The 56975-nt window shown below is 68.9% G+C and carries 52 protein-coding genes and 1 pseudogene (2 of these 53 only partly in view); 31 read left to right on the top strand and 22 right to left on the bottom strand.

Features of this window, described 5'->3' with window-relative positions:
- Positions 1-1065, bottom strand: partial view of an AAA family ATPase gene (locus FHR84_RS05745; RefSeq protein WP_179534327.1) — the 5' portion only. 90 nt of this gene lie to the left of the window's left edge; only the first 1065 of its 1155 coding nucleotides appear in the window; the start codon lies at positions 1063-1065; its stop codon lies off the left edge, out of view.
- A 224-nt stretch (positions 1066-1289) separates the two neighbouring features.
- On the opposite strand from FHR84_RS05745, the pseudogene FHR84_RS23480 reads away from it, so the two are divergent.
- A pseudogene (locus FHR84_RS23480) lies at positions 1290-1616 on the top strand (Tn3 family transposase); the annotation flags it as partial.
- A 95-nt stretch (positions 1617-1711) separates the two neighbouring features.
- Here the strand turns inward: FHR84_RS23480 and FHR84_RS05740 are convergent.
- Positions 1712-2251, bottom strand: coding sequence for a pyridoxamine 5'-phosphate oxidase family protein (locus FHR84_RS05740; protein ID WP_179534326.1), 540 nt, complete (start codon positions 2249-2251; stop codon positions 1712-1714).
- A 449-nt stretch (positions 2252-2700) separates the two neighbouring features.
- On the opposite strand from FHR84_RS05740, the gene FHR84_RS05735 reads away from it, so the two are divergent.
- On the top strand, positions 2701-5067 hold the full coding sequence (locus FHR84_RS05735) for an ATP-binding cassette domain-containing protein (RefSeq protein WP_179534325.1): 2367 nt from the start codon (positions 2701-2703) through the stop codon (positions 5065-5067).
- 658 nt (positions 5068-5725) lie between these two features.
- On the opposite strand, the gene mobA is transcribed toward FHR84_RS05735, so the two are convergent.
- Both mobA and FHR84_RS05725 read right to left on the bottom strand, forming a co-directional pair.
- Complete coding sequence (gene mobA, locus FHR84_RS05730) at positions 5726-6313, bottom strand: molybdenum cofactor guanylyltransferase (protein ID WP_179534324.1); 588 nt, start codon at positions 6311-6313, stop codon at positions 5726-5728.
- A 77-nt stretch (positions 6314-6390) separates the two neighbouring features.
- Positions 6391-7218 (bottom strand): SIR2 family NAD-dependent protein deacylase, encoded by an 828-nt coding sequence (locus tag FHR84_RS05725; RefSeq protein ID WP_425489849.1) that lies wholly within the window; start codon positions 7216-7218, stop codon positions 6391-6393.
- Between the two features lie 304 nt (positions 7219-7522).
- Here FHR84_RS05725 and FHR84_RS05720 point away from each other — a divergent pair, with 304 nt between their 5' ends.
- From FHR84_RS05720 to FHR84_RS05685, 8 genes are all read left to right on the top strand, one after another.
- Complete coding sequence (locus tag FHR84_RS05720; protein ID WP_179534323.1) at positions 7523-9595, top strand: molybdopterin-dependent oxidoreductase; 2073 nt, start codon at positions 7523-7525, stop codon at positions 9593-9595.
- Positions 9592-11043: an FAD-dependent oxidoreductase gene (locus FHR84_RS05715; RefSeq protein ID WP_179534322.1), complete on the top strand. Its 1452-nt coding sequence runs from the start codon at positions 9592-9594 to the stop codon at positions 11041-11043. Before FHR84_RS05720 ends, FHR84_RS05715 begins: the two co-directional genes overlap by 4 nt.
- Entirely contained in the window at positions 11040-13577 is a 2538-nt protein-coding gene (nirB, locus tag FHR84_RS05710) for a nitrite reductase large subunit NirB (protein ID WP_179534321.1), read from the top strand. The genes FHR84_RS05715 and nirB overlap by 4 nt, the downstream gene beginning before the upstream one ends.
- Positions 13574-13897 (top strand): nitrite reductase small subunit NirD, encoded by a 324-nt coding sequence (gene nirD / locus FHR84_RS05705; RefSeq protein ID WP_179534320.1) that lies wholly within the window; start codon positions 13574-13576, stop codon positions 13895-13897. Before nirB ends, nirD begins: the two co-directional genes overlap by 4 nt.
- Before the next feature lie 98 nt (positions 13898-13995).
- Positions 13996-14658, top strand: coding sequence for a sirohydrochlorin chelatase (locus FHR84_RS05700; protein WP_343075155.1), 663 nt, complete (start codon positions 13996-13998; stop codon positions 14656-14658).
- A 60-nt stretch (positions 14659-14718) separates the two neighbouring features.
- Positions 14719-15582 (top strand): class I SAM-dependent methyltransferase, encoded by an 864-nt coding sequence (locus FHR84_RS05695; protein WP_246300131.1) that lies wholly within the window; start codon positions 14719-14721, stop codon positions 15580-15582.
- Positions 15583-15732: 150 nt separating this feature from the next.
- Complete coding sequence (locus FHR84_RS05690; RefSeq protein WP_179534317.1) at positions 15733-15969, top strand: hypothetical protein; 237 nt, start codon at positions 15733-15735, stop codon at positions 15967-15969.
- Positions 15970-16564: 595 nt separating this feature from the next.
- Positions 16565-17311, top strand: coding sequence for a formate/nitrite transporter family protein (locus FHR84_RS05685; protein ID WP_179534316.1), 747 nt, complete (start codon positions 16565-16567; stop codon positions 17309-17311).
- Between the two features lie 200 nt (positions 17312-17511).
- On the opposite strand, the gene FHR84_RS05680 is transcribed toward FHR84_RS05685, so the two are convergent.
- On the bottom strand, positions 17512-18399 hold the full coding sequence (locus FHR84_RS05680) for a mycobacterial-type methylenetetrahydrofolate reductase (protein ID WP_179534315.1): 888 nt from the start codon (positions 18397-18399) through the stop codon (positions 17512-17514).
- Between the two features lie 736 nt (positions 18400-19135).
- Here FHR84_RS05680 and FHR84_RS05675 point away from each other — a divergent pair.
- The 3 genes from FHR84_RS05675 (at position 19136) to FHR84_RS05665 (ending at position 22257) form a co-directional block, all read left to right on the top strand.
- A complete protein-coding gene (locus tag FHR84_RS05675) occupies positions 19136-19852 on the top strand; it encodes a TSUP family transporter (protein ID WP_179534314.1) in 717 nt (238 codons plus the stop codon).
- Between the two features lie 108 nt (positions 19853-19960).
- Positions 19961-20473, top strand: a complete 513-nt coding sequence (locus FHR84_RS05670) for an O-acetyl-ADP-ribose deacetylase (protein ID WP_179534313.1) — start codon at positions 19961-19963, stop codon at positions 20471-20473.
- A gap of 296 nt (positions 20474-20769) precedes the next feature.
- Positions 20770-22257 carry a SulP family inorganic anion transporter gene (locus FHR84_RS05665; RefSeq protein WP_179534312.1) on the top strand — a complete coding sequence of 496 codons (1488 nt, stop codon included), beginning with the start codon at positions 20770-20772 and terminating at the stop codon, positions 22255-22257.
- A gap of 85 nt (positions 22258-22342) precedes the next feature.
- Here the strand turns inward: FHR84_RS05665 and FHR84_RS05660 are convergent, their stop codons facing one another.
- On the bottom strand, positions 22343-22711 hold the full coding sequence (locus tag FHR84_RS05660) for a MerR family transcriptional regulator (RefSeq protein WP_179534311.1): 369 nt from the start codon (positions 22709-22711) through the stop codon (positions 22343-22345).
- Positions 22712-22936: 225 nt separating this feature from the next.
- Between FHR84_RS05660 and FHR84_RS05655 the strand changes: the two genes are divergently transcribed.
- Entirely contained in the window at positions 22937-24001 is a 1065-nt protein-coding gene (locus FHR84_RS05655) for an MBL fold metallo-hydrolase (RefSeq protein ID WP_179534310.1), read from the top strand.
- 30 nt (positions 24002-24031) lie between these two features.
- Here FHR84_RS05655 and FHR84_RS05650 read toward each other — a convergent pair whose 3' ends face one another.
- Positions 24032-25141: an ABC-2 transporter permease gene (locus tag FHR84_RS05650; protein WP_179534309.1), complete on the bottom strand. Its 1110-nt coding sequence runs from the start codon at positions 25139-25141 to the stop codon at positions 24032-24034.
- A 299-nt stretch (positions 25142-25440) separates the two neighbouring features.
- Here FHR84_RS05650 and FHR84_RS05645 point away from each other — a divergent pair, with 299 nt between their 5' ends.
- The 13 genes from FHR84_RS05645 (at position 25441) to FHR84_RS05585 (ending at position 36737) form a co-directional block, all read left to right on the top strand.
- On the top strand, positions 25441-25644 hold the full coding sequence (locus tag FHR84_RS05645) for a cold-shock protein (protein ID WP_017974938.1): 204 nt from the start codon (positions 25441-25443) through the stop codon (positions 25642-25644).
- A gap of 218 nt (positions 25645-25862) precedes the next feature.
- Complete coding sequence (locus FHR84_RS05640) at positions 25863-26612, top strand: hypothetical protein (RefSeq protein WP_179534308.1); 750 nt, start codon at positions 25863-25865, stop codon at positions 26610-26612.
- 484 nt (positions 26613-27096) lie between these two features.
- Positions 27097-28122 (top strand): NAD(P)-dependent oxidoreductase, encoded by a 1026-nt coding sequence (locus FHR84_RS05635; RefSeq protein WP_179534307.1) that lies wholly within the window; start codon positions 27097-27099, stop codon positions 28120-28122.
- On the top strand, positions 28119-29261 hold the full coding sequence (locus FHR84_RS05630; RefSeq protein WP_179534306.1) for a DUF1015 family protein: 1143 nt from the start codon (positions 28119-28121) through the stop codon (positions 29259-29261). The genes FHR84_RS05635 and FHR84_RS05630 overlap by 4 nt, the downstream gene beginning before the upstream one ends.
- A 122-nt stretch (positions 29262-29383) precedes the next feature.
- On the top strand, positions 29384-29977 hold the full coding sequence (locus FHR84_RS05625) for a DNA polymerase ligase N-terminal domain-containing protein (RefSeq protein WP_179534305.1): 594 nt from the start codon (positions 29384-29386) through the stop codon (positions 29975-29977).
- A complete protein-coding gene (ligD, locus tag FHR84_RS05620; RefSeq protein WP_218861982.1) occupies positions 29974-30972 on the top strand; it encodes a non-homologous end-joining DNA ligase in 999 nt (332 codons plus the stop codon). Before FHR84_RS05625 ends, ligD (FHR84_RS05620) begins: the two co-directional genes overlap by 4 nt.
- Positions 30969-31883 (top strand): non-homologous end-joining DNA ligase, encoded by a 915-nt coding sequence (ligD, locus tag FHR84_RS05615; protein ID WP_179534304.1) that lies wholly within the window; start codon positions 30969-30971, stop codon positions 31881-31883. The genes ligD (FHR84_RS05620) and ligD (FHR84_RS05615) overlap by 4 nt, the downstream gene beginning before the upstream one ends.
- Positions 31884-31948: 65 nt before the next feature.
- Complete coding sequence (locus FHR84_RS05610) at positions 31949-32242, top strand: hypothetical protein (protein WP_179534303.1); 294 nt, start codon at positions 31949-31951, stop codon at positions 32240-32242.
- A gap of 104 nt (positions 32243-32346) precedes the next feature.
- The gene (locus FHR84_RS05605) at positions 32347-32544 is read left to right on the top strand and encodes a hypothetical protein (RefSeq protein ID WP_179534302.1); all 198 of its coding nucleotides are present in this window, start codon (positions 32347-32349) and stop codon (positions 32542-32544) included.
- 101 nt (positions 32545-32645) lie between these two features.
- Positions 32646-33101, top strand: coding sequence for a CBS domain-containing protein (locus FHR84_RS05600; RefSeq protein ID WP_179534301.1), 456 nt, complete (start codon positions 32646-32648; stop codon positions 33099-33101).
- A gap of 62 nt (positions 33102-33163) precedes the next feature.
- Positions 33164-33667, top strand: a complete 504-nt coding sequence (locus FHR84_RS05595; protein WP_179534300.1) for a 2Fe-2S iron-sulfur cluster-binding protein — start codon at positions 33164-33166, stop codon at positions 33665-33667.
- Positions 33664-34656 carry an FAD binding domain-containing protein gene (locus tag FHR84_RS05590; protein WP_179534299.1) on the top strand — a complete coding sequence of 331 codons (993 nt, stop codon included), beginning with the start codon at positions 33664-33666 and terminating at the stop codon, positions 34654-34656. Before FHR84_RS05595 ends, FHR84_RS05590 begins: the two co-directional genes overlap by 4 nt.
- Positions 34653-36737, top strand: coding sequence for a xanthine dehydrogenase family protein molybdopterin-binding subunit (locus tag FHR84_RS05585; protein WP_179534298.1), 2085 nt, complete (start codon positions 34653-34655; stop codon positions 36735-36737). The genes FHR84_RS05590 and FHR84_RS05585 overlap by 4 nt, the downstream gene beginning before the upstream one ends.
- A gap of 35 nt (positions 36738-36772) precedes the next feature.
- Here FHR84_RS05585 and FHR84_RS05580 read toward each other — a convergent pair whose 3' ends face one another.
- Positions 36773-37867 carry a VIT1/CCC1 transporter family protein gene (locus FHR84_RS05580; protein WP_179534297.1) on the bottom strand — a complete coding sequence of 365 codons (1095 nt, stop codon included), beginning with the start codon at positions 37865-37867 and terminating at the stop codon, positions 36773-36775.
- Between the two features lie 206 nt (positions 37868-38073).
- Between FHR84_RS05580 and FHR84_RS05575 the strand changes: the two genes are divergently transcribed.
- The 3 genes from FHR84_RS05575 to FHR84_RS05565 all read left to right on the top strand — a co-directional run bounded on the left by FHR84_RS05575 (position 38074) and on the right by FHR84_RS05565 (position 41420).
- Positions 38074-39285 (top strand): uroporphyrinogen decarboxylase/cobalamine-independent methonine synthase family protein, encoded by a 1212-nt coding sequence (locus FHR84_RS05575; RefSeq protein ID WP_179534296.1) that lies wholly within the window; start codon positions 38074-38076, stop codon positions 39283-39285.
- Between the two features lie 119 nt (positions 39286-39404).
- Positions 39405-40358: a helix-turn-helix domain-containing protein gene (locus FHR84_RS05570; RefSeq protein ID WP_246300130.1), complete on the top strand. Its 954-nt coding sequence runs from the start codon at positions 39405-39407 to the stop codon at positions 40356-40358.
- Positions 40359-40541: 183 nt separating this feature from the next.
- On the top strand, positions 40542-41420 hold the full coding sequence (locus FHR84_RS05565) for an intradiol ring-cleavage dioxygenase (protein ID WP_179534294.1): 879 nt from the start codon (positions 40542-40544) through the stop codon (positions 41418-41420).
- Between the two features lie 87 nt (positions 41421-41507).
- On the opposite strand, the gene FHR84_RS05560 is transcribed toward FHR84_RS05565, so the two are convergent.
- The 11 genes from FHR84_RS05560 to FHR84_RS05510 all read right to left on the bottom strand — a co-directional run bounded on the left by FHR84_RS05560 (position 41508) and on the right by FHR84_RS05510 (position 51700).
- Positions 41508-43202, bottom strand: a complete 1695-nt coding sequence (locus FHR84_RS05560; RefSeq protein ID WP_179534293.1) for a sodium/solute symporter — start codon at positions 43200-43202, stop codon at positions 41508-41510.
- Positions 43199-43549 carry a hypothetical protein gene (locus FHR84_RS05555; RefSeq protein WP_179534292.1) on the bottom strand — a complete coding sequence of 117 codons (351 nt, stop codon included), beginning with the start codon at positions 43547-43549 and terminating at the stop codon, positions 43199-43201. The genes FHR84_RS05560 and FHR84_RS05555 overlap by 4 nt, the downstream gene beginning before the upstream one ends.
- Entirely contained in the window at positions 43546-44337 is a 792-nt protein-coding gene (locus FHR84_RS05550) for a LytR/AlgR family response regulator transcription factor (protein WP_179534291.1), read from the bottom strand. Before FHR84_RS05550 ends, FHR84_RS05555 begins: the two co-directional genes overlap by 4 nt.
- Positions 44334-45428 (bottom strand): sensor histidine kinase, encoded by a 1095-nt coding sequence (locus FHR84_RS05545; RefSeq protein WP_179534290.1) that lies wholly within the window; start codon positions 45426-45428, stop codon positions 44334-44336. The genes FHR84_RS05550 and FHR84_RS05545 overlap by 4 nt, the downstream gene beginning before the upstream one ends.
- Before the next feature lie 161 nt (positions 45429-45589).
- Positions 45590-46693 (bottom strand): cytochrome P450 family protein, encoded by a 1104-nt coding sequence (locus FHR84_RS05540; protein ID WP_343075154.1) that lies wholly within the window; start codon positions 46691-46693, stop codon positions 45590-45592.
- Entirely contained in the window at positions 46690-48072 is a 1383-nt protein-coding gene (locus FHR84_RS05535; RefSeq protein ID WP_179534288.1) for a cytochrome P450, read from the bottom strand. The genes FHR84_RS05540 and FHR84_RS05535 overlap by 4 nt, the downstream gene beginning before the upstream one ends.
- Positions 48069-48674, bottom strand: coding sequence for a GTP-binding protein (locus FHR84_RS05530; RefSeq protein ID WP_179534287.1), 606 nt, complete (start codon positions 48672-48674; stop codon positions 48069-48071). Before FHR84_RS05530 ends, FHR84_RS05535 begins: the two co-directional genes overlap by 4 nt.
- Positions 48652-49014, bottom strand: coding sequence for a DUF742 domain-containing protein (locus FHR84_RS05525; protein WP_179534286.1), 363 nt, complete (start codon positions 49012-49014; stop codon positions 48652-48654). Before FHR84_RS05525 ends, FHR84_RS05530 begins: the two co-directional genes overlap by 23 nt.
- The gene (locus FHR84_RS05520; protein ID WP_179534285.1) at positions 49011-49436 is read right to left on the bottom strand and encodes a roadblock/LC7 domain-containing protein; all 426 of its coding nucleotides are present in this window, start codon (positions 49434-49436) and stop codon (positions 49011-49013) included. Before FHR84_RS05520 ends, FHR84_RS05525 begins: the two co-directional genes overlap by 4 nt.
- On the bottom strand, positions 49433-50698 hold the full coding sequence (locus FHR84_RS05515; RefSeq protein WP_179534284.1) for an ATP-binding protein: 1266 nt from the start codon (positions 50696-50698) through the stop codon (positions 49433-49435). Before FHR84_RS05515 ends, FHR84_RS05520 begins: the two co-directional genes overlap by 4 nt.
- Positions 50699-51238: 540 nt before the next feature.
- Positions 51239-51700, bottom strand: coding sequence for an SRPBCC family protein (locus FHR84_RS05510; protein ID WP_179534283.1), 462 nt, complete (start codon positions 51698-51700; stop codon positions 51239-51241).
- A gap of 330 nt (positions 51701-52030) precedes the next feature.
- Between FHR84_RS05510 and FHR84_RS05505 the strand changes: the two genes are divergently transcribed.
- Positions 52031-53692, top strand: a complete 1662-nt coding sequence (locus tag FHR84_RS05505; protein WP_343075152.1) for a BCCT family transporter — start codon at positions 52031-52033, stop codon at positions 53690-53692.
- A gap of 71 nt (positions 53693-53763) precedes the next feature.
- Here the strand turns inward: FHR84_RS05505 and FHR84_RS05500 are convergent, their stop codons facing one another.
- The 3 genes from FHR84_RS05500 to FHR84_RS05490 all read right to left on the bottom strand — a co-directional run.
- Positions 53764-54741, bottom strand: coding sequence for an arabinan endo-1,5-alpha-L-arabinosidase (locus tag FHR84_RS05500; protein ID WP_246300129.1), 978 nt, complete (start codon positions 54739-54741; stop codon positions 53764-53766).
- 358 nt (positions 54742-55099) lie between these two features.
- Entirely contained in the window at positions 55100-55888 is a 789-nt protein-coding gene (locus tag FHR84_RS05495) for a VOC family protein (protein ID WP_179534282.1), read from the bottom strand.
- Positions 55889-56317: 429 nt separating this feature from the next.
- Positions 56318-56975, bottom strand: partial view of a DUF2267 domain-containing protein gene (locus FHR84_RS05490; protein WP_179534281.1) — the 3' portion only. Its footprint extends 65 nt past the window's final position; the window shows 658 of its 723 coding nt (coding positions 66-723); the start codon falls outside the window, past its right edge; it ends in the stop codon at positions 56318-56320.

The following is a 56975-nucleotide window of genomic DNA, read 5'->3' as shown; positions in this document are numbered from 1 at the left end:
GGGGGACTGCGGTCGCGCCGACACCTGCGGAAGCGGCACCGTTTGCAGCACCCTGTTGACCACGTGATCGACGGGCACCCCGTCGGCGACCGCGTCGTAGGACAGCACGATCCGGTGCCGGAAAACGTCCGGAACCACGTCGACCACGTCCTGCGGCAGCACGTAGTCACGCCCACGCAGCAACGCCAGGGCCCGGGCCGCCCCGACGACGCCGAGCGTGGCGCGGGGGGAAGCCCCGTAGGAGACCCAGCCCGCGATGTCGGAGAGGTTGTGCTCGTTGGGGGAACGGGTGGCAAGCACCAGACGCACGACGTAGTCGACCAGCGCGTGGTGCACGAACACGTTGGAGGCGACCTGTTGCAGCCGGAGCAGTTCCTCCGGGTCGAGCACGGTCTGCGGCTCCGGCGGGCGCACACCCATCCGGTAGACGATCTCGCGTTCCTCCTCGGCCGTCGGGTACTCGACCAACAGCTTGAACAGGAAGCGGTCGCGCTGGGCTTCCGGGAGCGGGTAGACACCCTCGTTCTCGATCGGGTTCTGGGTCGCCAGCACCTGGAAGGGCCGAGGGGTGGGATAGCTGTTGCCGGCCAACGAGACGTGCTGCTCGGCCATGACCTCCAGCAGCGCGGACTGCACCTTGGCCGGGGCACGGTTGATCTCGTCCGCGAGCACGAAGTTGGCCATCACGGGCCCCAGCTCGACGTCGAACTGCTCGCTGCCCTGACGATAGATACGCGTACCGAGCAGATCGGCCGGGACCAGGTCGGGAGTGAACTGCAGCCGCGAGAAACTGCCCCCCACAACCGAGGAGAAGGTTTCCACCGCCAGGGTCTTCGCCACACCGGGGATGCCCTCCAGCAGGATGTGCCCACCGGCCAGCAGGCCGACCAGCACACGCTCCACCAGCCGGTCCTGTCCGACGATCACGCGCTTCACCTCGAACACGGTGCGTTCGAGAAGCTGCGCGTCCCTGGCGGGCGTGTTGACGTGATCCGCCGAGTGGGCCGACCCGGCCGTCCCCGCCCCCGCGGCACTGTCGTTACCACCCTGACCCGGATCGGTCACTGGGAAACCTCCAACCGAATATCGACGCCCCTGTCGTGCGCGGATCCCACCACGGAGTGATCGCCGCCGTTGCTGCCGATAGTGGCACGTAGCTGTACTGATCACGCTTCGGGGCAGCGTATTCGTTTATTGGAGCTTGCTGTTGGTGTGACTTTTGTGAAGTTTGTTTCTATCAACACTGAAAATATAGATGCCAAATAACCCTGAAGCTGTCCCGAAGCGAGCTCACCGGCCCCGACCGCGAGTCCGCCGAAGTCTCCATGCTCGCCTTGCACCTACTCCAGTCGGCATTGGTGCACGTCAACACCCTGCTGCTGCAAAACGTCCTCGACAGCCCCCGGCTGGGACGAACTCCTCGGCCCTCACGAACGCCGGGCGCTGAGCCCGCTGTTCTGGTCCAACATCAACCCCTACGGGCGCTTCCGCCTGGACATGACCACACGCCTCGACCTCCCGCTCCCGTCCCGCTGAGGGATCGGTTTGCGAGACCCGAGCTGCACCGTCGTAGCCTTACCTTGTGCTCAGGCTCGGGTTTCCCGCGATCGGCGTGACCGACATGGATCGCGCTGTCAACTTCTGGACGTGAAGATGTCAACCTCGACTGACCCCGGAGTGACGGCCTGAGGTGGACCCGCTCGAGCTCTCTTCAGACTGACGGTTGTTGGTCGAGCAGCCCGACGGGGTCGGCGCTGTAGGCGACCATCCAGCTGGGGTCGATGCGATACCACACGTTCTCGTCCCAGAACGGATCGTCGCCATCGCCGTCGTAGTGGTTGACGAGGTAGTCGCGGATTGTCGGCCAAGTCGGGTCGCTGCTCGTCCCCTCGGGGTTCAGCGGAACGGCGTGTCCATGCGTGAAGATGCCGAGCTGCTCGCCGCGCATGAAGGTCGCGCTGATGCCGGGCCTCGCCGCGAGATGACGGGCTTTAGCGGCCTGACGGTGGGTGCCGACGATCCAACGGCCGTGCAGGAGGTGCCCGTCGGCGCCGCTGATGCGTGGCTCGCCGCGCCGGGTGACCGTGGCGATGGCCAGGGTGCACATGCCTTGGCAGACTCGGACGACCTGCTCGGCGTCCAAGGTGCTTTCACCTGGCCGGATGATCGACTTGAGGTGGCTGCTGGAGTCAGCCCAAGACGTGTCGAGCAGGACTTGGAGGCTGTGGAGCTCGTCGGGAGTTTCGAACATTCGGCTAGGTAATCAGCTCCCACCGACAAAAGCGCCTGTTCGCCGATGCGGGTTAGCTGGACAGCGACTCTCTCGCCTCTCACCAAGGCCAACCGAGGTCTTCACCGTCTCCCGCACCACGGTCTACCGCACCCTGCAACGGGACCAGACCTCAGCCAAGGCCCGATGACCCACCGGCCGCGCTCACGCCCTCGACGCCGCACTCCTCACCGACTGACCCGCCGACCTACTCTGCCTCTCAGGACAGCTTCAGGAGTACAGGCCAAGCAGCCGCCTCCCGGACGAGGGACCCTGATCCGGCACGAACACCAGTGAGTACCAGCAGCGCGCACCCACCCCACTCCCCCGCGACGGGACAGCGACAGCTGTTCAGCCGCTTGTCAGGGGCCGGCCGTACGCTCAGCCGACGGAGACCACGAACGCGATCCAGCGCGACGGATGGAGACACGATGAGCACGGCCAGGCACGTCGCCGACAGCCACGACCTGATCCGCGTGCAGGGCGCACGCGTGAACAACCTCGCCGACGTCGACGTCGAGATCCCGAAGCGCAGGCTGACGGCGTTCACCGGTGTTTCCGGATCGGGCAAGAGCTCACTGGTGTTCGGCACGATCGCCGCGGAATCGCAACGGATGATCAACGAGACCTACAGCGCCTTCGTGCAGGGCTTCATGCCGACACTGGCACGCCCGGAGGTCGACGTGCTGGACGGGCTGACCACGGCGATCATCGTCGACCAGGAGCGGATGGGCGGCGACCCTCGGTCCACGGTCGGCACCGCCACCGACACAGGCGCGATGCTGCGGATCCTGTTCAGCCGACTGGGGCAGCCGCACATCGGCTCGCCCAAGGCGTTCTCGTTCAACGTCGCCTCGATCAGCGGAGCCGGTGCGATCACCACGGAACGCGGCGGCAGGACCGTGAAGGAACGGCGCAGCTTCAGCGTCACCGGCGGCATGTGCCCGCACTGCGAGGGCAGGGGCTCGGTCACCGACTTCGACCTGTCCCAGCTGTACGACGACAGCAAGTCGCTCAACGAAAGAGCGGTGGCCGTCCCCGGCTACACGGGGGACGGCCACTGGACGCTGCGCCCGTTCACCGAGTCGGGCTTCCTCAACCCGGACAAGCCGATCCGCGACTACACGGAGACCGAGCTGTACGACTTCCTGCACAGGGAGCCGGTCAAGGTGAGGGTCGGCGGTATCAACGTCACCTACGAGGGGCTGATCCCGCGGATCCGGAAATCGATGCTGTCCAAGGACCGTGAGTCGATGCAACCGCACATCCGGGAGTTCGTGGACCGGGCGATCACTTTCACCGCCTGCCCGGAGTGCGCAGGAACCCGGCTCAACGAGGCGGCCCGCTCCTCGCGGATCGCCGGGACCAACATCGCCGAGGCCTGCGCGATGCAGATCAGCGACCTGGCCGAATGGCTCCGCGGCCTGGACGAGCCGTCGGTCGCGCCGCTGCTCACCGCGCTGCGGCAGACCCTCGACTCGTTCGTGGAGATCGGGCTGGGCTACCTCTCGCTCGACCGCCCCTCGGCCACGCTGTCGGGCGGTGAGGCCCAGCGCACCAAGATGATCCGCCACCTCGGCTCCTCGCTGACCGACGTCACCTACGTCTTCGACGAACCCACCATCGGCCTGCATCCCCACGACATCCGGCGGATGAACAACCTGCTGCTACGACTGCGGGACAAGGGCAACACGGTGCTCGTCGTGGAGCACAAACCCGAGGTGATCGCGATCGCCGACCACGTCGTCGACCTCGGCCCCGGCGCAGGCGCGGAGGGCGGCACCGTCTGCTTCGAGGGCACCGTCGAGGGGCTGCGGACCGGCGGCACCCTCACCGGCCACCACCTCGACGACCGGGTCGCGGTCAAGGAGAAGGTGCGCGAGCCGACCGGCACGCTGGAGATACGCGGCGCCACCTCCCACAACCTGCGGGACGTCGACGTCGACATCCCGCTCGGGGTGCTCTGCGTGGTCACCGGTGTGGCCGGCTCCGGCAAGAGCTCGCTGGTGCACGAGTCGGTTCCGCCGGAAGCGGGGGTGGTCTCGGTCGACCAGGACGCGATCCGTGGTTCACGGCGCAGCAACCCGGCGACCTACACCGGGCTGCTCGACCCGATCCGCAAGGCGTTCGCGAAGGCGAACGGCGTGAAACCGGCGCTGTTCAGCGCCAACTCCGAGGGCGCCTGTCCCGGCTGCAACGGCGCGGGCGTCATCCACACCGACCTGGCCATGATGGCCGGCATCGCCACCACCTGCGAGGAGTGCGCGGGGAAACGGTTCCAGGCACCGGTGCTGGAATACCGTCTCGGAGGCCGCGACATCAGCGAGGTGCTCGCGATGTCGGTGACCGGGGCCGCGGAGTTCTTCGGCTCCGGCGAGGCGCGCACACCGGCCGCACAGCGGATCCTGGCGCGACTGGCCGACGTGGGACTCGGTTACCTGAGCCTCGGTCAACCCCTCACCACGCTCTCCGGCGGCGAACGGCAACGCCTCAAGCTCGCCACCCACATGTCCGACAAGGGGGGCGTCTACGTCCTCGACGAGCCGACCACCGGCCTGCACCTCGCCGACATCGAACAGCTGCTCGGGCTGCTCGACCGGCTCGTCGACTCCGGCAAGTCGGTCATCGTCATCGAGCACCACCAGGCGGTCATGGCCCACGCGGACAGGATCGTCGACCTCGGTCCCGGAGCCGGTCACGACGGCGGGAAGGTCGTCTTCGAGGGCACGCCCGCCGAGCTCGTCGCCGCCCGCTCCACCCTCACCGGCGAGCACCTGGCCGAGTACGTCGGTGCTTGATTTCGGTTCGGTGCTGTGCTTGCGAGTTGTCTGCTGTGGAGATTGATTTCATTAAACGCTGAAAACACAGATATAAAAATAACTACAGAAGCGAACGGCGTCCACACCGAGAAGCGGGCATGCGCCCTATGCGCATGAAGCTCCGCGCACTTCCGAATGTCGAGGATGTCCCGCGGACTCCGGCCCCGCCGGACACCAGCGGCCACGGCCGCCCACTCGATGATCAAGGAGAACCGCTGCGAAGTACCTGCTACTGAAGCATTACCGAGGTGATTCCCGCCCCGCAGCCGGACAGGAGCCGACGGACCGGTGGAGGCCGGAGGAGGTCGACGCGCACATGCAGTTCATGCGCGACTTCGCCGCACGCCTGGAAAGGACGGATGGGCGAGTTCGTAAACGTCCATGCTTGGTCCAGGAGGGCACGTTCGCGTGGCATGGCGGTGTTGGTTGATTTAATTTCGATCAACACTGAAACTGCAGATGCCCAAATAACAGCAGAAGCCGACGGAACAGCACCAACCGACGGGGACGGACTCCAGTGCTCCGGGGATCCGCTCAGCCTGCCACGTCCCCCGCACGGAGGGACGCCACGCTGCGGTGTCCCACCTTCAGCGTGGACAACGCCCCGGTCCCCGAGCGGAACGCGCCCCGCGGCGACTCACCCCTCGAAGTCCCGCAGTGCCCGGTTCAGCTCCTCGGGGGTGTCGACGTCCGAGGTCTCGGCGGCCGCGGCGGGCACGCGCAACGGCTCCGCCCGGTCCAGCACCCCGCCGAGCGCACGGCCCGCGGCGTCACGGGGAACGGCCCGTCGCAGCACATCGGTCACCCACACCCCCAGCAGCCACTGCGGCCTGCCCGCGCCGTCGACGAGCACCGCTCCCCCTGCGTTCCCGTCCGCGCGCAACCGGCGCACCAGCCTCCGCAGGGTGGCACCGGTCAACCACGGGTGGTCCGCCGCCAACACGGCGACCAGCTCCGCCTGCTCCGTCAACGACTCCAACCCGGCGGCCAGCGCCGCGACCGGCCCTCCCCCCGCGGGTTCCTCGAGGGTCCAGCGGACCTTCCGGGAAATCGGCCTGGACGGGCCGACGACGATCAGCGGGTCCGCGTCCGCGGCGGCGTCGAGCGTGCGGTCCAGCAGCGAACGCCCCGCCAGGGTGATGGCGGGCTTGTCCCTGCCCCCGAGCCTGGTTCCGTGCCCGCCTGCCAGCACGATCCCGGCCAAGCCGCTCGTCAGCGAGGTCATGATCTCACGTTACGCGCCGTGCTCCGCCACCGGAGCGGCGCCGGGCGAGCAGGTGATCGGAGACCGTGCTCCTCGCTTCACCAGGTGCGCGGATCCGCCCAGGTGCGGAGCGGAGGCCGGTTCTCGTCGGGAGGCACGGACAGCAGGTCGGGCAGCAGTTCGTCGAGATTCCCCCGGAGCACGGCCTCGGCCTGCCCGTCGTACGGGGTCGGCTCGCCGTTGCAGATCACCAGGCCCGTGCCCGCGCGGGCGGCGAGATCGGTGAATCCAGCCGCCGGGTGCACGCCCAGCGAGGTCCCCACGGCCAGGAACAGATCGCAGTCCATCGCCGCCCGCTGGCTCTCCCGGACCACTTCGGGGTCCAGCGCCTGCCCGAACGAGACGGTGGCGGACTTGAGGATCCCCCCGCACTCCGTGCAGTGGGGGTCCTGCTCCCCCGCCGCCACCCGCTCCAGGGCCGCGCGCATGGTGCCGCCCGCCGAGCAGGACAGGCACACCGTGCCGAACATCGATCCGTGCAGCTCGAGCACGTAGGAGGGATCGAGACCCGCCCGCTGGTGCAGCTCGTCGATGTTCTGGGTCAGCACGGCACGCAGCCTTCCCGAGGCCGCGAGGTCGACGAAAGCACGGTGGGCCGGACCGGGAACGGCGTCCCAGGCGGGATGCTCGGCGCGGCTCTGCCAGGCCAGTCGCCGCACCTGCGGGTCGGCCACGTAACTGTCGATGTCGCTGAGCCGCTGTGCCCGCGGGTCGCGGGTCCAGACCCCGTTCGGTCCCCGGAAGTCGGGAATCCCGGCCCCGGTGGAGATCCCCGCACCGGTCAGTACCGTGATCCGGCGCGCGGCGGCGACCAGTTCACAGGCCCGTCGCCACTGCGCGGCGCTGTCCTCGCCCTGTTCGACCACGTCCACCACGGTCGCACGTCGCTCGCCGAAGCCGCGGTGCAGGGCGTCGGTGAAGCCGCGAGGCCCCGGGACCCCTCGTTTCTCCGCACGGGGTTTTCGGAGCCCGTGAGTTCGGGTTAACGGTTCTTTTCCCCGCCGCAACACGACGCCCCCTCCCGGGAAACACCGCGCCACTAGATTTCGTCCCCGAATCCGCTCGGAAACGAGCTCCGGAAGGCGAAACCGCCTGCGGGCGGGAGGAGCCCGCCGTGCGGAAGTGTCGGCTGCGGAAAGACCCGGGAGGGGCCCGACGGTGGAGAACCGAGTGGCGAGCCACTGCCCGTACTGCGCGCTGCAGTGCGGCACGACACTGACCGACAACACCGGGACCGTCTCGGTGGAGCCCTCGAACTTCCCGGTCAACCGCGGCGGGCTGTGCCGCAAGGGGTGGACGGCCCCCGAGGTGCTGCGCGACCGGGAGCGCCTGCGGGAACCGCTGGTGCGGAACGCCGCGGGCCGTCCCGTGCCCGTCGGCTGGAACCACGCCCTGGATCTGGTGGCCGGGGAACTGCATCGAATCACCGCCGAGCACGGGCCGGATGCCGTGGGCGTGTTCGGCGGAGGCGGTCTGACCAACGAGAAGGCCTACCTGCTCGGGAAGTTCGCCCGGGTCGCCCTCGGCACCAGCCGGATCGACTACAACGGCAGGTTCTGCATGGCGGCAGCGGCCACAGCGGGCAACGCCGCGTTCGGGGTGGACCGTGGCCTGCCCTTCCCCGTCACCGACCTCGCCGAAGCCGAGGTGGTCCTGCTGGCCGGGGCGAACCCGGCCGAGACCATGCCGCCGCTGATGCAGCACCTGCGGCACGCCGACCTCGTGGTCATCGACCCGCGGCGCAGCGCGACGGCCGAGCAGGCCGCGTTGCACCTGCGCCCCCTGCCCGGCACCGACCTGGTGCTGGCGCTCGGGCTGCTGCACGTGGTGGTGACCGAGGGCTGGTGCGCCACGGACTACGTCGCCCGGCGCACCACCGGTTTCGATCGGGTGTGGCCCCTGGCCGGGACGTGGTGGCCCGAACGGGTCGAGCAGGTCACGGGCGTTCCCGCCGCGACGCAGCGCGCGGCGGTGCGGATGCTGGCCGGGGCGCGGCGCCGCTACGTGCTCACCGGGCGCGGCGCGGAGCAGCACGAGGACGGGGCCGACGTCGTGTCCGGCTTCATCAACCTCGCCCTGGCGCTCGGTCTGCCCGGCACTCCCGGAAACGGGTACGGCTGCCTGACCGGGCAGGGCAACGGGCAGGGCGGACGTGAGCACGGGCAGAAGGCCGACCAGCTGCCCGGTTACCGGTCCATCACCGACCCGCGGGCGCGGGCCGAGGTCGCCGAGGTGTGGGGCATCTCCCCGGAGGAGCTGCCCGGACCGGGGATTCCGGCCACCCGGCTGCTCGAGTCGGCGGCGCAGCCGGACGGTCTGCGGGCGCTGCTGGTCTTCGGTTCCAACCCGGTGCTGTCCGCCCCCGACGCGGCGAGCACCCGCGAGTCCCTGTCCCGGTTGGACCTGCTGGTGACCGCCGACTTCCTGCCTTCGGAAACCGTGCGCACGGCCGACGTGGTGCTGCCGACCACCCAGTGGGCCGAGGAGGAGGGAACCATGACCAGTCTGGAGGGGCGCGTGCTCCGGCGCAGGAAGGTGACGACGCCCCCGGGCGAGGCCCGGTCCGATCTGGAGGTGCTGCACGGGCTCGCCACCCGGCTCGGACAGCCCCCGGAGCGGTTCCCCGAGCACGCGCCGACCGTCTTCGCCGAACTGGCCCGCGCCTCGGCCGGGGGGACCGCCGACTACTCGGGCATCGACTACGACCGGCTCGACGCGGGTGAGGCCCTGCACTGGCCCTGCCCCGCGGACGCGGAGAGCGCCACCCGGCACCCGGGAACTCCGCGCCTGTTCCTGGACGCCTTCGCCCACCCGGACGGCAGGGCCCGCTTCGTCCCGGTCGACCGGAAGGAACCGGCCACCGCTCCGCAGGAGGAGTTTCCGCTGGTGGCGACCACGGGAAGGATCATGGAGCAGTACCAGACCGGGGTGCAGACCCGGCGGGTGTCCGAGCTGGCCGAGGCATCCCCCGAGTCGTTCGTGCGGCTGCACCCGGAGACCGCGCAGCGAGCGGGCGTGGCCGAGGGCCAGCACACCAGGGTGCGCTCGGAGCGCGGCACGGCCGTGGTCAGGGCCGTAGTGGACAGCTCGATCCGGCCGGACACCGTTTTCCTGCCGATCCACTACGGCGAGCAGGGGTGCGCGAACCTGCTCACCAGTGCGGTGGTGGACCCGCGCAGCGGCATCCCCGAGTTCAAGGTCGCCTCGGTGGCCCTCTCCCCCGCCGAGGAGGTCGAGGGATGAACCGAGTCGTGATCATCGGTCACGGTCCGGCGGGGCACCGGCTGGCCGAACGGCTGCGGGCGCGGGACGGTTCCGCCCGGATCACCGTGCTCGGCGCGCGGGAGGCAGGCCCGTACAACCCCGCGCTGTTCACCAGGGCGATGACCGCGGGACTTCCCCTGGAGTGGATGGCCCTTCCCGGGCACGACGAGGACGTTCGCCTCCGGCCCGCCCGCGTCACGAGCATCGACCGGGAGAACCGGTTGGTGCGCACGGCGGACGGTGCCCACCATCCCTACGACGGGTTGGTGCTGGCCACGGGCGGGAGCGGCCACGTCCCCGACCTCGCCGGCCTGCGCCGAGCTGACGGAGCCCTCGACGAGCGGGTGCGGTCCCCGCGCTCCCCGCACGACTGCCTCGGGCTGCGCGCCGCGCTCGGACCGGACACGGCCGTCACCGTGCTCGGCGGCGGCTTGCTCGGCGTGGAGAGCGCACACGCGCTGGCCGCCGCGGGGCATCAGGTGACCCTGGTGCACCGGGGGACGCGCCTGATGCCCCGGGAGCTGGACTCCGCCGCCGCCGAGATCGTCGCCGCACGACTGCGCGCCAACGGGGTGACGGTCCGGCTGGGTGAGATCCCCGTGGAACTGTCGTCCGGCAAGCTGTCGTTGCGGGGCACCGAACCGGTCCGCACCGACGCGCTGCTGCTCTGCACCGGCACGCGGCCGAACACCGAACTGGCCGCCGCCGCGGGGCTGGACGTCGCCGCGGGCGGGATCGTGGTGGACGAATCGCTGCGCACCAGCGATCCGCGCGTGTACGCCCTCGGGGACTGCGCCCGGCACCCCGCGGTGCGGCGCGGGACGCTCGACACCACCTGGAACCAGGCCGACGCGCTCGCCGGAATCCTCGCCCCCGCCCCGGACAGCGGCTACCACCACGTGGAGGTCACTCGTGCACGCGGAAGCGGACTCGAGGTGACCTGCCTCGGTCCTCCCGAGCTGCTTCCGGACGGGACTCCGGGCATCGAGCACGTGACGTTCAACGATCGCGGGCGGCACCGCTACGCACGGCTGGCCCTGCACGGTGAGCGGCTCGCCGCGGCGACCCTGGTCGGGTTGGAGGAGGCCTGCGCCGAGCTGACCCGGCTGCACGAAACCGGGGCCCCCGTCCCGTCGAACCGGCTCGGGCTGCTGCTCGGACTCGAACGCCGGGCCGAGACCGGAGGACCGCCGGTGACCGACAAGGTGCTGTGCCACTGCAACAACGTCTCCGAGTCAACGCTGACCGCGGCTTTCCACGCCGGTGCCGGGGACGTTCCCGCGCTGGCCGCCGCAACCCGGGCCACCACGGGGTGCGGAAGCTGCACCGACAGCGTGCGCAGGCTGTGCGAATCACTGTCCGCGGCGGCGCTTCCCGAGAACTCCCACGAACGTGCATTCCCCGCCGAGGAGGAGGACGCGGCATGAACAGGACACTCGTCGTCATCGGCCACGGCATGGTCGGGCACCGTCTGGTCGAGGAAGTGCGTGAACGGGATCCGGAGCGGCACTGGCGGATCGTGGTGCTCGGCGAGGAGCCGATCCCCGCCTACGACCGGGTCGGGCTGTCCGCCTACATGACCGAGGCCGCCGCCGAGGAACTCGTGCTGAGCGGGCAGGAGGTGCACCGGGACGAACGGGTCCGGCTGTGCACCGGCGTGGGCGCCGAACGGGTCGACCCGCAAGCCTCCACCGTGCTCACCACGGATGGGGAGAGCATCCACTACGACGCGCTGGTGCTGGCCACGGGATCACGTCCCTTCGTCCCCCCGGTGGAGGGCGCCGAGCTGCCCGGGTGCCACGTCTACCGCACCCTGGACGATCTGGACGGCATCCGCGCCGCCTCCGAGACGGGAGCCGAGGGGGTCGTGGTCGGTGGTGGGCTGCTGGGCCTGGAGGCGGCCGACGCGCTGCGCGAGCTGGGGATGCGCCCCCACGTCGTCGAGCTGGCTCCCCGGTTGATGCCGGTGCAGGTCGACGAGGGCGGAGGGGCCGTGCTCGGCCGGCTCGTCGGTGAACTGGGGATCGAGGTCCACACCGGAGCGGCCGTCGACAGCGTCCACAAGGGACCCCACGGAGGCGTCTCCGCCGTTTCGCTGACCGACGGCACCGTGATCTACACCGATCTGCTGGTGTTCTCCGCCGGGATCCGGCCGCGGGACGAGCTGGCCGAGTCCGCCGGGCTCGAACGCGGGCAGCGCGGCGGGTACCTCGTGGACAACGGCTGCCGCACCGGCCAACCCGGTGTCTGGGCGATCGGCGAGTGCGCGGCCGTGGACGGCCGCTGCCACGGGCTGGTCGCCCCCGGATACCAGATGGCCTCGGCCGTGGCCGACCAGCTGACCGGGCGGGGAGACACGGAGTTCGGCGGCGCGGACGAGGCGACCAAGCTGAAACTCGTCGGGGTGGACGTGGCCAGCTTCGGCGACGCGCACGGCCGCTCGGACGGAGCGCTGGAGGTCACCTACGCGAACAACGCGGCGGGGACCTACGCCAAGCTCGTCCTGGACGACGACGCCTCCACCCTGCTCGGGGGTGTGCTCGTCGGGGACGCCGAGACCTACAACACGCTGCGTCCGCTCGTCGGCAAGCCGTTGCCCGCCGCGCCGGAACAGCTGCTCTTCCCCGACGCAGGCGGGGGCGGCGGGACGGGTGCGCTTCCCGACGACGCCACGGTCTGCTCCTGCCACAACGTGAGCAAGGCCGACATCGCCGGTGTGATCTCCTCCGGGCGGGCCGAGGACGTGGCCGCGATCAAGTCCTGCACCAAGGCGGGAACCGGCTGCGGCTCCTGCGTCCCGATGCTGAAGGGCCTGCTCGACGAGGCCGGGGTCGTCACGTCGAACGCGCTGTGCGAGCACTTCCCGCGGTCCCGCTCGGAGCTCTTCGAGATCGTGCGCGCCACCGGGGTCGAGTCCTTCTCCGAACTGATCTCGCGGTACGGCACCGGACGCGGGTGCGACATCTGCAAACCCGCCGTGGCCTCCATACTGGCGGGCCTGAGCGATGCCCACATCCTCGACGACGAGCAGGCCACGCTGCAGGACACCAACGACCGCTTCCTGGCCAACATGCAGCGCAACGGCACCTACTCCGTCGTCCCCCGCGTTCCCGCCGGGGAGATCACCCCGGACAAGCTGATCACCCTGGGCCAGGTGGCCACCGAGTTCGGGCTCTACACGAAGATCACCGGTGGGCAACGCGTCGACATGTTCGGGGCGCGCGTGGAACAGCTTCCCGAGATCTGGCGCAGGTTGGTCGACGCCGGTTTCGAGTCCGGGCACGCCTACGGGAAAGCACTGCGCACGGTGAAGTCCTGCGTGGGCACCGACTGGTGCCGGTTCGGGGTGCAGGACTCGGTGAGCATGGCCGTCCGGCTGGAGCTGCGCTACCGGGGGCTGAGAGCACCGCACAAGATCAAGGCCGGAGTGTCCGGCTGCGCCCGGGAGTGCGCCGAGGCCAGGTCGAAGGATTTCGGGGTCATCGCCACCGAGAAGGGGTGGAACCTGTACGTGGGGGGCAACGGCGGGTTCGCTCCACGGCACGCGGGCCTGCTGGCCTCCGACCTGGACGACGAGCGGCTCGTGGTGCTGCTGGACCGCTTCCTGATGTTCTACGTGCGCACGGCGGAACGGCTGCAACGCACGGCAGGCTGGATCGAGTCGTTCGACAGCGGGCTGGAACACGTGCGCGCTGTGGTGGTGGACGACGTGCTGGGCATCGCCTCCGACCTCGAGGAGGCCATGGCACGACACATCGCGGACTACACCGACGAGTGGGCCGCCGTGCTGGGGGACGGGGAGAAGCTCTCCCGCTTCGTCTCGTTCGTCAACGCACCGGAGGCTCCCGACCCGACGATCGAGTTCACCGAGGAGCGGGGCCAGATCCGCCCCGCACCGATCGACCTTCCCACTCCTGCGGCACGCGGACGTGAGTTCTCTTCCGAGGAGGTTTCGGCGTGAACTGGCAGCGGATCTGTTCCGAATCCGACCTGCCCACCGAGTTCGGCGTCGCCGCCTTGGTGGACGGGCACACCGTGGCCGTGTTCCGCACGGCGGCCGACGAGGTGTACGCGTTGGGAAACGTGGACCCGTTCAGCGGAGCGGGGGTGATCAGCCGTGGCATCGTCGGCGACCGGGACGGCGAACCCACGGTCTCCTCCCCCATGCACAAACAGGCCTTCTCGCTGCGCAGCGGGCAGTGCCTGGACGATCCGGAGACACGGTTGCCCACCTATCCGGTACGTCGCCGGGCCGAGACGATCGAGATCGCGACCTCGTGAGCGGAACCGTCCCGCCCTTCCCCGGGCGACGAGCACACCATTCGGACCAGCGGGCGAGGAGCTGTTCGACCGGTCCCCGGGCTCCTTCCCTGCTGCTGGTGGCCCACGGCAGCCGTGACCCGCGCGGCGGGCGAACCGTCGAGCGGCTGGCCGCTGCGGCGAGCGAATCCCTCGGTGTCACCGGACGGGTGGCCAACGTCGACGTGACCGGGCCGACGGTGGCCGAGGCCCTGGACGGTCTCGCCGGGCCCGTCGTGGCCGTGCCCGCCTTCCTCGCCTCCGGGTACCACGTGCGCACGGATCTGCCCGCCCAGCTGGAGCAGCACGGCAGAACCGATGTCACCGTGACCGAGCCGCTGGGCCCCGCGCCGGAACTGGCCGAGGTGATGCTGCGCAGACTGGAGCAGGCCGGTCGCCGTCCCGGTGATCCCGTGGTGTTCGCCGCGGCCGGTTCCGCGGATGCCGGGGCGCTCGCCGAGGTGGGGCGCGTGGCCTCGAGCCTGGGACACCTGGTCCACTCCGAGGGCAAGGCGCTGGAACCGACCTACATCACCTCCGCACGGCCACGCACGGGAGAGGTGTGCGCGGCAGGCGGCCACGGCCCCCGGACGTTCATAGCTCCGTACCTGCTGGCCCCCGGGCTCTTTCACCGCTGGCTCACGGAGATGCCGAGCGCGGGGGTGGCCGAACCCCTCGGGGACGACCGCGAGCTCGTACGGCTGACGGCCCGTCGCTACCGCTCCGTCCTGACCACCGGGTGACGCCGACCGGGGCCGCTCGGCACGGCGGCGAGACGCCCCACGATGCACGATGATGAGGACATGCGCTTTTCGCGACCCCGCCCGAGGCCGGACTCGATCAGCCCCACGGCGCACTACACCGGGTACGTCTGGGCCAGGAACGGACTCGGGGGCGGTGAACTCGCCACCACTCGAGGAGGTTGGTACTACCGGGCGCTGCAACCGGCCATGGTGCTCAGCCGTGCTTTCGGCGGGCCCGTGCCGGAGGACTTCCTGCTGGCCCGACACGGAGTGATCGACCACCTGCTGTCCGCGGCCATCGAAGCGGGGCACGTCGACGGGGTGCTCGAACTCGCCTCGGGGATGTCGCCGCGCGGTCACGAGTTCGCCCGACGCCACGGCTCGGCGATCAGCTACGTCGAAACCGATCTTCCGGACATGGCCGCACGCAAGCGCGACGCCCTCGACAAGCTCGGCTCCCTCGGCCCGAACCATCGCGTCGAAGCCCTCGACGTCCTGCGCGGCCACGGCGGTGACGACCTGCTCGCGCTGGCCGACGAGTTCACTTCCGGGAAGGGGCTGGCCGTGATCAGCGAGGGCCTGCTCAACTACCTGCCCACCGAGGAGCTGCGAACGCTGTGGGCCCGCGTGCTCGCGGTGCTGCGCCGGTTCGGTGCGGGACTCTACCTGTCCGATCTGCACGTGGCCGAGGACAACCGCGGGCCGGTGGACGCCCTCGGTGCCACGCTGCTCGGCAGGTTCGTGGGAACCGGACTGCACTTCCACTTCACGATCCCGGAAGAGGTCCGGAAGGCACTGACCTCGACGGGGTTCGACCCGGTGGAGCTGTACCTGCCCTCCGAGTTCGCCGACCTGGTCCTCGACGCGAACCGCCCCTCCGCCGACCGGGTACGTGTGATCTCGGCGGGCGCGGCGAGAACCTGACATCGCCGGATCCGGGCAGCGGGGCGCCGCGGTGTCGTCACCCGGGCAAAGCCAACCGCACGAGCCCCTGCGGGGCGGCGCGCGAACTCCACGGAGAGAGGTGGCGGTATGCTTCCGGGCGCGTCGACCGGCCCCCACCGAGGAAACCGCATGAACTCCAGAAGGCTGACCCTCGTACTCGTCCGCAGCGCAGTGTTCCTGATCGTGGGAGTGGTTCTGTTCACCCTCGTGGGCTGGTCCGGCTACGCGGTCGTCGCGGTGGGGCTCATGGCGGCCGCGATCCTCGTACAGCTCGGCGGAATCCTGTGGTTGCGCCGTTCGGAGGGCAAGCGGCCGTTCGCCGCCGTCGCCGACGATTCCCGGGACTCCGCACGGAAGCCTCGCTAGGTGCCCGTTCCGCGGGTACCGCGATGGTTCCGCGCCCCCGGGTGCTCGCCGCCGCACCTCCTCCTCGAACAGCGATCTACGCGCGTCCCGGGAGTTCCACGGGAGACCCCGCGCTCCACACCGGACCATCTCCGAAGACCTCGTTCCGGCAGGTACTCCCCCACCTCATCCGGGGCGTTCCACCGCCCCGAAAGGACAAGAGCGTCCTCCCGGGGATTCCCCTTCCAAACCGGGTGTACGCTGGGGATACTTCACCGATGTCCGGCAGGGTTTCTCCGGCGCCGGGGCTCTAACACTTGCCCTTTCACTCTTTTGGCCTACCGGGTCTTCTGACCGGAATATCGGTTTTGCGACACTTGCGCGGCGCGGTTCGAGCAGCGACATCCACCGGTCGACGAAACTCTTCCCACGGAACGAACGGCGGCGGAACACGCTCGAGTCCGCGCGGCCCCCGGAATCGAATCACCCGGGAAATCAGTCATTGCACCAGCGATATAAGCACAGGTAGGTCGTGGTTACTAAGCAGGTTGAGCAACCCCGTCATGTTGTCACACCACACACTCCCGAAGGTCGACAACGACCGCGTGAGAACGAGGTGGACCAGGCCATAGATCGGATCATCGAAAAGGGGCGTCCCCGCCTGTACCGAACGTGGCCTCAGCTGTTGGCGACCGCGCTGGTCGCGGGTGTGGAAGTGGCGCTGGGCGTGCTCGCCCTGCTGACCGTGGAACAGAGCACCGGCAGTTCACTGCTGGCCGGGCTGGCCTTCTCAGTGGCCCTGATCGCGCTGCTGCTCGGTCACGCCGAGCTGTTCACCGAAGGCTTCCTGGTTCCGATCGTGGTCGTCACGGCCCGCCAGGCCGGTTTGCGTCAACTGGCGCGTTTCTGGGGTGGAACCCTCACCGGAAACCTGATCGGCGGATGGGCACTGATGCTCGTGGTGATCACGGCCTTTCCCGAGCTGCACTCGACGGCCGTCGGGATGGGCGGGAAGTTCGCCCTCGCCCCGTTCTCACCGAAGAACCTGTGCCTGGCGATCCTGGCCGGCAGCTCCATCACCCTGATGACCAGGATGCACAACGGCACCGACAACGACATGGCCAAGCTCACGGCCAGCGTGCTGACCGGGTTCCTCATCGTGGGCACCGGGATGCACCACGCGGTGCTGGACAGTCTGCTGATCTTCGGGGGAATCCACGCGGGAGCCGACTACGGCTACGTGGAGTGGCTCAGCTGGTTCGGCTGGGCCCTCGGCGGCAACATCATCGGTGGGGTGGGGATCACCACCGCACTGCGGCTGATCCGTGGTCACGCACGCATCCGGGAATGGCGCTACGCCTGATCGAGGTTTTCCGCCGCGGTCGTCGCAGGTGGTCGCTCGGCGGAACCTCTCGCGGTCTCGTGATCGGTTGCCCCGACACCGGGCAACGACGAGCCGTTCCCCCTCGGGCCCGCCCCGGAACGCACCGGAGCGGCGCCCGAGTGGGCGCGGCCGGTGAACGGCGTCCACACGCACGTTCACCGGCCGCGCCCATCGGCCGGTCACGCGTTTCGCGGTGACCAGTAGTCCAGCATCTCCGCGAAGGTCTCGAAAGCCGGCTTGGAGTTGCCGTACGGCGCCTCCAGATGAACGCTCAGCGGGAAACCGAGGTCGTGCACCCCGTCGATGACCCGCTTGTAGAGGTCGACCAGCTGACGCTTCCGCTCCTCGAAGGACTTCTCGGCGAGCCTGGCGACGAACTCCTGCTCCTGCTCCACCACGGGATTTCCCGGGTCCTGGATGAGCCAGTCGATGAGTTTGGCCTTGCTCTCGGCCCCCGGAACGAAGCCGAAGGAGAGCAGGATCTCCGGACGGTGCGGCGTCTGCTGCGCGAACTCCTTGAGGAACCCCACGATGGAGTCCGAGTACAGCAGCTGGGTCATGCCGTAGGTGGCGCCCTGCTCGCACTTGAAGTTGAACCGCCCGTGCTCGCCCTCGCGAGTCGGGATCAGGATCACGCCCCGGTTGGGCACGAGATCCTTGAACTCGGCCAGGGCGTCGGTGGGGGCCATGCCGGGCCCCTCGCCGTCGTTCATGTTGCGCGGCACCCCGACGAAGGCGATGCCGTCCATGCCGGCGTTGCGCAGGTTCTCGAGACGCTCGGTCAACTGCTGTTTGTCGTGGAAAGCGGTGACCTGGGTGCACAGCCCCTTCACATCACCGATCTCCGGACGAACTGCGTGCCAGAAATCGAGCGTGTCCATCTTCTGCTTGATCTCGACCGGCCGATCGTCGTCCTCGGCGATCAGGCCGGGGATCATCAGGTGCTGGATGCGGTCCCCGAGCCCGGACGTGCGGCAGCTCTCGGCCACCTTGCGGCCTTCCTCAACTGCGCTCTCCACACCGCCGTCTTGGTCCGGCGGCACCAGTTCGAGTGCGATCGTTTCCATGTCGGCCTCAGGTTTTCCTTCTGTCGACGTCGGTCACGGCGGATCGCGGCAGCCCTTGGGGGCCAACCCGCACCACCGCGAGCACGATTCGTGCCACGAGCGAGCAACGTACGGACGCCAATACGGCGGAAACACCTCCGTTCGTATCAACGGTACTGCTCCGAATGGAGCAATACGCGGAGTTGGCGCCACCGCGCCGTTCGGAAAAACACCAGGTCACGAAGTGCGCCCCTTCGGAATTGTCCGAGCCGTTGCGCCATCCCGGTGATATGTGTCGCAAAGCGCGACCCGACGAAACCGACACCACGGGAACACGGCGGCGCCGCGAGGCCCCCGCACCCCGGCTCCCAACGCATGCCTGCACTGCGGATTCACTTCCGAACCCACCCGCACGCGACCCCGCCGAGCCCCGCGACGAACCGGAGCACGCAGGCACGAGCGCGACCGGTGTGGCGTTACGCACTCACTACGTGTGATTCGTCACTTTTTCGGGCGGAAAACACCCGCCCACCGCACCGGCGGGAACCGGGACGGGCCGCACGAACCGGCCGCCCCGCCGAACCGCTCTCCTCTCCGCGGCACCCCGGCACCGGCGATCCGAGACCCCCTCTCACTCGAGTGATCGAGGATCACGGTGAGCTCCGGCACACATCAGGTCCCCGGCGGTGGCTTCGGCCTCCTCCGACAGCGTTGACTCGACACGTCCGAGCAGTACCCGAATCAATCGAGGGACCACGTGAGCATCTGGATGCTGCTACTGGCGGGCACGATCGTGCTCGGCGGAGCGATCGTGCAGGGATCCGTCGGCTTCGGCATGAACCTGATCGCCGCTCCACTGCTGGCCATCGCCGACCCCGTCCTGGTACCGGTGCCGCTGCTGATCACGGGGTCGGCCTTCGCGGTGCTTCCGCTGCTGCGCGAACGTGGGCAGGCGGACTGGCGCGGAGTGCGCTGGGGACTGTTCGGGCGGGTTCCCGGCGCGATCATCGGTGTGGCCGCGCTGGCGCTGCTGCCCAGCAGGTGGCTGGCGGTGCTCATCGCGACAGTGGTGCTCATCTCGGTGGGGTTGTCGTTGTTGACCTGGCACCCGACCCCCGTGCCGGGAACGCTGTTCACAGCGGGCATGTTCAGCGGCGTGTTCGGCACGGCCGCCGCCGTCGGAGGGCCCCCCATAGCGCTGGTCTACCAGCACAACGCGGGTCCTACCGTGCGCAGCACGCTCAGCGCGTACTTCGCCCTGGGGTCGCTGCTCTCGCTGGGCGTGCTTCTGCTCTCCGGCCAGGTGCAGGGCCAACAGTTGTTGGCCGCGGCTGTGCTCTTCCCGTTCGCCCTGCTCGGTTTCCTGATCTCCGGCCCGCTCCGTCACCTGCTCGACCGGGGAAGGACCCGGCCCGCCCTGCTGCTCGTCGCCGCCTTCAGCGCCGTGGTGCTGCTGTTCAAGGCACTGGCCTGACGAGCGGTTGACCGCACTGTTCCCACCGGGGGCAACGAGGGCAGCGCCACCCGGGACCTCGCGGGCCGCCGCGCCGCACCGGTGGCCGTGCCGTCCCAGAATGGGGGCATGCAGGTCGTGGCGGAACGGGGAGACATCACGGAACAGCACGTCGACGCGGTGGTCAACGCGGCGAACTCCACCCTTCTCGGAGGGGGTGGTGTCGACGGAGCCATCCACCGGCGTGGCGGGCGGGAGATCCTCGACGCCTGCCGACAACTGCGTGCCGGTGACTACCCCGATGGTCTGCCGGTGGGCGCCGCGGTGGCCACCACGGCAGGGCAGCTACCGGCCCGCTGGGTGATCCACACGGTCGGGCCGGTGTACTCCCCCGGCGAGGACCGCTCGAACTCACTGGCTTCGTGCCACGGCGAAGCCCTGCGCGTGGCCGACTCCCTCGGTGCCCGGAGCGTGGCTTTCCCGGCGATCTCCACCGGGGTGTACGGCTACCCGGCGGGGGAAGCCGCCGGGATCGCCGTACGCACGGTCCGAGCCGCCGAGACGGCGGTGGAGACCGTCCGTTTCGTGTTGTTCGACGAACGGACCCGGGAGCTCTTCGACGCCGAGATCGAGCGGGACTGAACCACCACCGGACACCGACGTCCGGTGGGCACGATCACGGCCCGGGGTGGGATCGGAACCAGAACCTCGGCGACGCACCGGGAAGCAGTCCGTGATCGGAGAGCGGCGAGACGTGCCCGGTGCGGGAGGTCCCACCCGCACCGGGCGGATTCGACGTGAATCACATGTCGACGTAGGTCACATTCTTTTCATCTTTGCCGTTACGTGAGGGTAGAGTTCCGTGTGTTCGCGTGAGCCCCGTTGGTGTGGCTCCGCTTCGCACTCTTTTTCCGAACTCACGTTCCTGACGAAAGAAGATGATGTCGCGACCCGTCTTGCCGCGTTCCCGTCCATGGTGGCTCTCGCCTCGCGTGCTGCGCACCGAAGTGCTCGGGGGCCTCGTCGTAGCACTGGCCCTCATCCCCGAGGCCATCTCGTTCTCCATCATCGCCGGGGTGGACCCGCGGGTGGGGTTGTTCGCCTCGTTCACCATGGCCGTGACCATCTCGTTGGCGGGCGGGCGCCGCGCCATGATCTCGGCTGCCACCGGGGCGATCGCGCTGGTAGTGGCTCCGGTGGCCCGTGAGCACGGGGTGGACTACCTGGTCGCCACCGTCGTGCTGGGCGGAGTGATCCAGGTCCTGCTCGGTCTGTCGGGCGTCGCCCGGCTGATGCGCTTCCTGCCGCGCAGCGTGATGGTCGGCTTCGTCAACGCGCTGGCCATCCTGATCTTCACCGCCCAGCTGCCGTACCTGACAGACGTCCCCTGGAGCGTCTACGCGCTGGTCGTCGCCGGGCTGGCCGTCATGGTCGGACTGCCCCGCCTGACCACGGTGATTCCCGCTCCGCTGGTGGCGATCGTCGCGCTGACCGCGGTCACCGTGATCGCGGGCATCGCGGTGCCCACGGTGGGCGATCAGGGAGAGCTGCCGCACACCCTGCCGACACCGGGCATCCCCGACGTCGCGCCGACCTTCGAGACGCTGCGGATCATCGGGCCGTACGCGGTGGCCATGGCCCTGGTCGGACTCATGGAGTCGTTGATGACCGCCAAGCTCGTCGACGACATCACCGACGAGCACTCCAACAAGACCCGGGAGTCCTGGGGGCAGGGCCTGGCCAACGTCGTCACCGGTTTCTTCGGCGGCATGGGCGGCTGCGCCATGATCGGCCAAACCATGATCAACGTGAAGTCCAGCGGCGCACGCACCCGGCTGTCCACCTTCCTGGCCGGGGTGTTCCTGCTGATCCTCGTGGTCGCACTCGGCCCCGTGGTCGCCCTGATCCCCATGGCCGCGCTGGTCGGGGTCATGATCATGGTCGCGGTCGGGACGTTCGACTGGCACAGCGTCCACCCCGCGACGCTGCGCAAGATGCCCAAGAGCGAGACGGCGGTCATGCTGGCGACCGTCGCGGTCACCGTGGCGACCCACAACCTGGCCATCGGCGTCGTCGTCGGCGTCGTGCTGGCCACCGTCCTGTTCGCACAGCGCGTCGCGCACCTCGTCTCCGTGGACAGCGTGCTCGACCCCGACGGCAGCACCAAGATCTACCGGGTGACCGGGCAGCTGTTCTTCGCCTCCAGCAACGACCTGGTGTTCCAGTTCGACTACGCCAACGACCCCGCCAACGTGGTCATCGACCTGTCCGAGGCCCACGTCTGGGACGCCTCCACCGTCGCCTCCCTCGATGCCGTGGAAACCAAGTACCACCAACGCGGCATCAACGTCTCGATCACGGGCATGAACGAGTCCAGCAAACAACGGCACCAGGCGCTGGCCGGCCGGATGGGCGCGGGACACTGAGCCCGGCCCCGAACGGGACCGTCGGTGTGGGTGGGGAGCGTGCCACCCACCCACACCGCCAGGCGAACCGAGCGGAAAACCCCGGTCAGTCGAGTCGCTGCCGTAGTGTCGCGGCGAATTCCTCGGCGGTGCGCAGCCGGGAGCGCAGCTTCTCGCACCGCTGCTGCACCTCGTCGTGCAGCTGCGCCAACCTGTGGCGCTGCTGCCGGGACAACTCCCCGGCCGAGGCGTCGAGCAACTCCACCAGCTCCCGCATCTCCTCCAGCTGGAACCCCAGCGGCTTCATCCGCATGATCACCAGCAACCGTTCGATGTCCGGCTCGGTGTACAACCGGAACCCGCCCTGGCTACGCGCGCTCGGCACCACCAGACCGACCTCCTCGTAGTACCGAATCGTGCGCAACGACAGGCCGGTGCGCTCGGCGACCTCACCGATCTGCACATGTCCGGACACAGCCGCGCCCCTTCCCTGTCCGCCGGGTACCGTGCCGACCCGCCCCACGGGGCTCGGTGCCGACCATTGATTGTCACCTCAGGGTATTCGTGGTGCTCGCAGGGCCTTCGAGAGCGGGCGGGCGACTCGACCCCTTCCGGGAATCCCCCGCCACCCCGCGTCTCCGTGCGGGGACGAGCGAACGTGGTGACGTGCGTCGCACGACGTCGATCGTATACCGACCGTATGGTATGCCTGCCGTTCACCGCTCGCGTCGTGGAGGTGACCGTGTCGAGTACGGAATGGACGGAACCGGGAGCACACGAAGTCGCGCCGGGAGTGCACCGGATACCGCTGCCCATGCCCGGTGACGGTTTGCGCGCGGTCAATGTGTACGCGATCCGCAACGCCTCCTCCATCACGCTGATCGACGGCGGCTGGGCCCTCGCCGAGTCACGGGAGCGGCTGGCCGAGGCGCTGGACAGTCTGGGGGTCGGACTCCGCGACGTGGACCGCGTGCTCGTCACCCACGTGCACCGGGACCACTACACCCAGGCCGTCGCGCTGCGCGAGGAAGTCGGCTGCCGGGTCGCCCTCGGAGCCGGGGAGCACCCCAACCTGCTGCGCCTCACCGCACCCGACAGCGTCCCGATGGGAAAGCAGCGCGCGGAACTTGCCGAGTGCGGGGCGGAACCGGTGCTGCGGGCGCTGGACACCGAACTCGCCCGCCAGCCGCCACCTCACGAACAACACTGGCAGACCCCCGACGAATGGCTCACCGAACACGGCGGGATCGAGCTCGCCGACCGCACTCTCCGGGTGGTGCGCACCCCCGGGCACACGCGGGGTCACGTGGTGTTCCTCGACGAGACCGACGGGCTGATGTTCACCGGGGACCACGTGTTGCCGAGCATCACACCGTCCGTCGGCCTCGAACAGGCCCCCGGCGAGCTCCCGCTGCGGGACTACCTCGAATCACTGCGCACGATCCGTGCGTTTCCGGACGCCCGGATGTTGCCCGCGCACGGGCCCGTCCGGGACGGCGTTCACTCCCGGGTGGACGAACTGCTCACCCATCACGAGCACAGACTCGACACCATGGCCGCTACCGTGGCCCGGGGAGCGGGCACGGCCCACGAAGCCGCCCGCGCCCTGACCTGGACCCGGCGTGAACGCGTCCTCGACGAACTCGACCCCTTCAACCGGGCGCTGGCGGTGCTGGAGACCTCGGCCCATCTCGAACTGCTGGTCCACCGGAAACGGCTGACCAGTGAGCGAGTCGACGGAGTCCTGCACTACACCACGAGCTGAGCGGCACCTCGCTGCCCGCCCGGAGACGGATCACGAGGGGCGCTCGGCGTCGCTCCCCGCAGAGTCCGCGGAGGCACGACGTCCACGCACCACAGCGCCGATCAGCGCCACGACGGCCCCTCCCAGCGCGTAGGCGGCGATGACCAGCACGTCGACGGCGATGCCGTGCGCCCCGAAGTAAACGATGTTGCGGACCGCGTCGGTACCGGCCCCGTTCGGCAGCGCCGCGCTGATCGCGCGCCAGAACCCCGGCAGCAGCTCCGGCGCGTAGGCGCCCCCGGCGCTGGGGTTCCCGAGCACGACGAAGAGCAGCACCGTCAGTCCTATGCCCAGCACCCCGAAAAGCACCTGGAAGGCCATCGTCACCGTGGCGGCCGCGAGAACCAGCAGCGCACCGAGCCACCACAGCTCGAGCAGGTGACCGGTCAGCGCCCCCAGCAACGGGCCGACCACGACCGCACCGCCCACCCCCGAGACGATGGCGTACACCAGCACGGACACGAGCCGGATCACCGCACGACCCGGGTTCGCCGGGCGAGCACCGCGGGCGACCCCCAGCAGCGACGCCACCAGATAACCGCCGACGGTCCACCCGACAACCAGGTAGAAACCGGTCAGCCCGCGGGAGTCGCCCTCCTGGACGGGAACCACGTCGTCGACGGCCAGCCCCCGCTGCCTGCTCGCCTGGACCTGGCGCAGGACTTCCTCGATCGCGCCCGCCTTCGCCGAACCGCCGGCCGTGGCCACCAGCAACCGGTCCCGCTGCTCGGCGGGGCGCAGCACGAACACGGCCGCGGTCCCGCCCTCGGTGAGTTCCGCTCGCGCCGCGGGCTCGCTGTGCGCCGCACTCGCGCGCAGCGGCCGATCGGGGAGTTCGTCGAGTCTGTCGGCCATGCGTTCCGCCGCCCCCTGCGGCCCGACCACGCGTACCGGCAACCGATGAGGGGAAGGATCGTGGAAGGCTCCCACGTAGGACAGGATGAATCCCAGCTGCAGCAGCAACACGCCGACGATCAACAGCAACGTGCGGACCGAGACCGCATCCCGCACTTCGGCGAGCAACCGCCCCATCCGACCGGAACGCCCGTCGACACCACCGTGTTGCCCGCGCTGTCCGCGGTCTTCCTCCGGTTCGCTCACGAGCGTGGCACCTCCAGCGAGATCGCGGGCACCTGTCGTCAATCACTGTGCACGATCCACCGGCATCCGGCTGTTTGATCTTTCCGCCCACGGTTGCTGCATCCGAGCGAGTAGGTGTGTAGGATGGGTCTTGGTCGTTTTTCTGGAGTCGTGTTCGCGCACGCTCGCAGATAGTTGGTGCGGGCGAGCCGCTGTCTTTGGTGTAGCTGGAGTAGGCGCCGTCTGAGATCCGCGACCAAGGGTGACCGTGCAAGGACCGGTCACCGGTGACCTAAATCAGCTCTCGTAAGGAGACAGCCATGCCGCAGGGCACCGTTAAGTGGTTCAGTTCGGAAAAGGGCTTCGGCTTCATCGCCCCGGACGACGGCGGTCCTGACGTCTTCGTCCACTACTCGGCGATCGACGCCCCCGGCTTCCGTACGCTGGACGAGGCCCAGCAGGTCGAGTACACGGTCAGCCAGGGCTCCAAGGGCCCGCAGGCGGACACCGTGCGTGCCCTCTGAGGCGACTCACCTGTCGAATGTGATACGCGGTGGCCGCTCCTGGTGAGCGGCCACCGCTTTCGTCTCCGACACCCCTGCCGCGGGTCCTGTTCCTCCACGCGCCTTGCCGCCGTTCCCCCGGACGGAGCCTGGACGGAAGAAACTCACATCGCTCACTCACCGAAATGTGACGGGGATCGCGGCGTGTTCCGGCGTTGTCGGGTAGACGTGGGCAACCGATGCCCGTTTCATCACCGCGGACGCGCTCCCCCGAACGGGAGCCGTTCGACGAAACCGAATACCCCGAGGACCCCTATCCCGGAGCTCGACCGGACTGCTCCTTCGTGCACGTCGACGGAGTCGGCTACCCGGTCCTGCCGGACGAAACCGCCCCCTCCGGATGGCGCGTACGGACCGGAACGGGGTCACATCCCTGCCTCGACCGCTGGCTCGTGGAGCAAGGAGCCGCCCCGCTCGACCGGCGTCGCCCGGTGCTCGCCTACGGCTCGAACGCCTGCCCCGAGAAGATCGGCTGGTTGCGCACCAGTCTCGGCCTTACGGGACCGGCAGTCGTCCTCCGCGCGCACTGCACGGATCTCTCCGCCGTGTGGTCCTCGGGACTGCGCCCCCGCGACGGGCAGCGTCCCGCCGTGCTGGCCGCGGCGCCCGGAGCGACCGAGCAGCACGCCGTCTGGTACGCCACCCCCGCGCAACGACGTGTGCTGGATCGCTGCGAGGGCCGCGGCAAGCGCTACCGACTCGTACGGCTGACCGACTCCCGCAACGTCCGACTGGACGACGGCACCACGCCGCGGCGGCTGCTCGCCTACACGGCCGCCGGACGCGAGCTGGCTCCGCTGCTCGTCGGCGGCGAGCCGGTCCGCTGCGCCGAGCTCGGCCAGCGGGAAGCGCTCGCGTTGAGCGGCGACCCCGCCACGACCGACGGACTCTCCTGCACCGAGATCGTGGGGGAACCGGGCTCCCCGTAATCGGCGGCCCCACCACCGCTTCGGGAGCCTCCCCGGTGGTGCTCCCCCCTGGAGGCTCCCGCACCCGCTCGCGCGACGGCACCGTTCGCCGTCCGTTCGCTGCGCCCGCGTGGTCCCACCGACGACTCCCCCGGTAACGCCCTCCTCCCACAGCGGGACTCGTCCCTCCCCGGGGCCACGTGCCCCCGAAAGGGGAAATCGCTCCGCGGCTCCCCGCTCCGAAGGGACGGCTCGTTCTTCCGATGACTCCCCCGGAGGCCGGGTGATGTTCATGCGGTCGAGCGAGTTCGGGGCCCGAGTCGCGGTCCGGGTGTTGACGTTCCCCGACAGCACATCCAACATTGCGTTATAAGCAATACTGTGCGTAATAAGCAACATTATTGTCGTGGTCGCGCACCCGCCGAGGTCGGAGTACCGAGTCGTTCGTCGGGGTACTCCGGCGGAAGCACTCGGGAGACTCCGCCGATTCGCAAGGGAGCAGTCGATGAGGATTCTTGTCGCGGACACCTTCCCCGAAGCCTCCCTGACCGAGCTCACCGAGCTGGGAAACGAGTGCTTCTACCGACCGGACACCGGATCCGAACAACTTTCCGAAGCGCTGTCCGGATGTGAGGTCCTCGTCGTACGCAGCACCAGGGTTCCCGCTGCCGTGCTGGACAACACCGACACGTTGCGCCTGGTGATCCGCGCGGGGTCCGGCACGAACACGATCGACCGCGCCGCGGCGTCCCGGAACGGCGTCCACGTCTGCAACGTTCCGGGACGGAACGCGACAGCCGTGGCCGAGCTCGCGTTCGCCCTGCTGCTGGCGTTGGACCGGCAGATCGCCGACAACGTCGCCGATCTGCGTGCGGGGCGCTGGGACAAGCGCCGCTACTCCCGGGCACGCGGAATTCACGGGCGCAGGGTCGGAGTGCTCGGACTCGGCGGGATCGGCCTGGAGTTCGCCGCACGAGCCGCGGCCTTCGGCACGCACGTTCACGCGATCGAGAACCCCGAACGCGGACAGCCGGCAAGCGACCGGGCCAGCGCCATCGGAGTCGAGTTCGTCCGCAACCTCGACGAGCTCGCCCGCACCTGCGACGTGCTCTCCCTGCACCTGCCACTCACCGAGACCACCCGGAACCTGGTCGACCGCGATCTGCTCGCCCAGGTACCTCCGGGAGCGATCATTCTGAACACCTCCCGCGGGGAGCTCGTCGACGAGGACGCGCTGATCGAGGCGATGGAGACCAAGGGCGTGCGAGCCGGAATCGACGTGTTCACCGCCGAGCCGGAAGCCTCCGCGGGAAGCATCGACTCCCCCCTGGCCGGGCACCCCAACGTGTACGGGACCCACCACATCGGGGCCTCGACCGAGCAGGCACAGCAGGCCGTTGCCTCCGAGGTCGTGCGCATGATCGACGCCTTCGACGCGGGAACGGTGCTGCACTGCGTCAACGAGGACACCCTGCTGACGGGACAACCAACGCGGGTCACCACGCCGGCCCCTTCCGGCGGTGCCTCATGAAGATCCCGCAGAAGCAGCGCACAGCCACCGAAACCGAGCGCGGACACACCACCACCGGCGGGGTGACCGTACGTTCTCCCCGCGTGCTGGTCGTCAACCAGCAACGAGTCGAGTCGCTGGACGGTTCCATGGACCCCGCCCGCGTGAGACGGCTGCTGGACACCGGCGGGTACACACGCCCCATGCTTCCCGCGGTAATCGTGTACCGGCTGCGCACGGGACGGCACCAGCAAACGGGTGTCGTGCTCGAGGCCTCGCTCGACGACTACAGGAACGGCCTCATCAGACGGCACGAGGCCACTCACCCCGACAGGGAACGGCGGATCGCGGAACTCACCGAGGCGGGCGGTGCCGAACAGATGCCGGTGATACTCACGTACCCGGACCGCCCCGCTCTCGACACCCTGCTCGAGGGAGTGACCGAGCAGCCTCCCGACGTGCGGGCGCGCTCGGTGGGCGACGTCGAGCACAGTGTGTGGATACGCAGGGACGCAGAGCTCTCGCGGGTGCTCGGCGAGGAACTCGGCAGCGTGGAGTCGCTGTACATAGCCGACGGGCACCACAGGATGGCAGTGGCCGAGCGCGACGCGCGGACCCACGGCCGCCCCGGGGACGAGACCCGAGCGTTCACCCTGGCAGCGCTGTTCCCGAGCAGCCAGATGCGGGTGCTCGGATACCACCGCTGTCTGCCCGGACCGCGGAACCACTCCACCACCGAAGTGCTGCGGACGTTGGCGGCCCAGCCCGCGACCGCGCAGATCGAGGAGTGCCCCACCGACGCCCCGAACAATCCGGCACCGGGGATGGTGCTGCTGCGGTTGCACGACCAGTGCTTCCGAGTGTGGCTGCACCCTCCTCGCGGCGACGCGCCGGTCCGGGCCACGTTGGACGCCGTACTGCTGGACGAGCAACTGCTGCCCCCGGTGAGCCGGCTCGTCGGTCCGGTCGAGGAACAACCACCCGACTCGGCGAGCACGAAATGCTGGTGCGCGGCGCGCAACGCCGTGTGCTTCGTACCGCACCCGCCCAGCGTCGAACAGGTCATGGCGGTCTCCGATGCCGGAGCGGTGATGCCCCCGAAATCGACGTGGTTCGACCCCAAGGCCGTGTCGGGACTGTTCGTCCGCGAACTGAGCTAGCCCCTGTTTCACGAACCCTGTTCCACGCCCCCGTCCGGTGGGATCGGGCCCCGGGATCGCGAACGGCCCCCGAAACGGGTACCGGAGTTTCACTCCACCGCTCCGGCGGGTACAGCCCGGATATGGGGGACGAGCTCGGAACGTACCGCCGCAAGCGGGACTTCGGCACCACCACCGAACCCCGTGGAAACCAGCGTGACCCCCGAAATGGACGGGGACGCCGCTTCGTCGTGCAGAAGCACGACGCCAGCACGCTGCACTACGACCTCCGGCTGGAAGTCGAGGGAACCCTGAAGTCGTGGGCCCTTCCGAAGGGGCCGTCGGTCAACCCGGCGGACAAGAGGATGGCCGTGCCGACCGAGGACCACCCGCTGGACTACGCCGAGTTCGAGGGAGTCATCCCCGAGGGCGAGTACGGCGCGGGCACGGTGCTGGTGTGGGACCACGGCTCCTATGAGCTGAACACCGAGCGGGAGACCGACGCGGCGCGGCAGCTGCGGGAGGGACGCCTCGACCTCTGGCTGGAGGGGGTCAAGCTCCGCGGCGGCTACACCCTGGTTCGCATGGGAAAACGCGCGGACAGCCGATGGTTGCTGATCAAGGTGTCCGACGAGGGGGCCGACCGGCGCCGCAAACCGCTCAAGAAGCAGCCGCGCTCGGTGCGCAGCGGCAGGGACCTGAACGCGATCGCCGGGCGCAGCGGGGAGAACGGATGAACGCGTTGTTCGACGAGCTGAGCCCGGAGGCCGTGGGGCTGCTGCGGAAGCGGGGCCGCCCCGAGTGGTCCGAACCAACTCTGGCGACGTTGGTGCACGAACCGTTCGACCACCCGGACTGGCTGTTCGAACCGAAGATGGACGGACAACGCTGCCTGATCGTCAAACACGGTTCCCGGGTGCGGATACTGTCCCGCAACGACAAACCGCTGGACGACACCTACCCGGAGATCCGCGAGGCGGTGGCCGAACAGCTCGGCCCCGACTGCGTGCTGGACGGTGAAGTGGTCGCCTTCTCCGGCAGCACCACGAGCTTCGCCCGCCTACAGCCGCGGATGCAGCTCGAGAACACGGCGGACGTGCGGAACTCGGAGGTCGCCGTGTACTGCTACCTGTTCGACATCCTGCACGTGGCAGGGCACGACACCACACGGGTCCCGTTGCGAGAGCGCAAGAAGCTGTTGGCACGGACCGCGGAGTTCACCGACCCGCTGCGTTGGACACCGTACGAGAACAGCTCCGGGCAGCGATACCACCGCGGGGCGTGCGCGGCGGGCTGGGAAGGAACCCTCGCCAAGGACGCCACCGCTGCCTACCACCCCGGCCGCTCGCGTTCCTGGATGAAGTTCAAGTGCGTGAACGACCAGGAACTGGTGGTGGGGGGCTTCACCGACCCCACCGGGAGCCGACCCGCGCTGGGAGCCCTGCTGGTCGGTTACCACGAGGGCGGACGATTCGCGTACGCCGGGAAAGTGGGAACCGGTTTCGAGGAGCGCACGCTGCGTGAGCTCCGCGCGGAGCTCGACCGGCTGGAGCGTGCGGACAGCCCGTTCACGGAGGAGGTCGCCGAACACGGCGCGCACTGGGTCGAACCGAGAACGGTCGTCAGCATCGCCTTCACCGAATGGACCGGGGACGGCAAACTCCGCCACCCCACCTACCGAGGGCTGCGCCGCGACAAGGATCCGTCCGATGTGACCCGGGAGTTTCGATGAACGAGAAAACCCTGCGGAGCTCGGGGCGCTCGGTGGAGGTCTCCAGGGCGGACAAGGTCCTGTACCCGCAGGACGGAATCACCAAGGGGGACATCGCCGAGTACTACCGCCGGGTCGGATCCACCGTCGTCCGCTACACGGACGAACGCCCGCTGGCGGCCGAGCGGTACCCGGACGGGATCGAGGGCCAGCGCATCTTCCAGAAGAACGTGCCCGCGCACACCCCCAAGTGGATAGAGCGCGCACCCGTTCCCAAGAAGGAGGGCGGCGAGACCGTCCACATGATCTGCGCGGAACCGGCCGCCCTGATCCACCTCGCAGATCAGGCGTGTCTGACTCCGCACGTGTGGCTCTCCCGCGTCGACGACCTCCAACGGCCGGACAGGATGATCCTCGACCTCGACCCGTCCGGAAACGACCTGCGAACCCTGCGCTCCGCCGCACGCAGCGCCGGAGACCTGCTGGAGGAGCTCGGGTTGACCCCCTTCGTCATGACCACGGGCTCGCGCGGCTTCCACGTGCTCGTCCCGCTGCGCCGGGAGCAGACCTTCGACCAGGTGCGCGATTTCGCGCGGGATGCCGCGACGGTGCTGGCCGAACGCGAACCGCGGACGCTGACCGTCGAGCAGCGCAAAACCGACCGAAGCGGCCGCGTTTTCGTGGACTACCTGCGCAACGCCTATGCGCAGACGACCGTGACCCCGTACGCGGTGCGTGCCAGGAAAACGGCTCCGGTGGCGACACCGATCTCCTGGCAGGAGCTGGACCGGGTCGAACCGTGGGGCTTCACCATCCACGACGTGCAGCAACGCCTCGACGAGCACGGCGACGAGTGGTCGAGCATCGGCAACAGGGCCCGCTCGCTCGAGCGCCCGCGCCGACTCCTCGACGATCTCGTCCCGTCCACCTGACCCGGGGACACCGACGGCTTCTCCCCGGAACGAACGCCGGGGTTCTCCGCCAATTGGAGAAAGCGATGAACGACGGCACGGAGGAGAACGGGGACAGGACCCGCTACGAGAAAGGGCTCCCCGGCTACCACGATTTCCTGGGGCGGGTGACCGGGGCTCCCCCCGCGTTGAGCGCGCTGACCCTGCGACTGTGGCTGGCCGGTTTCGGGATGCTCTTCTGCCTCGTGTCGGGGGCGCTGCTGGTCGGCTACCTGCCGCCGCTGGCTTGGTTCGGTTGGCTGCTCATCGCGCTCGGTGTCATCGCGGTGATCGACTTCGCGTGGGTGGCGCACCGCAAACGTCGTGGGGAGCCGGGCTGAAGCTCCCGAAGCGGGCGGGATGTTTCGCACTCCCGCCACGGGGAAACTCGTTTGGTACGGGCGGACATCCGATCCACCCCGTCCCCCGGTTTCGGGAGGTTCTCATGCACGAGACTCGAACGATCCCCCGACAATCCTGGGACAGCACCGACATAGCCGATCCGCGTCAGCTGCCCGACGACGGTCTCGGGCAGAGCCCCGAGCTGGAAACGATCTGGCTGGAGGCGGCACCACGCGGAAAGGAGCCGTTTCCGTCCGGTGCCACGCGGACCGCTCCTCCGCCCACGGAGGTATCAGGCTAGGCCGTTCCGAGTGCACGGCTCGGTTCGGCCGGACGACATCGGCACCTCGCACGAGGCGCCCTTCGAACGCGTGAACCACGCCCCGGCAAGGGAGGCAATTCATGAGCACTGCCCGAAAGACCGGCACCGCCCAAGAGACCGGCACCGCCCGAGATGTCATGCACTCGAGCCCCGCGTGCGTCCGGACGGACGAGACAGCGGCCGACGCCGCCCGACTGATGGCCCGCCACGGCGTGGGAGCACTGCCCATCTGCGGCAAGGACGACAACAAGGTCAAGGGAATGATCACCGACCGCGACCTCGTCATCAAGGTCGTCGCCGAGGGCAGGGACGCGGGAACCTTCCCAGCCGGGGATCTGAACCAGGGGGAAGCCGTCACGGTCGGGGCCGACGACTCCGTGGACGAGGCGCTGCGGCTCATGAGCGCCCACCGGATCCGGCGACTGCCCGTGATCGACCAGCAGCGGCTCGTGGGGATAGTCGCCATCGCCGACCTCGCTATGAACCTCCCCGAAGCCCGCATGGGTGACCTCGTCGAGACCCTCTCCGAGAGCTGACCCGAAGCCGCGGCCCGGTACGAACACCGGGCCGCCTTCCGACGAGCAACAGCGGGGGCGCGATGGAACGTCCTGTGACGCTGCACGTGGACGGCACGGCCCGGAAGCTGTCCGTGGACACGCGCACGACGCTGCTCGACGCGCTCCGCGAACAACTCGCGGTGACCGCGTCGAAGAAGGGCTGCGACCACGGGCAGTGCGGAGCCTGCACGGTGCTGCTCGACGGACGTCGAGTGCTGGCATGCCTGGTCCTTGCCGTGACCTGCGACCGTTCGGAAGTGACCACGGCCGACGGGCTCGGTGGTTCGGGGAGTCCTCATCCGGTGCAGCGCGCCCTGCTCGAGCACGACGGTCTGCAGTGCGGATACTGCACGCCGGGACAGGCGTGTTCCGCGGTGGGAATGCTGGACGAGGCGAAGGCGGGCTGGCCGAGCGCCGTGACCGAGGATCCCCGGCAGAACGTCGAGCTGACCGAGGACGAGATCCGGGAGCGGATGAGCGGAAACCTGTGCCGCTGCGGCGCCTATCCCAACATCGTCGCGGCGCTGCGCGAGGCGATACGATGATTCCCTTCGAATACCGGCGTGCCGAGGACACCGATTCCGCGGTCGCGGCTGTCGAGGAGGCTCCGCGAGCCGTGTTCCTCGCCGGCGGCACCAACCTCGTCGACCACCTGAAACTGGGGATAACCGCCCCGGAGGAACTCGTCGACGTGACGGCTCTGCCGCTCGACACCATCGAGAGCACCCCCGACGGCGGACTCCGCATCGGAGCGACGGTACGCAACAGCGACCTCGCGGCCTCCCCTCCGGTGCGGGAACGCTACAGAGCCCTCAGCCTGGCACTGCTGTCCGGGGCCTCGGCCCAGTTGCGCAACAGGGCCACGACAGGCGGGAACCTGCTGCAGCGAACACGCTGCCCGTACTTCCAGGAGGTCACCACCCCGTGCAACAAGCGCTCCCCCGGAACAGGCTGCTCGGCGCTGCACGGGCACAACAAGAACCACGCCGTGCTGGGGGCCTCGGATTCCTGCGTGGCCACCCACCCCTCGGACATGGCCGTGGCCATGGCGGCTCTCGACGGAACCGTCCACGTGCGAAGCAGCCGGGACGAGCGCACGATCCCCGTCACCGAACTGCACCGCCTTCCCGGGGAGCAGCCACACCGGGACACGGTGCTGGAACGGGGAGAACTGATCACCGCCGTCGACCTCCCGCCCCTGCCCGAGGGCACGTACACCGCCTACCGCAAAGTGCGCGAGCGGGCCTCCTACGCGTTCGCGCTCGTTTCCGTGGCGGCAGTCCTCCGCGTCGCCAACGGTGTGATCGACGATGTGCGCCTCGCCTTCGGAGGGCTCGCACACAAGCCGTGGCGGGCCGGGACGGCCGAGGAAAGGCTTCGCGGGGCCATCCCGGAAGAGGCCACCTTCCGGGAAGCGGCGGAGGCCGAACTAAGCGTCGCACGACCACTGGCGGACAACGCCTTCAAGATCCCACTGGCGCGCAACACGCTCGGCGCCGTGCTGCGCGATCTGACCACGGAGGTCCTCCGTTGACACAGGACGTCGGCTCCGGAGCGGTCGGTTCACCCGTCGAACGGCTGGACGGGCAGGCCAAGGTCACCGGAAACGCACCGTACGCGTTCGAGCAGCTCACGGAGGGGGCCGTGTACCTGCATCCGTTGCGAGCCCCCGTGGCCAGGGGGCGTGTCACCGAGATGGACACCTCGGCCGCCGAAGCCGTCGGGGGAGTGCGCGCGATCCTCCTGGCCGGACAGGTGGAACAGCTCGACACCCGGGACCGGGAACTGGCTGTGCTCCAGTCCCGGGAAGTGGCGTTCCGGGGGCAGTACGTCGGGGCGGTGCTGGCCACCACACCGGAAAACGCCCGGCACGCGGCGAGCCTGGTCCGGGTGAGCTGCGCCGCGAGCCCGCCCGACGTCGCGCTCGAGGGCGACCGTGCGGACCTCTACGCGCCCGAGGTCGTCAATCCGAGATTCGGGACCGACACCGAGCAGGGGGACACCGACTCCGCGTTCGAGGAGGCCGCGTACTTCATCGACAGGACCTATCGCACTCCCATGGAGCACAACAACCCCATGGAACCGCACGCGACCGTGGCGCACTGGGACGGCGGGGAGTTGTCGCTGTACGACTCGACGCAGGGAGCGCACTCGGTGCGCGCGACACTGGCTCCGCTGTTCGGGCTCCCCACCGACCGGGTACGTGTGCAGGCACCGCACGTCGGCGGCGGTTTCGGTTCCAAGGGATTGCCCCACGCCAACGTCGTGCTCGCCGCGCTGGCCGCCAGGTCCGTGCCCGGCACTCCGGTGAAGTTCGCGGTGACGCGCCAACAGATATTCACCGTCGCGGGTCATCGCACCCCCACGATCCAGCGGATCCGCCTGGGGGCCACGCGTTCCGGCGAACTCACCGCGATCACCCACGACGTGGTCGAACACACTTCCCGCATCAAGGAGTTCGCCGAGCAGACCGCCGTGCCCACCAGGAACATGTACCGGGCCGCGAACAGGCGCACCACCCACCGCCTGGCGGCACTCGACGTCCCCGTTCCGTCCTGGATGCGTGCCCCGGGGGAGTGTCCCGGCATGTTCGCGCTCGAGTCGGCCGTGGACGAGATGGCGCGGGAGTGCGGGCAGGATCCGGTGGAGTTCCGCATCCGCAACGAGCCGTCCGAGGACCCGGAGACCGGGCTGCCCTTCTCCAGCCACAACCTGGCCACCTGTCTCCGGCGCGGCGCGGAGGGGTTCGGCTGGTACGACCGGAACGCACCCGCTCGCTCCTCCCCCGACGCGGCCGGATGGATCCCCGGAGTGGGTGTGGCCGCCTCGACCTACCCGGTGTTCCGGTCCCCGGGCTCGCGGGCACTCGTCCTGGCCGAGGGGTCGGGTAGGTACCGGGTGAGTATCGGGGCCGTCGACATCGGCACGGGGGCCCGCACGGCTCTCACCCAGATAGCTGCCGACGCCCTGGGAACCGAGGTGTCGGCCATCGACCTGCGCATCGCCGACACGGCTCTGCCGTACGCCAACGTCGCAGGCGGTTCCAGCGGAACCACCTGCTGGGGAACCGCCATCCACGAGGCCGCCGGAAAGCTGCGCGCCGAGCACGGGTCCGCCCCGCTTCCGGGGGCGAGCGCCGAGGGAGAGACCACGAGCAATCCCGAGTCCGGCCGATTCGCGATGCACGCCTACGGGGCCCAGTTCGCCGAGGTGCGTGTCCACGCCGACACCGGGGAGGTTCGGGTGCCGCGCATGCTCGGGGTGTTCGCCGTCGGACGCGTCATCAACCCCCGCACCGCGCGTTCCCAGTTCCTCGGTGGCATGACCATGGGACTTTCGATGGCGCTGCACGAGGAAGCGGTCCTCGACCACGAGCTGGGTCACGTGGTCAACCAGGACCTCGCCGAGTACCACATCGCGACGAACGCGGACGTCGGAGCGATCGAGATCACCTGGTTGGACGAGCAGGACCCGCACGTCAACCCCATGGGCTCCAAGGGGATCGGCGAGATCGGCATCGTCGGCACGGCTGCGGCCGTCGCCAACGCCGTCCAGCACGCCACCGGTGTCCGCGTCCGGCAACTCCCGATCACCCCGGACAAGCTGATCAGCTGAACGACTTCCGCCGGAAGTCCGTCCGGTCGGAGTGCTCAGCCCGACCCCGACACTCCGAACAGCACCCCCAGCAGGTAGGTCAGCAACGCGGCGGTCGCTCCGATGGCCAACTGGCGTGCGGCACGCGGCAGCGGGTACCCCCCGGACAGCACCCCCACGGTGGAGCCCGTCCCCAGCAGGGCGAGCCCGCTCAGCAGCCCGGCCACGACCACCGCGGTCGCCCCGCTCGCCCCCGCGAGGAACGGGGCGACCGGCAGCAGGGCTCCGATGCCGAAGGCGAGGAAGCTCGACGTGGCCGCCCCGACCGCGCTTCCGACGACCTCCCCCTCCCCAGCTCCGGCCGCGCCCGCGGGGAAAGCGGCGGTGGGGGCGCGCCGGAGCACGGCATCGGCGCGTTCCCGCGCCTCCTCGGCCGACAGCCCGCGAGCCCGGTACACCAGGGCGAGCTCGTTGGCGTCCACATCGAGGTACGGCACCGACCTGTGCGCCCGCTCGTCCGGCTCGGCGGCGGCGAGCAACTCGCGCTGCGAGCTCACCGAGACGTACTCGCCCGCCGCCATGGACAGCGCACCGGCCAGCAGTCCGGACAACCCGGCCAGCAGCACCACCCCGGTGCCGGCTCCGCCCCCGATCACACCGAGCACGAGCGCGAAGTTGCTCACCAAACCGTCGTTGATCCCGAACACCGCGGCCCGCAGCGTCCCGGACATCCGGGCACGCCCCCGAGCGGCCAGCCCGCGGACCACCTCGCCGTGGATTCGCTCGTCCGCGGCCATCGAAGCGGTGGCGTCCTCAGCGGAATCGTAATCCGAGCGCGCTTCGGCACGTTGAACGAGAGCCAGCACGAAAATCCACCCGAACCTGCGGGCGAGAAAGGCCAGCGACCGCATGCGCAAAGTGGCCCCGCACGGTCTTTCCGCCTCCGGGCCGAGCAGTTTTCTCCAGTGGTCGGCGTGGCGCTGCTCGGCATCGGCCAGTTCCAGCAGGATCTCCCTTTCCTCCCCCTGCCTGCGGGCGGCCAGTTCACGGTAGACGGTCGACTCCGCCTGCTCGTCGGCCAGCTTCCTGCGCCAGGAACGGATCTTGGCCCGCCGGGGGCGAAAACGTCCGGAAGAACTTCGGTCGGCCACGCTCCGAGGATCGCACCGCTCCGGGGAGCACGCCCGCGCATCGAGTTCCACTTGTGGTCCGGACCGGAAGTTCCTCGTAGACCACCGCACGGCAGCACCGGCGCGTCCCCGGCGATATCGCCACACTGACCTGCGATGTTTGCCATTTTCGGCACTTGGGACAAGCATGCCCTTCGTACGCCAGCCGGAGGAAAGGACGAGGAATCGTGCGTTCGAGCACCGACCGTATTCTGACCACCCAGGTAGGCAGCCTCCCACGTCCCGACGAACTGCTCGAGCTCAACCAGAATTACGCAGCGGGAGAAGTCGGACAGGACGACTACCGTGCCGGTGTGGAAAGGGCGACGAACGACCTGGTCGAAAAGCAGCGCGGAATCGGGCTGGACTTCGTCGGTGACGGCGAATTCGGCAAGGCGATGACTCAGAAGGTGGACTACGGCGCCTGGTGGTCCTACTCCTTCCAACGCCTCGGCGGACTGGAACTCAGGGACATCTCGCTGTTCGACATCAAACACAGCACCTCGAAATTCGGCGACATCGCGCTGAACAGTTTCGCGAACCGGCGCGACCGGGTTCTTTTCGCGGACGCCTACGCCGACCCCACTTCGGGAGTGTTCGCGAGCAAGGGTCCGACGTCGTTTCCCGTCTGCCGGGGACCGCTGAAGTACGTGGGCCACGAGGCGATCAACGCGGACATAGCCAGGTTCAAGAAGGCGCTGGACGCGGCCGGGCTCGAAGAGGGGTTCATGACCTCGATCGCACCGGCCAGCTGCTCCCGCATCGGCAACGAGTACTACGACGACGAGGAGGAGTTCCTCTACGCCTGCGCCGATGCCATGCGCGAGGAGTACAAGGCCATCATCGACGCGGGGCTGATCCTGCAGCTCGACGATCCGGCCATCGCGGAGAACTGGGACCAGATCAACCCGGAACCGTCCGTGGAGGCGTACAAGCGGTTCACCATGAGCAGGGTCGAGGCGCTGAACTACGCGATCCGGGACCTTCCGAAGGACCGCATCCGCTTCCACCTGTGCTGGGGTAGTTGGCACGGGCCCCACATCACCGACCTGCCCATGCGGGATCTCGTCGACGTCCTGCTGTCCATCGACGTGCAGGCCTACGCCTTCGAAGCGGGCAATGCCCGCCACGAGCACGAGTGGAAGGTCTGGCGCGACGTCACGCTGCCGGACGGCAAACTGCTGCTTCCCGGAGTGGTCAGTCACGCCACCAATGTGGTCGAACACCCCGAACTCGTCGCCGACCGGATCGCGAACTTCGCGGAGTGCGTCGGGCGGGAGAACGTCGTCGCCTCCACCGACTGCGGCCTCGGTGGCCGGCTCCACCCGCAGATCGCGTGGGCGAAACTCGAGTCCCTGAAACGGGGAGCCGAACTGGCCACCGAACGCCTGTGGTCCTGACCGCGTGTCGCCCGTCCCGTCCACATCGGCGTGGGCGGGACGGGGTCGTCACCGGAGGCACGGCGGAAAACGACGTTCGATCTTGTGGAAAGCGGGGTGGCTCGCGTCAGAGTATGGGCATGGACTCATCCTGCTCGAAGGAACCGCTCACCATCTCGGAGCAGGAGCGGGACGAGCTGATGCGCTGGATCCGGCTCCCCTCCACATCGCAGGCGGTGGTGTTGCGCTGCCGCATCATCCTGGCCTGCGCCCGCGGACGGACCAATGCCGCCGTCGCCCGTGAACTCGGCGTGTCCCCCCAGTCGGTCGGCAAGTGGCGAACGCGTTTCCGGCAGGGCCGCCTCACGGCGCTCAGGGACCTTCCGCGGTCGGGCGCCCCGCGCACGCTCTCCGACGATCGGGTGCAGGCAGTGCTGGAGGCCGTGCTGACCGAACGCCCACCCAACGGTTCCCGCTGGACCAAGCGTTCGCTGGCGGACAGAGCGGGGGTCTCGCCCTCCTCGGTGATGCGGGTCCTGCACAGGATGGGGATCACGATCGACAGGACGACCGCGGACTCGAGCGAGGGCCGGGAACGCGACCAGTGGGGCGCGTTGTACGTCTCCCCACCCGAATCGATCATGGCCGTGGCGGTCGACGAGAGCGACGACCCCGAGAACGGGGCGGGCAGAGTGTTCTCCCCGGTCCCGGGAAACGAGGAATCCGCCCTGCGCGCCGAGTTGGCGACACAGCTGTCCCGCCGCAGCGGTTCGGACAGTTCGGGAGACCTCATCGGCTTCCTGCGCAGTCTCGAGCACCGCGCTTTCGGGCCGCACGACATTCATCTGATCTGTCACGGTCACGGAACACGCAAGATCGAGGCGATCCGCCGGTGGCAGGAACAGCACACCCGACTGCATCTGCACTTCACCCCGAGCAAAGAACTCTGGATCAGGCTGGTCGAGCGCTACTTCGCCCCGCTGAGACCGGGACGAGCCTCCGGAACCCCGCTGTCCCTGCTCGCCGACGCCGTTCGTGGCCGCTCCGGCGGACGTGCGCAACGACGGGTCCTCACCTGGTTCCACCCGGCCTGAGCACCGCCTGCGCCGGGAACCTCCCACCCGCTGGACTCCTGCCTGGAACTCGGGAGCCCGGCGCGGGCACCGCCGGAACGAGCACCTCCCGCCGGTTCCCGTGGCTGCCGGAGCAGCGGTTTCGCGAAATTGTGGTCCGCCGGGCATGTACCCCGCCCCGCTCGTCCACCTAACTTCGCTCACATGAGCGCACACCAGCCCGCGGAAAACACCACACCGGACCCGAACAGCCGGCCGGAGCGGCCCGGCGCCACACGACGCGGCGTGTTGGCCGCTTTCGGGGGACTCGGACTCGGGACCGCCGTAGCGGGGTTCGGCACCCCCGCCGTGGCGGCAGCGGACCGAAGTGAGTCAGCGGGGCTCGACCCCTCCTGCGTGCTCGCCCCGGAACAGATGGAAGGTCCCTACTACCTGGACTACCGCATCCTGCGCCGCGACATCACCGAGGACCGGCGGGGGATCGGACTGCTGCTCGACATCGTCGTGGTGGACGCTTCGAGCTGTGCCCCGTTGAAGGACATCGCCGTCGACATCTGGCACTGCGACGCCTCCGGGGTGTACTCCTCCTACACCGAGTACGACAACGGAGAGCTGCCTCCGCTGGACGAGAACGGACACGCCGAACCCACCGACGACACGACCTGGCTCCGCGGCGTCCAGCTCACCGACCACCGTGGAGTCGCCAACTTCCGCAGCGTCGTTCCCGGCTGGTACCGCGGCAGGACCGTCCACATCCACGTGAAGACGATCACCGGGGGACACCGCGAGGACGGAACCTGGGAAGGCGGGCACACCTCGCACACGGGGCAGCTGTACTTCCCCGCCGAGTTCAACGAGCGGCTCGCCCGAACACATCCCTACTCGGACAACACGGTCCCCCGGACCACCAACGAGCAGGATCTGCTCTACACCACGGGTGAGGAGGGACCGATGACCCAGCTCGACCTGGGCAGGACACCACCGTGGTACCCGCGGGAGACCGTGCGGGCCACCGTGGTGCTCGGCATCGACCCCGCTGCCACACCCCCGCCCGAGGGATTGCCGGAGCCCACCGCACGGTGAAACACCGGTGTACACGGTGGAGCCGCCCGCGAAAACGGCTCCACCGCGCCGGAGAAGCGAGCACCTCCCCCGCTGGGGTCTCCGGTGTCATCGGCGATCCGTCACCCGCCGCGAAACCGGATCCTCGTCCAGATGCAACCGCAGCATCTCGGTGCTCGCCCACGACGGAACACGGGTGCGCAGCGAGACCAGCAGCATCGTGCCGAAGGCCAACGGCACCGACCACGGAGCCGGTTGAGCCGTCAACACGGCGGGCCAACCGTCCAACGGCGGCCCGAACAGGGTGACCGCGATCCCCGCCGAGGAACCGACCAGCCCCACCAGGACACCGCTCACGGCCCCTTCGACGGTGAGGCGAGGCCACCAGATCCCCAGCACCAGCAGCGGGCAGAAGGTCGCGGCCGCGACCGTGAACGCCCACGTGACCAGAATGTTCGCGTCCAGGAACACCGCGGGCACGGAAAGGAGGATGACCGCCGCCGCGGCGAGCAGCGCGGTCCCCCGCAACCTGTTCAGCCCACCCGCCACGAGATCGTGCGAAATGGCTCCCGAAACCACGAGCAACAACCCCAGCGAGGTGGCCAGGAAAGCCGCGAACGCCCCCGAGGTCAGCAACACGGTGAACAGCGAGCCGACCCAGCCGCCGTCCACTCGCCCCGGAAGCTCGACAACCACGGTGTCCGTGGTGCCGGACAGGTACAGCTCGGGCAGCAGCACCTTTCCCAGCGCCCCGTATACGCCGGGGAACAGGTAGAACAGGCTCAGCAGTCCCACCGTCAGCGCCGCAGTCCGACGCGCCGTCCTGCCGTCCGGATTGGTGTGGAAGCGGACCAGCACGTGGGGAAGCCCCATCGTTCCGAACACGGTCGCGATCAGCACCGCCCAGGTCCCGAACAGCGGATGCCCCGCGTCGTCGACGTCCAGCAACGGACGCTGCCACCGCTCCCCTCCCGGAGGGAGGACACCGACCACCCCGGGGACCGCGGCCCCCGCGGGAAAGGCCAGACTCCGCCCCTCCTCCACGCGGTGCTCTCCGGGACGCAGCAGCTCCGCGCGGCCGTCCCGCGCCCGCACCCGGACCGGTTCCTCGATCCGCAGCGTCACCCCTGTTCGGAAGTCCACCCGAGTCCGCTCCTCGAAGTGGGTGAACTCCACGGGGTGCACCGCCTCCTCCCGTACCTGCGCTCCGGCGCCCACGAGCAGCCAGACGGCGGGAACGGCGAACAGGACCAGCTTCAGGCAGAACTGGAAGGCCTGCACATAGGTGGCGGCGCGCATACCTCCCAGGGCGAGGGCGATGCTGATCACACCGCCCGCGATCACCACACCCACCCAGTATCGGGTGCCGCCGACCACGCTGAGCACCAGTCCCGCGGTACGGAACTGGGGAATCAGGTACAGCACCGCGATGATCAGCACCACGACCGCCGTCAACCTGCGCAGCGCGGGCGAGCCCAACCTCGCCTCGGCGAAGTCGGGAACCGTCAGCGCCCCCGAGCGACGCAGCGGAGCGGCCACCAGCACCAGCATCGCCACGTACCCGGCGGTGAAGCCCACCGGGTACCACAGAGCCCCGACGCCGTCCTTGACCATCATCCCGGCGACCCCGAGGAACGAAGCCGCGGAAAGGTACTCCCCGGAAACCGCGGCCGAGTTCACCAGCGGTGATATTCCGCGCGAGGCCACGAGGAAGTCGGAGGTGGTGCGCATCGTGGCCACCCCGCGCAGTCCGATGAACAGGGTCAGCAACACGACGGGGGTAACAGCGAGAAACGCCGTCATCGGCTCCTCTCCAGCGTCTCCGCCCGTCTCAGCTGCCGCAGCGCCAGCAGACTCATCGTGGGGAAGGGAACGAGCACCAGCACCAACCAGGACAGCGGAACCCCCGCCACGCGGATCTCGTCCAGCACGGGCAGCTCGCTCAACGCGAGCGGCATCCCGAAAACGAGCGCGAACAGCGCCCCCAGCGTGGGCAGCCCGCGCGTGAGCTGAGCACGACGCAGCGCACGGGCCCGTTCCAGCTCGGCGGTCTCCAGTCGCGGCATCCGGCGCGGTCTGCGCGGTCCGCCCCGGTGGCGGGCCAGTCGTGTCTGCGGGCTCATCACGACGGTTCGCTTGGTGCCGCTCATCGGCTCCCCCGCACCGCCTGTTCCGACTCCGCGCTCCGCGCGTACCGCAGCAACGACTCGCGCAGTTCACGCGCGTGTCGTCTGCTGACCGGAACGTCACCGAGCTCGGTGTGCGCGACGAGGCCCCCCGTCGAGTCGCTGCGCAGCTCACGCACCGCGTGCAGCGCCACGAGGAAGCTGCGGTGCACCCGCACGAAACCGTGTCCCTGCCAGTGCTCCTCCAGGCGGGAGATGGGCATTCGGACCACGTGGGCGCCGGAGGGGGTGTGCAGCCGCACGTAATCGCCGTCGGCCGAGACGAACCGCACCTCGCTGCGCCGTACGTACCTGGTCCGCCCGGCCGCTTCCACCGGCACGACGGCCATCGCCTCGGGCGATGGCCCCACGTTCTCCGCGTTCGCGGAAAGAGTGCTGGCCACGACCATCTTGGTCACCTTGACCAGGGCCGCTGCGAGGCGCTCCGCACGCACCGGCTTGAGCAGGTAGTCGACCGCTCCGATGTCGTAGGCGGTGACGGCGTAACCGTCGTAGGCCGTCACGAAAACCACCACCGGAGGCGCGTCGAGTCCGGCCAGCGACGAGCCGAGCTCGATGCCGCCCAGCCCCGGCATCGAGATGTCGAGGAAGACGGCGTCGAAACGTTCGCTCCGGAGCAGCTCCAGGGCTTCCTGAGCCGCTTCCACCCCGACCACCTCGTCCACCTCGGGCGCGTCGTCCAGCAGTCGGCACAGCTCGTCGAGAGCGGGCCGCACGTCTTCCACCGCGAGCACCCGCAGGCTCCTGGTCATCGCGGCACCACCCCCGGCTGGAACATGGGGATCCGGACGACCACCCGCGTACCGGCATCCCGCGCCGTCTCGACGACCAAGCCGTACCAGGAGCCGTACACCGCACGCAGCCTTCTGTCCACATTGCTCAAACCGACGCTGTCGCCCGCACCCCGGCCGGCCAGGATCTCCTCGGCCCTGGCCGGATCCATCCCCGCTCCGTCGTCCTCCACGCTGATCACCAGGTCCCCCTCGGAGGAGGCCTCGCCGGAGACCTGCACGAGACCGGTGCGCCGCGCTTCGTCCCCGCCACCCGGCTCGACACCGTGCCGCACCGCGTTCTCGACCAAGGGCTGCAGCACCAGGTACGGCAGGGGCACCGCCAGCACGTCGGGGGCGACCCGTATCCGCACGCGCAGCCGGTCCCCCAGCACCGCACGTTGCAGGGCCAAGTACGTCTCCACCGCGTGGAACTCGTCGGAGACGGTGGTGTACTCCCGGTCGCGTGCCAGTCCGTAGCGGATGAACTCGGCGAAGTCGAGCATGAGCTCGTGCGAGCGGTCCGGGTCGGAGCGGACCAGCGATCCGATCACGGTCAGCGCGTTGTACACGAAATGCGGCGAGATCTCCGCGCGGAGGGCGCGCAGCTCGGAACGCGCCGCCTGTTCCGCCGAGGACTCCAGACGGGCGCGTTCCAGGGAGTCCTCGACCCAGCTCGCCGCCTGGCGCACCTCCGACATCCGTACCCGGCCGCGCACCAGCAGCACCCCGACGAGTTCGTCCTGCGACCGCAGGGGGAGCGCTACCAGCGGAGGGCGACCACGGCGGGACTCGGTACGCAGCACCTCACCGACCAGGACCGCGGCGCCGTCCACGTCGTCCGGTCGCCCGGCCCGTTCCAGAGTTCCGGACAGATCGGCCAGGGCCACCGCCTCGGCTCCGAGCAACCTGCGAAGTCCGCGCACCGCGGCCTGGGCTTTCGAACCGGTGACCCCGTCCCGAAGGTTCTCCGCGATCTTGCGCGCGATCTCGACGGATGCCATCGGACCGGGACGCTCCCGGCCGAATCCGGTCACCTCGGAGGCGATCGCACGGCCGGCGGGTACGGGCATGGAAACTCCCATCACTGTCGATGCGCTCCGCCGGATATTAATCCGCGTTCAGTAACGACGCGAAAGGTTCTCGTTCATCTCCGCCTGGTTCCACCGACCACGACCGATCCCACGGCCCCGGTGCGTGGGTAGCACCCGCCGGGGCCGTGGGAAACGCCGCGTCAGCGGCCCCGCAGCAACACCGGCAGGCTGCTGTGCCCGTTCGCGATGAATCCGCTTCCGGCGACGAGCTCCTCGGCGGAGACGGCGAGCCGCATGTCCGGGAAGCGCTCGAACAGCGCGGGCAGTGCCGTTTCGGCTTCCAAACGCGCCAGCGGCGCCCCGAGGCAGTAGTGCGCACCGTGCCCGAAGGCCAGATGATCGCCGTTGTCGGTGCGGGTGATGTCGAACGAATCGGGGCGTTCGTATCTTCGCGGGTCACGACAGGCGCCCGCGTAGCCGGCCAGGATCGGCTCCCCCGCGCGGATGACGACCCCGTCCTCGAGCTCGATGTCCGTGGTGGCGTAGCGGAGCGGAACGTTGGCCAGCGGGGCCTGCCAACGCAGCGACTCGGTGACCACCTGACCCCACGAGCACGTTCCCTCGCGCACGAGCGCCAGCTGGTCCCGGTGGGTGAGCACGGCCGCCACGGCGTGATCGAGCAGATTCACCGTGGTTTCGTGCCCGGCTCCGATGAGCAGGATCAACGTGTCCACCAGTTCCTGCTCGTCCAGCTTGCCGTCCTGCTCGTCCCTGGCGCTCAGCAGCACGCTGGTCAGATCGTCGCCCGGATCCGCACGCTTGCTCGACACCAGCTCACCGAGCAGCTCGTACAGCTCCCGCTGGGTGGCCCGCACCTGTTCCGCGGTGGCGGAGGTGTCGAAAACGCCGTCGACGACGCGCCGCAGTCCCGGGCGGGCCTCGGCGGGCACCCCGAAAAGGCGGCAGATCACGGAGATGGGAAGCGGATAGGCGAAGTGCTCCCGCAGGTCCACGCTGCTCCCCTCCGGCGTGGACCCCAGTTCGTCGAGCAGTTCGTTGGTGATCTCGGCTATGTCGGGATACAGACCGGCCACCCGGCGCGGGGTGAACGCGGCCGAGATCAGCGAGCGCAACCTGCGGTGCCGCTCACCATGGGCGGTGAACATGTTGCGCACCGAGACCCAACTGGCCAGCGCCCAGTCCTCCGGAATGTCCCCGTTGATCCAACTGGGCCAGTGCTGCCGCGGGTCCTTGGAGACTCGGCCGTCGGCGAGCAACTCGCGTAATCGCCGGTGACCGGTCACCGCCCACGCAACCACTCCCCCAGGTAACTCAACCCTTGTCGCAGGCCCTTCCCGGCGGAGGAACTCCGCTTCGGCGTGGACGTCGTGACCTGTCGGGTCCATCGTGTAAGGGCAGGACGAGTGCTCCACTGGTCGCCGCCTCCAGACTCTTCCTCGTCGCGGTCGAGTTCGGGGACCGGCGGGAAGTGCACGGGAAGCGTGGTCAGAGCACGGTGGAACGGCCCGGTTCTCCACTGCAGCTGCTCCACGGGCACGGCCAGGTCCATGTCCGGCAACCTATCCAAAATGGTCTCGATCGCGACAGAGGCGATCAAGTGAGCCGTGCCGCGAGCCGGGCAGGTGTGCGCGCCCGCGCTCCAGGCCAGATGCGCCCGGTTCCCGTCGCGCCGGGAGGTGTTCAGCGCGGGGTCGGTGTTGACCGCGGCGATGCCGATGACCACGGGCCGATGCGCCGGAAGAGCCCGGCCCGCCAGCTCGACCTCCCGCGCCGGGTAGGTTATGGCGTAGTTGGCCAGCGGGGGCTGTTTCCACAGCACCTCTTCGATGGCGTCCTCGACCGGCAACCGCCCTCCCGAGAGGTCCCCGGCGAAACGGTCGTCCGACAACCACAGCCGGAGGGCATTGGCGATGAGGTTCTGCATCGGCTCCGCCCCGGCTCCCATGAGCACGACGAGCTGCTGGATCATCTCCTCGTGCCCGAGCTCCGCCTCGTGCTCGAGCAACCACGTGGTCACGTCCGCAGCGGGGTGCTCACGTCGCAGAGCGATGACCTCGGAGATGCAGCTCCCCAAGTCCGCGTTGGCCTGCTCGACGTCGACACCGTCCCACAACGCCGTGATGGCCGAAACCATCCGCGTCGTGGTCTCGGGAGGGCTGCCGAAAAGCCTGGTCAGCACCAACAGCGGCAGTATCCGCGCGTAGTCGTTCAGCAGATCGGCCCGGCCGATCGGCGCGAAGCCGCGGATGAGTTCCTCCGCGCTCTCCGTGACGTAACGGCGCAGCGTGAAGGAATCGAACCTTTCGAGGCCGTCCGTGATCGCCCCGCGCAGTCGATGGTGCTCGGGGCCGTCCTGGAACAGCACGTTGTCCCGGTACATCATCATGGGCAGCACCGGGCTGTCCTCCGGAGCGTGCTGTTGCCAGTTGCGGGAGTCCTTGGGGAAGGTCTCCGGGTCGCGCAGCACGGACAGCGCGGTCTCGTGGTCCAGCACGAGAGTGGCGGGCACCCCGGGCGCCAACTCGACCGTGGCCAGCGGCCCCTGCTCGCGCAGTCGCGCGTACACCCCGTCCGGATCGTCCGCGAAGGCACGATCGTGGATCGGGGTGGCCTGCCCCGCGGGGCATCCGCCCATGGCGGCGAGGTCTTCGGTTTCGGTCATGCGGACTCCTGGGACTGTCCGGGGGACGGGGTGAGCAGGTACTCCACCAGTGAGATCATCGCTTGTGCCGTGGACTGCCGGTCGCGGGCGTCACAGCTCACGAGGGGCACCCCAGGCAGAAGGTCGAAAGCCTCACGCAGCTCCTCGCGTGGCGGCATCTCGACGCTGCTGAAATCGTTGATCGCGACGGCGTAGGGGAGCCCGCGATCCTCGAGCACACTCATGACGTCGAACGATTCCTCGATGCGGGCGACGTCGGCCAACACGAGCGCCCCCAGCGAACCGTGCGCGAGGTCCTCCCACAGGGAGAGGAAACGCCGCTGTCCCGGTGTGCCGAACATGTAGAGCACGACCCGGTCGCTGAGGGTGCGACGCCCGAAGTCCAGGGCCACCGTCGTGGTCGTCTTCTCCGTGATCCCGTGCGGGTCGTCGGCCACGGCGCCGGTTCGCGTCATGGTCTCCTCCGTGTGCAACGGGGGGATCTCCGACAACGTGCCGACGAAGGTGCTCTTGCCCACCGCGAAAGGCCCGAGCACCAGAACCTTGACGGCGGTGCTGACGCTGTCGGGCAGGTACACCTCACCGGAGGGTTCTAAGCCCATCAAGCACCTCCTGCAGCAGTTCCCGATCGGGTCCGTGCCGATCCCACTCGGTGGACAATGTGGACAAACGACCCTGATCGACCAGATCGGAAACGATCACTCTGGTCACGCTGGCCGGAAGCTCGAGATGAGCCGCGATCTCGGCTATCGAAAGCGCCCCTCCGGAGCACAGGCGAAGAACACGTCCGTGCTCCGGCCCCAGTTCCACGTAACCGGTGTCCCGTTCCGTGCGCACCAGCGCGGTGAGGTCGAGAGCCCGCCCGCTCGGATGAGCTCGTCCTCCGGTGATCAAATAGGGTCGCACCAAGGCTTCCCGGTCCCGTCGCCGGGGTGGACTCATGATCGGTCACTGTCCCCGGAACGGGGAAGTGTGCCCAGTTCGGCCCCCAGCTTCTGCACCACGGCGTGAAAACGCTGCGTGGCGGGCCCCATGTCGACCTTCTTCGTCGTGGAAACCCCCATGTAGGCGTGCGACCCGGCCGCGATGAGGAAGACGTATCCGGTGTTCAGCTCGATGAGGGTCTGATTCCACGTCGGCTCTCCCCCCGAGCTGTCGGAACAGAACTCGGCCGAAGCCGCCGAGGCACCCCGCAGCGAGGCCAGGCAGGCCGCGAACCGGTCGGCATCGGACTCGTCGATGTCCCCGGTCGCCGTGATGACCAGTCCGTCCCTGGCCAGCACCACGGCGCTGCGCACCTCGGGCAGCAGCACGTCGTCGAGCATCCAGCGCAGCTCGGGCCGCCGAACGGTGTTGGTGTTCATGCGTGGCTGTCCTCCCCCTCGTTCTCACCCGCGGCCGTGGTGCTGTTGGCTTCGGTGGCCTGCTGCCAGGCGGCCAATCCCGTCGCGCTGTCGGAGCTCTCCGGGACAGCCGCGGGAGCCTGTTTGGCCGTGGTGTCGCGGTCCCGACGACTGCGTTTCGGCAACCCGCTCGAGGTCGTGCCCTGCCGGACCTCGCCGGCAGCGGCGGCGGGCTCTTCGGCCTGCTGCTCCCGCTCGACGTGGGTCAGCGATTCGTTGGGCACGAACACGACCGCGCGGACTCCCCCGTAGCTCGGGGGCGCGTCCACCGAAACCCGCAGCCCGTAACGCGCGGCCAGCAGCCCGACGACGGCGAAACCGACGCGGGGCGGATCACCGATCTCGTCCAGCGCGACGTGTTCGTTGGACAACAGCCGCTCGGCACGGCGCTGCTCCTCGATCGGCATCCCGACCCCGGCGTCGTCGATCGTGATGGCCACTCCGTTGTGCGCAGGCTGCACCCCCACGGCCACCTGGGCGTAGGGCGGCGAGTACCGGGCGGCGTTGTCCAGCAGCTCGGCGATGACGAGCACGAGGGGCTCCACCACGCGGGTGATCACCCCGAGCTCCTCCACGGAGGAACCGGCGATCTCCGGGTAGTGGGCACTCACCGTGATCCGCTGGTAGTCCCTGATCTGCGACTGCGCCCCGCGCAGGATCTCCTGGACAGGGGTGGCCGAGCGCTGTTGCCCGATCCACGCGCCGAACAGCACGGCGAACCCCCGCAGCCTCCTGCTGAGCTGGGAACCTGCGTGATCGATCGTGTACAGGTCGGCGAGCACGTTCGCGTCGTCGTGCCGGTGCTGCATCTCCGAGACCGCCATGTGCTGCTCGGCGGCCAAACCGCGCACCGTGTCCAGCACACCGGTCAGTGTCCGTCGCGAAGCCTGCTCCACGTGCTCGCGAGTGAGCCGCACGACCTCTTCGATACCGTCCACGAGCGATTCCACCGACTCGGCGGCGCCGTGCTCGTTCCCACCGCCGAGCGGCCCGGGCACCTGGGTGTGCGTCCCCCCGTTCATCGATTCGGCGAGTGCCGGTAACCGTTTGGTGCGCAGATGTTCGAGTTCGGCTTCGTGCTCACCGAGTTGTTTGGTCAGCTCGGTTATCCGATTCCGCTGTCGCACCACGGTGACCGCTCCAGCGACCGCCAGAGCGGTCAAACCGGCCATTCCGGCCGAACGGATCACCAGAGCAGGACCGGAACGGAGACTCGAATTCATTGAGTGTTGTTTTGTCATGCGTCCCTCGTGAATGAACGTGCGGGGCACCACGCGCCATGGCCGCCACGAAGGCGACACCGCCGTCCGGAGTTCGCGCCTGTCCCGCGATCCGAGGTCCACGGTGGACTCGCCCGGCACAACTTCGGTTCGGCGAGGTGGTCGCAGGCAAGATCGTACGCACTCGACGGACCGCGGCCTCGCGGTGCCCGACGACGAACGGTTCCGCGCACCTACTACGGTCTGCACGGGAAAGTATCCCGGCTCAAAGAAGCCGTTCGGCGAACAGTTTCCCAGCGTTCGGCCCTGTCCCCGGCTCGGCGCCCGCGCGGTCCGGGCGAGCACTCGCTCGGCCGGGCCGGTCCTCGGGCAAGCGGCGCAACCGCTCGCCCCCCGCCAAGCAAACCGATCCGCCGGCCCTCCCACCGGGCCGACGACTGCCCGAACGGCGCCCCGCGGGGATCCGCCGAAAGAGCGGACCCCCTTCACGAGGACAGTTCCCGACGAGTTCCGGCCCCGGCGGGGCGACGAGTCACGCGCTACTCAATCCTGTTCGACGAGCTCGCGCAGCGCCCGCAGTGTTCGCTCGATGTTGCGCTGATTCGCCGCACCGCGGTCGGTCTCTCCCGTGGTTTCCGCACTCACCGGGGTGTACCACTGAGGACGCCGGTCCCAGGTGCTTTCGACCACGACACAACCGGAACCGGTGGGATGTATCTCGTACTGCCAGTGCGAGACGGGGACCTCCCCGTCGTCGACGTCGAATGCGAAGCACTTTCCCCGCTCCGCCGAACGCACCGTGGCCACCGTCGACCACGATCTGGCACCGTTCCTGTTGTGGCCCCGGAACCTGATTCCGGGCACCACCGGCGTCTCGTCCAGCCAGACGCAGCTTTCCAGTTCCTCCGAGACTGCGGCGAGCGTGTCGAGGTCGGTCACCATTCGGTAGGCCTCGTCGGCCGAGACCTTCAGTTCGGCCCGCGCGCTCGCGGTCGGTTCCACCATGTCGCACCTTCCTCGCCGATCGCGACTGCCCCATCACGCTAACCGCTGCCCACGACGCGCGGCGGAGGCCGCCGCACCGATCGAGGTGTCCCGCGACACCTCCGGGACCTCCGGGGACATCGACACGGACCGGCAACCGGACGGCCACTCAGGTTTCCACCGGCGGCACTCAACCGATACAGCACCCCACCGGGGGACGCACCGAGCAGCACACGGCTTCCTGTCCTGCGTAGGACGGCACTATGCAGGAAGATGGTGCACCGGATGCCGAGTACCCTCGGATTCTTCGCCACAAGTGTGCCCCGCGGCGCTCGGGGATGGTGATCCACAGTGATTCGAGACTACATCAGGACCCACACAAATCCCCCGGTGTTCATCATCTCGGGGATCATAGCGGTGGCCTTCGTTCTGTGGGGGGTGCTGGCTCCGTCCAATGTCGCGACGGTGGCCGGGACCGTCAACAGCTTCATCACCACGAACTTCGGCTGGCTCTACATACTGGCGGCCACCTTCTTCCTCATCTTCGTCGTGGTGATCATGCTGAGTCGCTTCGGCACCCTCCGCATGGGGCCACCCGACTCGAGACCCGAGTACGGCAAGATGGCCTGGTTCGCCATGCTGTTCACCGCCGGGATGGGAATCGGCCTGGTCTACTTCGCGGTGAGTGAGCCGATTTCACATTACCTCGACCCGCCCACCGGCCCGGGGGGTACCGCGGAAGCAGTTCCCGAAGCGATGAACCTCACGCTCTTCCACTGGGGACTGCACCCGTGGGCGATCTACATCGTGCTCGGCCTCTCACTGGGCTACTTCGCGTTCCGCAAGGGACTGCCGCTGCGCCCGGCCGCCGCGTTCTACCCGTTGATCGGAAACCGCATCTACGGCTGGATCGGCCACGTGATCGACATCCTCGCGGTGTTCGGCACCCTGTTCGGCTTGGGCACCTCGTTGGGCATCGGCGGCCAGCAGGTCGGAGCCGGGCTGCAGACCCTGTTCGGGATCGAGAACACGGCCGGGCTGCAGGTGATCCTGATCCTGGCCATCACGGCGATCGCCGTCGTGTCGGTGCTGCTGGGGATCGACAAGGGGATCCGCAACCTGTCCCTGATCAACCTCTGGCTCGCCTTCGCCCTGATGGTGTTCGTCTTCGTGTCCGCCTCCTCGCGGGACATCGTCAACGCGCTGGCCACGAACATCGGGACATACCTGCAGAACCTGCCGCTGACGAGTTTCGAGACCTATCCCAACAGCCCGCAGGCGCAGGACTGGCAGAGCAGCTGGACCCTGTTCTACTGGGGCTGGTGGATCTCCTGGTCACCGTTCGTCGGGATGTTCCTGGCCAGGATCTCCTACGGCCGCACCATCCGGCAGTTCATCGGAGGAGCGCTGTTCGCCCCTGTCGGCGCCTCCATGGTGTGGTTGACCGTCTTCGGGGACGCCGCGCTGCAGCGGCTCCGGGCCAACCCGGCCAACCCGCTCGCCGACGCCAGCTCCGAGACGGCGATGTTCGTGCTGTTCGAGCAACTTCCCGTGCTCGGGATCATCACCACGATCGCCTCGGTGATAGCGATCATCGTGGTGGTGCTGTTCTTCGCCACGTCCTCGGACTCCGGTTCGCTGGTGGTCGACATACTCACCAACGGCGGTGATCCCCACCCGCGGTGGCAGCAACGCCTGTTCTGGGCCGTCATGGAAGGTGTGATCGCCGCGGTGCTGCTCGCGGCGGGAGCGGTCAGCGGGACGGACGCGTTGAGCGCGCTGCAGACCGCTTCGATCCTGGCGGGACTGCCGTTCTGCATCGTGCTGCTGCTGATGTGCATCGGACTGAGCAAGGGGCTCAACGAGGAACGCCCCATGGTGGCCCGTCCCGAGGAGCCCAGTCCGCTGGTGGGGCTGCGGGAGGCCACGGTTCGGCACTCCGTCCGACAGCGCGCCCAGGAGGACGAGGGAGGCGAGTCGAACTCCGGAGGGACGAAGCGCTCGGAGCGGTGACTCGCGCCGTCCCCTGTCCGGACGACGCTCCGGGCCGTGCCCCGCGGGGCACGGCCCGGAGAACGCTCCCGTCACACCACCCGGGGCCAGCCCTGTTCGTCCCACTCCAGGGTGTTGATTCCCAACCTGGTGGCTCCCTGCTGGTCGGCGTCGTAGTAGTGGTAGACGAGCAGGTCGTCGGAACCGTCCTCGAGAACGCTCTGCCCGCCCGGACCGATCACGTTGTCGTGGCTGCCCAGTATCTCGGTCCCCCCGTTCTCCAGCATCGGCGTGCCCGAGCGGTCCGTGTACGGCCCCGTCGGACTGGTGGCCCGTCCCACCATCACCCGGTAGGTGCTGTCGGTTCCCTGGCAGCACTGGCCGAAGGAGACGAACAGGTAGTAGTGGTCGCCGTGCCGGATGATCGCCGGGGCCTCGACGGCGTGCGATCCGGCTGGGCCGTTGGCCAGGTGGTACAGCGTGCCGTCCGCACCGTGCCGCTTACCGGTGGCGGGATCCAGTCTGATCATGCGGATTCCGCTCCAGAAGGAGCCGAACGACAACCACCACTTCCCCGAGTCGTCGACCAGCAGATTGGGATCGATGGCGTTGTGGTCGTCCCCGCTGGCCGTGGAGTACACGATCCCTTCGTCCTGCCAGGTCCCCGGGTCGCCTGAGGTGCTGGTGGCCAGCCCGATCGCGGAGTGGTTCGAGCCGAACGAGGACGCCGAGTAGTACATCCAGTACCTGCCCGAGTGGAAGGAGATGTCCGGAGCCCAGACGTCCCCGGACGAATTGTATTCGTGCACCCATTCGGGAACGGTGTCGAAAGCCGAACCGTTCCGTTCGAAGTGGGTTCGGTCGGTCGAGGTGCGTGTCTCGATCCCCCCGTGCGTGGAGGTCAGCAGGTATCCGGAGTCCCTTCGCACCATGGAGGGGTCGTGCGCGGCCAGGTCCCCCGTCACGAGTCCCGGCATCGGATAGTCGGCGGCGGCGGCGGGAACCGCCCAACTCACCGACATCAGCACGGCTCCGAGCACTCCTGCCATTCGAGCCGGATGTCCACGCATGGAACAACACCTCCACCGGAATCGGAAAGCACGGTGGACACCGGAGTTGGCCCACCGCCGAACAATACGTTCGATATTTCGAAAGGCGTTCGAAAACCTTTGAAAACGAAAGGTAGAAGTGAAGTTACCGAAGGTCAACGCTCTGCTGATCGTTGACGCCGGATATCGGAGCACTACTCACCGAAACGAGTGGAACCAGCACCCCTGATCGGAGGTACCGAGCACCGAGGGGCAACCGCCGGGAGTGCTCGTAGGGCTTCTCCGGTCGAGTTGCCGGTCGGCCCCGGTTTCCTTTCGGCGCCGGCAGCGCCGGAACGACCACGCCGTCCCCACGAGAGGGGAGAACGGAGAACGCCGGTCAGTCGGCCGCGGACTCCAGCACGACGAAATCGCTCCGGGAGAGATCCAGGCAGACGGCCATCCGCCCCACGCCCGCCGCGTTCTCCGGCCCCATCTGCACACTTCCCCCGCTCGAGACGACCCGCGACATGGTCGCGTCACAGTCCCGCACCGCGAACACCGGATGCCAGTAGGGCTGTCCACCGGTCAGGGCGAGATGCTCCGGAGCGAGCTGCATCATCCCCCCGATCACGCGCTCCTGGGATCCTCCGCTCGGGGTTATCAACGAATAGGTGCTCGACCCGCTGGGCAGGGGCATGTCCTCCGTCTGCCAGCCGAACAGCTCGACGTAGAACTCCTTGGCCGCGGCCACGTGGGTCGTGTAGAGCTCGATCCAGTTCAACGCCCCCGGCTCGTCCGTCTTCTCCACCCCCCGGGATGCCTTCGGCTGCCACACCGCGAACTGAGCCCCCAGTGGGTCGCTGAACTGGGCCATCCGAGCCTGATCGTCGTCAAAAGGTTCACGACGCACGGTCCCACCCAGCTGGCGGACGGTCTGGCTCGCCTCGTCGACGTCGTCGGTCCTGAAATAGATCATCCACGCCGAACGGGCGTCTTCCTCGGTGAGGCCGCCGATCCCGGCCACCTTCCTCCCCCCGAGCCGGAAGAAACCGTACTCCTCCTCCTCACCCAGCTGTTCGTACTCCCAGTCGAACACCGAGCGGTAGAAATCGACGGCCGCGGACACGTCCGGGGCTGCGATATCGATCCAGCACGGGGAGCCGACGACGAAATCAGTGGTGATCATGATCTTCCCTTCCGGAACGAGTCCTGGCAGTGCTGTTGTCGGGTGCGTTCGTTCGGCTGTCCGAACTTCGGCCTTTCGGGCACAGCCTTGCCAGGCACCCGAGTGAGTGCCTCGTCAGCACACCTTGGCACCTGCCTCCGACCTTCGCCTGCCGATCGGAATCGCCCCGGGCACACCGATCCCCGGCCCTCCGTTGGAATCCTCGGTTCTCCCCTGGCCCTTACTTGACTCAGGAGGCCTTGCAGAATGACTTGCTCGGGTGGTCGGCTGCCTGCCTGCACGGGAGGCGACGCCCTGCTGTGCATCCACCTCACGCACCGGAGCAACTCGTTCCGCTCTGACCGAGCACTCCAGCCAAGAAAACCATCCTGAAAGGACCCCTCAGGTGGTCACCGCGGACCGGTTCGGGGGACCGAGGCCCGCCCGGAGTCATCCACCGGACGAGACCTGAGCGACCGCCTCGTCGATGCGCCGGGCCAGCTCCAGGTCCAGTTCGGTCACCGCCTCGACCGAGCGGGTGCGCACCGAGAAGGTCAGATCGTCGTTGCTGCCCCGGTCCACCTTGGCGTGATGACTCAGCTCCTGCTGAACGGCTTCCACGCGCCGCAGCAACGGGGGCCACCTGTCGCTGGGGAGGACGACCGTCCGAGTGATTCGCCCGGTGTCCCCGGCCCAATCGTCCAGTCCCGTCAACGCCCGTTCCAGCTCGTCCGCCTCGAGCGGCCTGGGCCGATCGCCGACACCGGCCGTTCCCCGTTCCGGCGGAGGTCGCCCACCGGGGGAGGAGAACAGCTCCGTGACCTCCGCGGGCAGCCGGTTGCTCAGGGACTCGGCCAGTTCGGAATCCTGCGAAGTCAGTTCGGAGAGAACCGCCATGACCAGGTAACGCGTGTGCTCGGCCGGTCGTTCGGTCCGCACGGCGACGTCCTCGAGGAAAGTGTCCGGCTCTCCGTGCCCGGTTCGCTCGTCCCAACGTATCGAATCCCGGATCTTGCCCGGAAGCCGTTCGGCCAGCAGCTCGCGTTCCCGTTCGCCCACGCGTTCGGCCAGGGCCTCGACGACGCGAATGGTGCCCGCACGCGCCTCC

The organism is Actinopolyspora biskrensis, from assembly GCF_013408175.1.
Classification (GTDB): domain Bacteria; phylum Actinomycetota; class Actinomycetes; order Mycobacteriales; family Pseudonocardiaceae; genus Actinopolyspora; species Actinopolyspora biskrensis.
The sequence above is the reverse complement of the archived record's forward strand: the minus strand, read 5'-3'. Positions and strand labels throughout refer to the sequence as shown.

What these genes read in the sequence shown, in the direction of transcription:
- FHR84_RS05740 (WP_179534326.1), bottom strand. Translation starts at nt 2,251, where the DNA reads ATGTTCGAAACTCCCGACGAGCTCCACAGCCTCCAAGTCCTGCTCGAC.
- FHR84_RS05735 (WP_179534325.1), top strand. Translation starts at nt 2,701, where the DNA reads ATGAGCACGGCCAGGCACGTCGCCGACAGCCACGACCTGATCCGCGTG.
- mobA (WP_179534324.1), bottom strand. Translation starts at nt 6,313, where the DNA reads ATGACCTCGCTGACGAGCGGCTTGGCCGGGATCGTGCTGGCAGGCGGG.
- FHR84_RS05715 (WP_179534322.1), top strand. Translation starts at nt 9,592, where the DNA reads ATGAACCGAGTCGTGATCATCGGTCACGGTCCGGCGGGGCACCGGCTG.
- nirB (WP_179534321.1), top strand. Translation starts at nt 11,040, where the DNA reads ATGAACAGGACACTCGTCGTCATCGGCCACGGCATGGTCGGGCACCGT.
- FHR84_RS05695 (WP_246300131.1), top strand. Translation starts at nt 14,719, where the DNA reads ATGCGCTTTTCGCGACCCCGCCCGAGGCCGGACTCGATCAGCCCCACG.
- FHR84_RS05690 (WP_179534317.1), top strand. Translation starts at nt 15,733, where the DNA reads ATGAACTCCAGAAGGCTGACCCTCGTACTCGTCCGCAGCGCAGTGTTC.
- FHR84_RS05680 (WP_179534315.1), bottom strand. Translation starts at nt 18,399, where the DNA reads ATGGAAACGATCGCACTCGAACTGGTGCCGCCGGACCAAGACGGCGGT.
- FHR84_RS05670 (WP_179534313.1), top strand. Translation starts at nt 19,961, where the DNA reads ATGCAGGTCGTGGCGGAACGGGGAGACATCACGGAACAGCACGTCGAC.
- FHR84_RS05665 (WP_179534312.1), top strand. Translation starts at nt 20,770, where the DNA reads ATGATGTCGCGACCCGTCTTGCCGCGTTCCCGTCCATGGTGGCTCTCG.
- FHR84_RS05655 (WP_179534310.1), top strand. Translation starts at nt 22,937, where the DNA reads ATGGTATGCCTGCCGTTCACCGCTCGCGTCGTGGAGGTGACCGTGTCG.
- FHR84_RS05645 (WP_017974938.1), top strand. Translation starts at nt 25,441, where the DNA reads ATGCCGCAGGGCACCGTTAAGTGGTTCAGTTCGGAAAAGGGCTTCGGC.
- FHR84_RS05640 (WP_179534308.1), top strand. Translation starts at nt 25,863, where the DNA reads ATGCCCGTTTCATCACCGCGGACGCGCTCCCCCGAACGGGAGCCGTTC.
- FHR84_RS05635 (WP_179534307.1), top strand. Translation starts at nt 27,097, where the DNA reads ATGAGGATTCTTGTCGCGGACACCTTCCCCGAAGCCTCCCTGACCGAG.
- FHR84_RS05630 (WP_179534306.1), top strand. Translation starts at nt 28,119, where the DNA reads ATGAAGATCCCGCAGAAGCAGCGCACAGCCACCGAAACCGAGCGCGGA.
- FHR84_RS05625 (WP_179534305.1), top strand. Translation starts at nt 29,384, where the DNA reads ATGGGGGACGAGCTCGGAACGTACCGCCGCAAGCGGGACTTCGGCACC.
- ligD (WP_218861982.1), top strand. Translation starts at nt 29,974, where the DNA reads ATGAACGCGTTGTTCGACGAGCTGAGCCCGGAGGCCGTGGGGCTGCTG.
- ligD (WP_179534304.1), top strand. Translation starts at nt 30,969, where the DNA reads ATGAACGAGAAAACCCTGCGGAGCTCGGGGCGCTCGGTGGAGGTCTCC.
- FHR84_RS05610 (WP_179534303.1), top strand. Translation starts at nt 31,949, where the DNA reads ATGAACGACGGCACGGAGGAGAACGGGGACAGGACCCGCTACGAGAAA.
- FHR84_RS05605 (WP_179534302.1), top strand. Translation starts at nt 32,347, where the DNA reads ATGCACGAGACTCGAACGATCCCCCGACAATCCTGGGACAGCACCGAC.
- FHR84_RS05600 (WP_179534301.1), top strand. Translation starts at nt 32,646, where the DNA reads ATGAGCACTGCCCGAAAGACCGGCACCGCCCAAGAGACCGGCACCGCC.
- FHR84_RS05595 (WP_179534300.1), top strand. Translation starts at nt 33,164, where the DNA reads ATGGAACGTCCTGTGACGCTGCACGTGGACGGCACGGCCCGGAAGCTG.
- FHR84_RS05590 (WP_179534299.1), top strand. Translation starts at nt 33,664, where the DNA reads ATGATTCCCTTCGAATACCGGCGTGCCGAGGACACCGATTCCGCGGTC.
- FHR84_RS05570 (WP_246300130.1), top strand. Translation starts at nt 39,405, where the DNA reads ATGGACTCATCCTGCTCGAAGGAACCGCTCACCATCTCGGAGCAGGAG.
- FHR84_RS05565 (WP_179534294.1), top strand. Translation starts at nt 40,542, where the DNA reads ATGAGCGCACACCAGCCCGCGGAAAACACCACACCGGACCCGAACAGC.
- FHR84_RS05560 (WP_179534293.1), bottom strand. Translation starts at nt 43,202, where the DNA reads ATGACGGCGTTTCTCGCTGTTACCCCCGTCGTGTTGCTGACCCTGTTC.
- FHR84_RS05555 (WP_179534292.1), bottom strand. Translation starts at nt 43,549, where the DNA reads ATGAGCGGCACCAAGCGAACCGTCGTGATGAGCCCGCAGACACGACTG.
- FHR84_RS05550 (WP_179534291.1), bottom strand. Translation starts at nt 44,337, where the DNA reads ATGACCAGGAGCCTGCGGGTGCTCGCGGTGGAAGACGTGCGGCCCGCT.
- FHR84_RS05545 (WP_179534290.1), bottom strand. Translation starts at nt 45,428, where the DNA reads ATGCCCGTACCCGCCGGCCGTGCGATCGCCTCCGAGGTGACCGGATTC.
- FHR84_RS05535 (WP_179534288.1), bottom strand. Translation starts at nt 48,072, where the DNA reads ATGACCGAAACCGAAGACCTCGCCGCCATGGGCGGATGCCCCGCGGGG.
- FHR84_RS05530 (WP_179534287.1), bottom strand. Translation starts at nt 48,674, where the DNA reads ATGGGCTTAGAACCCTCCGGTGAGGTGTACCTGCCCGACAGCGTCAGC.
- FHR84_RS05525 (WP_179534286.1), bottom strand. Translation starts at nt 49,014, where the DNA reads ATGAGTCCACCCCGGCGACGGGACCGGGAAGCCTTGGTGCGACCCTAT.
- FHR84_RS05520 (WP_179534285.1), bottom strand. Translation starts at nt 49,436, where the DNA reads ATGAACACCAACACCGTTCGGCGGCCCGAGCTGCGCTGGATGCTCGAC.
- FHR84_RS05515 (WP_179534284.1), bottom strand. Translation starts at nt 50,698, where the DNA reads ATGAATTCGAGTCTCCGTTCCGGTCCTGCTCTGGTGATCCGTTCGGCC.
- FHR84_RS05510 (WP_179534283.1), bottom strand. Translation starts at nt 51,700, where the DNA reads ATGGTGGAACCGACCGCGAGCGCGCGGGCCGAACTGAAGGTCTCGGCC.
- FHR84_RS05500 (WP_246300129.1), bottom strand. Translation starts at nt 54,741, where the DNA reads ATGCGTGGACATCCGGCTCGAATGGCAGGAGTGCTCGGAGCCGTGCTG.
- FHR84_RS05495 (WP_179534282.1), bottom strand. Translation starts at nt 55,888, where the DNA reads ATGATCACCACTGATTTCGTCGTCGGCTCCCCGTGCTGGATCGATATC.